This is a genomic window from Rhodococcus sp. AC861 (genome assembly GCF_979256035.1).
In genome coordinates this window covers 337,608-394,240 of the sequence record NZ_CEEDMW010000004.1, presented here as the reverse complement: position 1 = coordinate 394,240, position 56,633 = coordinate 337,608, and the positions used below count along the sequence as shown (strand labels likewise).

Below are 56,633 nucleotides of genomic sequence, written 5' to 3'. Positions count from 1 at the left end.
TACGATTCTGTCGGACGTTGTGACCGTTACCGAGGAAACAGGAGATATCGGTCGTCTACATACGGTGGAGGCGCTCTCAACCCGAGAGGCAGTGACAATCGCCATGACGACGTGAGCCGGTACTCGCTCTACCGTCGGAATTCATGAATGCCATCGCGGACAAGGAAGCTCGGTTGTCCTGGGTGCTTGCCGGCCTGGCCGGTCTGGTGGGTGCCGCAGCCTTCACCAACACGGCCGGCTACTTCGTTACCTTCATGACAGGCAACTCCGAACGTGCGGCGCTCGGGTTCTTCCGCGGGCAGAACGCCATGGCGGGGGCGGCGATCGCGTTGATCGTCACCTTCGTCGCGGGCGTCGTCGTCGCGTCGATCTGCCGCCGACGGCTGTGGAGCGACCACCCGCACGGCGCCACCGTTCTGACGAGCGTGTTCCTGGCCATCGCCAGCGTCGTGGACGTCATCGAGAGCGGAATCGCCGCATCCCGAGTCGAGTTCCTGCCCATCCTGTTCGTGTCCTTCGCGATGGGCGCGCTCAACACCTCGTTCAGCAAGAACGGCGAGGTCGTCATCCCGCTCAGCTATGTCACCGGCACGCTGGTCAAGATGGGCCAGGGCATCGAGCGGCACATGGCGGGCGGTTCCGCCTCCGACTGGCTGGGCTACGCCCTTCTGTATGCGTCGTTCGTCGGTGGTGCGGTGCTCGGCGGCATCATCAGCCTGGCCATCACAGGACCGCAGATCCTCATCGTGGCGACGGCGGTCTGCATCGTCACCACGTTCTACACCTACCGCCACAGCGACGAGGAGACCCCGATCCTCGGGTGACACCGGTACCCTGACGGCCATGGCTTCCCTCGATCACGGCGACCCGGGTGACGCTCCCTCGATGCCGGAACCTTCTGCGCCGGTCACCGAGCCACGACGTCCCAGCGCCGCGGAGGAAGCCCGCACCGTGGCAGCGTCCACCAACACCGCGACGCTCGCGAGCCTGTCGTCCGACGGCCACCCGTGGGCGTCCTTCGTCACGTACGGACTGGTCGGGGGTGATCCGGTTCTGTGCGTGTCCCATATGGCCGAGCACGGGCGGAATCTCGCCGCGGATCAGCGGGTCAGCCTGTCCGTCGTGGCTCCCGGTGAGAACGAGGATCCGCTGGCCAGCGGGCGCATCACCCTCGCCGGCATGGTCTTCAGGCCCACGGGAGAGGACGCTGCGGTCGCGCGGGACGCTCATCTCGCCGCCGTGCCCGCCGCGAAGTACTACATCGACTACAGCGATTTCACGGTGTGGCAGATGCGGGTGGACCGGGTCCGCTGGGTCGGCGGATACGGCCGCATGGATTCCGCTATTGCACAGGACTACACGCAGGCGTCGCCGGATCCGGTGCGGCCGGATTCTGCCTACGCCGTGGACCATCTCAATGCGGACCACGCCGACGCACTCCGAGAGATGACCGCGGCATTCGGCGGATACCCGGACGCTGTCTCGGCGACGTGCACGGGAGCCGATCGGTACGGGCTCGACATCGCCGTCACCACACCGAACGGCGTCGCCTACACGCGAGTCGGCTACCTCTCCCCCATTTCGTCGATCGACGAACTGCGCTCGGCGACAGTCGAACTGACGAAGAACGCCCGCCGCTCCTGACGGGAGCGACGGGCGTCGGACGGATGTCGAGGATCAGCTGACAGCGTCGGCGTTACGACGCGGGAGCTTCCAGTCGGGGCGTACCCAATGGCACGTGTAGCCGTTGGGGATGCGCTGCAGGTAGTCCTGGTGCTCCGGCTCGGCCTCCCAGAAGTCGCCTGCGGCAGTCACCTCGGTGACGACCTTGCCCGGCCAGATTCCCGACGCGTCGACATCGGCGATGGTGTCCAGCGCGACGTTCTTCTGCTCGTCGGAGGTGTAGAAGATCGCCGAGCGGTAGCTGACTCCGCGGTCGTTGCCCTGACGGTTCTTCGTCGACGGATCGTGGATCTGGAAGAAGAACTCGAGCAGGTTCCGGAACGACGTACGCGAGGGGTCGAAGACGATCTCGACGGCTTCGGCGTGCGTACCGTGATTGCGATACGTGGCGTTGGGGACGTCGCCACCCGAATAGCCGACGCGTGTGGACAGAACGCCCGGCTGCTTGCGGATCAGTTCTTCGACACCCCAGAAGCAACCGCCCGCCAGGATCGCCGTCTCGGTGGCCGTAGGCGCGGTGCCCGAAGCGTGGTTCTCCGACATCTCTGTCTCCTTACATGAGCATGGCTCGACCTCGTTCGGTCGCGTCCTCACCGACAACGCACCCGAGCCCTACATTGTTCCGACCCCGAGGTCAGGCGGCCCCGTCCGAGACGGACAGTGTCGGGTGCGAGTCCTCGATCAGCGTCAGCGCCACTTCGCGCAGAGGCTTGTTCTCGGACTGCGAGATCTGCGCGAGCATGGTGAAAGCCTGGACGGCATCGACGTCGAACCGTTCCATCAGGATTCCCTTGGCCTGACCGATGACGTCTCGGCTGGCCAGGCCGTCGCGGAAGTTCTCGTCGTCACGTGCGCTCAGCAGTGCCACCGCACCGTGTGCGGCGAGGGCGGCACCGACGATCTGCTGGTCCGGACCGAACGTGTCACCGGCTCTGCTGAACAGCAGGAGGACGCCGAGGTCCTTGGACGTCGAGTCGATGTAGAGCCGGAACGCCGCCATACTCTCCACACCCCGCTCGTGGGCTGCGGCAGCGAAGGAGGGCCAGCGCCGCTCGTCACGCAGATTCTCCGCAATGACGGTGTCGACCTGCCAGATCTCGTTCTCGGTCGGGCCCTCGCCCAGCTCGTACTGCACTTTGCACAGGTCCGCCGCGACATCGTCCGTCCGCGCATGGATCTTGCGGCGGGACCCGTTCATGACGGTGACGCAGGCATGGTCGACGCCGGGCATCAGGTGTTTGGCCGACTGCACCAGGGCTGCCAACGTCTCGTCCACGGACCGACGAGTGCCGCGCAACGTTCGCGCCATGTCGGCGAGGTCGCTCACCGGCACCGATCCGGTTCGTTCGCCATCCGTCGTCCCGACGACTCGCGCCAGTTCGATCCCATCGCTGGGCGGCAGGGTCATGCGTGCTCCACTCTCGTTCCACCGCGCCGGGGTGAGGGCACGGACGTACAGACACTGTTCCGATGCAGCGTAATGGCGTCGCAAAAGTGCCCGTCCACGGGCGCCCTGCTCATCTGATCGGATCCACCAGCCGCTTGGTGTCGCGCAGGGCTCGCGACACGGCGCCCGGCCTGGGCGAACCGGACATTCCCGGACCCGGGTGCATCTCGACGGCAGACGCCGCCGGCACGACATCGCAGACGGAGCACCGGCCGTGGCCGTCCAGTCGAGTGCCGCACGCCGCGTGCCGGAACAGCCGACGCGGTCCGCCGGGCGCGGGAGCGACTCGCTCACCCCACTCGGTGAGGGCGTGCAGCACCGGCCACAACCCGACGAGCGCGTCCGTCGGCGCGTATTCCTCGCGCCCTCCGACGGGTTCCCGCTGCAGCAGTCCGTTGTCCACCAACATGGAGAGCCGCTGTGTCAGGACGGCTTTGGACATCGACAGGTGGTGCTCGAAGTCGGAGAACCGGCGGACGCCGAAGAGCGAATCCCGCACGATCAGCAATGTCCATCGCTCACCGACGATCTCGAGTGCTCGCGCCAACGAGCAGTCCTGCTCCGCATAGCCCTGACCGATCGCCATGCGGCGAGCGTACCCGTCCGGTCTGTTGACCGAACCATGTCGCCGGGCTACGGTTCGGTCACCGAACCGAAGGATCGTCGATGACCGTGCGTACCGCTCCCCCACTCGCCCGACCGCTCCCCGTGGCGGCAGCGGGAACGTTGCTGTCCCTGGCCGCCTTCACCTACCCGTTGGCGACGATCGGGAGCACCGCGATCTCACTGGACAGCGACGCGGCCGGACGGACGTGGATTCTCAGTTCGATGAGCATCGGTCTGAGTGCGGCACTGCTGGTGTCCGGCGCCCTGGCCGACGACGTGGGCCGCCGACGGACCTTCGCCCTCGGTCTCGTGCTCCTCGCGGCGGCCTCCGCAGTGTGCGCCGTGGCGCCCTCGACCCTGGTGTTCGTCCTGGCCAGGGTCGTCCAGGGTGTCGGTGCGGGTGCCGTCGTCGCGTCCAGCCTCGGAGTCATCGCCCACGCCTTCGAACCCGGGCCGCTCCGTGCCCGCGCCGGCGGCATCTGGGGAGCGAGCGTCGGCGCCGGAATCACCCTCGGACCCTTGATCTCCGCCTCGTTCGACCGTCTCGGATCCTGGCGTGGCGCGTACTGGGTCCTGACCGCCGCGACCCTCGTCCTCGCAGTCCTGGCGACCAGGTACGTCACCGAATCTCGCACGGAGACACCGCGAGGACTCGACATCATCGGCGCCGTCGCCCTGTCCGGCGGACTGTCGGCACTTCTCGCCGCGCTCGTCGAAGGGCGTGGCGGTTGGTCGAGGCCCGTCCCCCTCGTCCTGGCAGCGGTGGCGGCCGTCCTGATCGTCGGATTCGTTCTGCACGAGCGTCGCTCGTCGTCGGCGATGCTGGATCTGGCGCTGTTCCGCCAACCCGCCTTCATCGCGGCCACCGTCGCAGCTCTCACCACCGGTGTCGGAGTCATCGCCCTGATGTCGTACATGGCAGGGTTCGTCGGCGCCGCGTTCGGCCTCGACGCGCTGGACAGCGCGCTGCTGCTGTTCGCGTGGGCGGCCACCAGCGTCGTCACCGCCCTTCTCGCACGCCACATTCCGGCGGCCGTGTCGGGACGGACCCAGCTCGCCGTCGGCCTGCTCGGCGTGGCGATCGGGGTCTCGCTGTTCCTCGGACTGTCCGAGTCGTCGTCGCCTCTCCGCCTCGTTCCCGGTCTGATCATCGCGGGCGCGTTCACCGGAATCGTCAACGCAGCGTTGGGACGCGAATCCCTGGCCAGCGTCCCGCCCGGTCGCGCGGCCATGGGAAGCGGCGCCAACAACACCGCCCGCTACCTCGGATCCGCGATCGGCGTCACCGTGGTGTCCGTCGTGGTCCTCTCGGCCGGCACCGCACCGGGCGCTGCCTTCCACGGATGGAATCAGGCGGTGGCGGTCGTCGTGGGCGTCACGATCCTCGGAGCGCTGGTCGTGGCCGTCGCCCGCCCGCGGTCCGCGGCCTGACGCGGATCCGCGCCCTTCGTTCTCAGAACGAGGTTCGTACGGCCGCCTCGACGCACGCGCACGCACTGGCCTCACTCTGGTCGAACAACCACTGTCGAACCGTGCGCACTAAGGATTCCCGGGTCATAAGCGCCGAGAGTAGGCAGGTGCGGAGGCAACCGACATGGTTCGACTCGGCGTGATCGGAACTGTCCGTGTATGCCCGGGGATGGCATCGAGGAGTTCACGCGTGTACTCCTGCTGCGGGTCGTCGAAGATCGCTGCGGTGGTGCCGAACTCGACGATCGAGCCCGACTGCATCACCGCCACGGTGTCGCTGATCTGCCGAACCACCGCCAGATCGTGGGAGATGAAGAGATAACTCAGGGACAGCTCCCGCTGGAGCTCGTCGAGGAGCGCGAGAATCTGCGCCTGCACCGACACGTCCAGCGCGGACACCGGCTCGTCCAGAACCACCAGGTCCGGACGCAGCGCCAACGCCCGCGCGATGGCCACTCGCTGACGCTGTCCACCGGACAGTTCGGCCGGGCGTCGCGCCAGATGGCCCGAGCTCAGAGCTACCTGGTCGATCAGCTCCTCCACTCGCGCCGCACGCTCGGCGGACGTCCCGATCCTGAACGCATCCAACGGCTCTCGCACGATGTCGCGGATGCGCATCGACGGGTTCAGCGACGCGTACGGATTCTGGTAGACGATCTGGATGCGCCGACGCAGCTCCCGCAACCGAGCTCCGCGCAACGATCCCACCTCGGTACCGTCGAACGTGACCGATCCGGAGGTCGCCGTCTCGAGACCCGTCGCGATCCGGGCCACCGTCGACTTGCCCGACCCCGATTCACCCACGAGGGACAGGGTCCGGCCGCGCTCCACGGTGAACGAGACGTCGCGGACCGCGTCCAGGTGGACACCGCGGCCGATGCGGAACGTCTTGGACACGCCCGACACGGTGAGGATCGGCACTACCGGAGCCATGGACACCGGTCGCAGCGCCGAGTTCAGGGACGGAGCCGCAGCGAGAAGCGATCGCGTGTACGCGTGGCGCGGTGTCGACAGAATCTCCGCGGTGGGGCCCGTCTCGACGATCTCGCCGTCCTTCATGACGATGATGCGGTCGGCTCGGTCGGCCGCCACACCGAGATCGTGCGTGATCAACAGAACGCCGGCTCCGGTCTCGGCGATCCTCGCGTCGAGGTGGTCGAGAATGCGTCGCTGCACCGTGACGTCCAGCGCACTGGTGGGTTCGTCCGCGATGACCAACTCCGGTCGGCACGCGAGGGCGATCCCGATCAGCACTCGTTGACGTTGCCCTCCGGACAGATCCTGCGGGTACTGACGCGCGCGTACCTCAGGGTTGTCGAGTCCGGCGTCCGCCAGGATCTGCACGGCATCGATGCGAGCCGAGCGACGACTGGCGAGACCGTGCACCCGCAGCACTTCGGCCACCTGCTCGCCGACGCGCTGAACAGGGTTCAGCGACGTCGTGGGATCCTGCGGAACCAGGCCGATGTGTCGGCCCCGCAACCGGTCGAGCGCCTTGTCCGACGCAGTGTCGATCCGCTCGCCGTCGAAGGACACCGATCCGCCGGTGATGTGTCCGGTGCCGGCAAGGAGACCGATGATCGCATGCGCGGTCGTCGACTTCCCCGACCCGGATTCTCCGACGATCGCGACCACCTCTCCGCGATCGACGGTGAACGACACCCCGCGCACCGCCGCGGTGTCGCCGTATCCGACGGCGAGATCGCGGACCTCGAGAACGGCGCTCATCGACGTCCCTCCCTGTCCAGTGCGTGACCGACGCGGTGAGCCGAGAGCACCACCGCCACGATCACCAGACCGGGCAGCGTGGTCATCCACCACGCGGTGGCGAGGAAGTTACGGCCTTCCGAGATCAACGATCCCCATTCGGGCGTCGGGGGTACAGCTCCGAAACCGAGGAAGCTCAACGAGGACACCGCCAGTACTGCCATGCCGAATTCCACTGCAGCGAGCGCGATCACAGGGCCGTAGGAGTTGCGGAGTATGTGTCGACGGATTACGTCGAACCACCGCACGCCCGACGCGTATGCAGCTTCGACGTAGAGCGACCGCCGGACCCGGAGCACCTCGGACCGCATGACGCGGGCGAAGTTCGCCACCAGGGTCACCCCGACGGCGATGGCGACGTTGACGGTGCCGAAGCCCAGGGCGGTGACCAACGCCAGTGACAACAGCAGGGTGGGGATGGACAGCAGGACGTCGACGACGCGCATCAGCACCGCGTCCACGACACCGCCGACCGCACCCGCGAGAAGTCCCAGAAGGGACCCGGCGACCAGGGCGATCGCTACGGCGAGCAGTGTTGCCGTCAGGGACAGTCCGGACCCGTGGACGACGCGGGTGAACACGTCGCGACCGATGTTGTCGGTCCCGAACCAGTGGGCGGCACTGGGTGGTTGCAGCTTGTCGGCCGGCACGCCGGTCAATGGATCACCGCCCGCGAACAGCGACGGGAACACTGCAAATCCCCCCGCGAGGAGGAGCACGAGGATCGACAGCGCGAGGCCGGCGCGGCGCAGGACGGTCCGCACTCCGACACGTCGTCGGCTGTGCCCGTGTTCGGCGGACTCGGATGCTCGCTCCTCGAGCACGAGGTCACGCGTCAAGATGTCAGACATTCGCCTTCTCCTGCGTCGTCGACGGTGTGGTCGAGTGTGTGCGGTGATCGGCGACGATGCGCGGGTCGATCAACGGGTAGAGCAGGTCGACCAGGAGGTTGACGGCCACGAAGACCAGTGACGAGAGCACGACGATGCCCTGCACGACCGGAATGTCCTGAGCCATCACCGATGTCTGCGTCAACCGACCCACACCGGCGCGCGAGAACACTGTCTCCACCACGACGGACCCGGCGAGCAGCGTGCCGACGAGCACCCCCGCGATGGTGAACGCCGGGATCGACGACAACCGGAGAATGTGCCGGGACTGCACCCGTCGGCGCGGCACTCCTTTGGCCCGCGCGACATCGACGAACGGTTGACGCCATGTGGTGCTCATGCTGGTCGCCAACACCTGGGCGATCACCGCGCCGGTCGGCAGGGCCAGGGTGACCGCCGGGAGCACCAGGCTCGGGACACCCGCATCACCGAACGCCGGGAACCACCGGAGTCGGAACGAGAAGAGCTGCAGCAGGAGCAGTCCCACCCAGAACGTCGGAACGGCGACTCCGAGCGGCGGCAGCGAGAGCAAGGCGGTCCGCAACCACGAGACCTGCGTGTAGGTCGCAAGGTAGGCGACCGTGCTTCCGAACAGCACCGCCAGGACCAATGCCGTTCCCGCCAACGCCAGAGTGCTGGGCAGGGCGTCGAGAATCGCCGTGGTCACGCTCTGCCCAGTGGAAATTGAGTATCCGAAGTCACCGCGGACGGCAGCACCGAGCGAGTGCAGGTACTGCGTCCAGACAGACTGGTCGAGGCCGTAGCGCGCCTGCAGCTCGGCCACTGCTGCCGCGTCCACCGGAGTCCCCGATCCGGCCGAGTCGACGGCCAGACTCACCGGGTCCGACGGCAGCAGGAACAGCACCACGAACGAGATCGTGAACGCCGCCCACAACACCAGTAGTGCTTGCCCGACACGCTGTGCGAGGTAACGGAGCACGACTACCGCCCACTCAACCAGGTGTCGAAGAACTGGAGCCTGGCCGAGGCCTCGAACTTCAGGTCCTGCACGGCCGACGATGCGCCGATCGCCTGGGACAGCTCGATCGTCGGGATCCACAGGCCGTTGTCCAGCACCTGTTGCTGTGCCTGCGCGACGAGGGCGTTGCGCTCCGCCGTGTCCGTCGCCGACAGTTCGTCCGTCAGCAGAGTGTCCAGCGCCGGGATGGGGCCGCGTGCGTTGAGGTTTCGTCCATCGACCGCGAACGTGGCGCGAAGGATGTCTCCGTCGGCGCGTGTGCTGTTGTAGTAGGTGGAGTCGTAGTCCTTGGTGCCCTGGCGCGCTGTCGCCTCCTGGTTCGACACCAGCTCGAGCTGCAGATCGATTCCCACCGTGCGTAGCTGCTGCTGGGTGAGCTCGAGAATCGCCTGATTCCCCGCGAAGACAGGCGAGAACATCACCGAGAAGCTGAGCTTCTGCCCGTCCTTTTCGCGGATGCCGTCCGCACCGGGCACCCACCCGGCCTCGTCCAGGATCGACTGGGCCTTCGCAGCATCGTGGGTGACCTCTGGGAGTGCCACATAGCCCGGCGTCGTGCCGGCCAACGTGCTTGTCGCGGGCTTGAAATCGGGTCCGAGCACCGTGTCGACGAGTTCCTGCCGGTCGATCGCGGGCACCAGTGCGGCGCGCACAGCCGGGTCCTGCAGCACACCGCGCGAAACATTGGGCTGGAAGCCGAACGGCATACCGGGATTGGACGTCGTCAGGACCCGGCCTCCCGTCGCCTCGATCTGCGGGGCATCCTGCGGCAGAGCATCACTGACGGCATCGAGCTGGTCCGACGACAGGCTTCCGGTACGGACCCCCGATTCGGGAACGATGGTGAACTCGATCGAGTCGAGGTAGGCCTCGCCGTCGTGCCCGAAGACGTCGGATCCCCACGCGTATCCGGTGCGCTTGGCCAGAGTGACCGAACGGTCCTGCTGGTAGTCGGCGTACGTGAACGGGCCCGACCCGACATTCGTGCCGAGGCACCGGGCCTCCGCCGACTCCGCGGTCGTCACCGGAGCCTGGATACCGAGTTGCGCTGTCGAACTCGCCTGGAGGAACTGCGCATTGGGGGCAGCGAAGTCGACCCGCGCTGTGAGCGGGTCCACCACGGTGGTCCCCTGGTATCCGGTCAGGTAACTCCCGGCGAGTGGCGCTTTCGCCGCACCGACCGTGGTGACGATGGAGTCGAAGGTGCCCTTGACCGCGGCCGCGTCCACCGGTGTGCCGTCACTGAAGGTGGCTCCGTCCTTCAGGTGGAAGGTGAAGGACTTCGCATCCGGACTCACCTCCCACCTGTCGGCGAGCCAGGGTTCGATCTCTCCGCTGTCGGGATCCTGATCGGTCAGTGAGTCGACCACTTGGCGCACCACGTAGATGGTCTGATTCGTGCCGGCCTGGGCCGGGTCCGAGCAGGTGGGTGCGCCCGAGAGTCCGTACCGCAGTGTGCCTCCCGGCTGCGCCGGGCCGGCGTCGGCGGAGGATGTCGTCGCGTTGCCGGCGCAGCCGGCCAGCAGTGACGTTGCCGCGGCGAGTGAGCCGAGGCCGAGTAGGACGGAACGAGTGGACACGGGGGTGTCTCCGATTCTTCGACGATGGTGTGTGGTGACGGGTGCGGCGCGGGCTAGGCCGCGATAGCTTTCTCGAAGGGGTGGATTCCGACGGACTCGGACGGCAAGCCCTGGTCGTAGAGCGGCCGATAGCCGGCGGCGAGATAGAGCGCGACCGCTTCCGACTGATTCCATCCGGTGGTCAGGTAGATCCGTCGGTAGCCCCGGTCGCGTGCACTGCGTTCGAGTTCCGAGACCACCAGACGCCCGAACCCCTTACCGCGATAAGCCCTGGCAGTCCAGATACGTTTCAACTCTGCTGTTCGGCAGTCGAATCGGCGATACGCGCCGCCGGCGATCGGCACTCCGCCCAGGACGGCGACGATCAACGCACCGTGCGGAGCCGCGAATTCGTCGCCCGGGTACGACTCGAGTTCTTCACGCAGTTCGTCCGGACTACGTCCGTACCGTGACGCGTACTCGCGCGCGAGGTCGTGCAGTAGCGGCGCGGCCAGGGGATCGTCCTGCGTGATGCTCATGAACTGGATCCCGGAGTCGCCGATGCCGGCGTCGACGGTCACTGCCGCGGAAGTCCGGGCGGGTTGATCTCCGAGGTCTGCACGGCCTCGCTCTGCAGACCCCAGCGATCGAGAACCTTCTGGTAGCTGCCGTCCTCGATCGCGTGGTCGATGGCGTCGTGCACGGCCTGGATGAGCCCGTTGTCCTTCTTCGTCAGCACAGCGATCTCACCCTGCAGTGCATCACCGGCGCCGGACAGGGTGCCCACCACTTCCGTCTCCCCACCGGTCGCGGCGTGGTAGATCGCGGACGGGTTGGGGCCGAGGTAGCCGTCGATACGCCCCGAGCCCAAGGCGAGGTAGTAGTCCGATGTCTGCTGGTAGTAGGCGATCTCGGCCGGAGCGAGACCCTCCGCCACGTTCTGCGCGTTCCAGTCCACCAGGAGCTGCTCCTGGTTCGTTCCGGAACCGACACCGATCTTCTTCCCGGCGATGTCCTGCCTCTTCGACACTGTCCAGCCACTGTCCTTCTTCGCCTCGAACGCGATGTTGTCCAGACGGTAGGTCGCGAAGTCGTACTTGTCCTTCCGCTCCTCGGTCACCGTCACGTTGGAGATGAACACGTCGTTCTCGCCCGAATCGACCTTGACGAAGTTCTGCGACCAGTCGGCGACCTCGATCTGCGGTGTGAGACCGAGGATGTCGGCGATCAGATACGAGAAGTCGACCTCGGAGCCGACGGTCGTGGTGTCGTCTGTGGCGTAGAAGCGCAGCGGCGGCGCCGTGCCGCTGGCTCCGGTGACGACGAGGGTGCCGCGGTCGCGGATGGCCTGTGGAACCTCGGCCGCGATCTCGTCGACCTTCTCCGCGCGGACTCGTCCCGACTGTTCGGGAGTGAGGTCGAAAACCTGGCCTCCGGTCGTGACGACCTCGGACTCGGCGGTCGGCTCACTGCACGCCGTCGCGGTCAGGGTGACGGCGGCGAATGCAGCGGTGAGGAGGGCGACGGTTCTTCGTGGTGCGGACATGGCTGTTCCTTGTGGGTGAGAAGTGCAAGACGAGTGAGGTGTCAGAGAACGTGTGCGAGGAACGCCTTGGTGCGGTCCTGTGTGGGTGAATCGAGGAGTTCCGCGGGAGTACCCTGCTCGACGATCACGCCGCCGTCCATGAAGACCACCGTGTCGGCGATCTCCCGGGCGAATGCGACTTCGTGCGTGACGATGACGAGCGTGGCCCCGTCCCTGGCGAGATCGCGGATGACTTCGAGAACTTCACCCACCAGTTCCGGATCGAGAGCCGAGGTGGGCTCGTCGAACAGGATCACCTTCGGTCGCAGAGCCAGCGCCCGAGCGATGGCGACGCGTTGCTGTTGACCACCGGACAGGCGACGGGGGTAGTCGTGGGCCTTGGCTCCGACACCGACACGCTCGAGCAACGCGAGCGCCTCGGTCTCGACCTCTGCACGCGGGCGCTTCTGCGCCGACACCGGCGCCTCGACCACGTTCTCCAGCACGGTCAGGTGCGGGAAGAGGTTGAAGTTCTGGAAGACGAACCCGATCCTCGATCGCTGTCGAAGAATCTCCCGGCCGCTGAGTTCGTGCAGCTTGGCGCCTCTGCGGCGATATCCGACCAGGTCACCATCGACGCGAACCGTTCCTCGATCGACCTTCTCGAGGTGGTTGAGCACCCGCAGGAGTGTCGATTTCCCGGACCCGGACGGGCCGATGATCGCGGTGACCTCACCCGGACGAACGACGAGGTCCACGCCGTCGAGAACCTTCAGCGCACCGAAGGACTTGTGCACACCTCGCACCTCGACCGCATAGGTGGAGTCGTCGACGGAGTGCGTCATCGTGTTGCTCCTCTCGGGGCGAAGGTGATCTCGGAGAATCGCTTCCGTATCTGCTGCAGTGGCGTCAGCGGGACGGTGCGTACCGCACCCTTCGCGTAGTGGCGCTCCACGTAGAACTGCACGATCGACAGAATCGACGTGAGGATGATGTACCAGACTGTCGCCACCATCAGCAGCGGAACGACGCGGCCGCTGCGGCCGTAGATGACCTGCACTTGATAGAACAGCTCGGCGATCGCCATGACCGACACGATGGACGTGCCTTTGAACAGGCTGATGACTTCGTTCGCCGCATTCGGCAGGATCCCCCGCATCGCCTGCGGGAGAACGATCTTGAAGAATTCACGCCGCTTCGGGATTCCGAGCGCCGCAGCTGCTTCCAGCTGACCCTGATCGACCGAGATGATGCCGGCCCGCACGATCTCGGCGGAGTACGCCGCCTGGTGCAGCGCCAGGCCGATGATGGCCGCCGTGGAGCCACTGATCACGTTGTTGACATCGAACCGGAAGAAGCTGGGTCCGAACGGGATTCCGAGCGACAGCGTCTGGTAGAGGTACGCGATGTTGAACCAGAACAACAGCTGCACGATGAGCGGGATGGATCGGAACGCCCAGATGTAGAACCAGGCGATCACCTGCAGCACCGGGTTGGCCGACAACCGAGCTACTGCGAGTGCGATACCGATGGCGAACCCGATCAGCGTTCCCCAGAACGTCAATTGGATGGTCAGCCAGAGTGCCGACATGACCGATGCGGCCGTGAAGTACTGAGCGAAGGTCCCCCAGTCCCATCCGGCGTTCGTGGCCAGTCCGTGCCCGAACTGCGCCACCACCACCAGCGTGGCGACGGCGATGATCCACCGCCAGGGATGCCAGGTCCGTGCGACGACGAGGTCCTCGTCACGGACGTCGTCCACCGCGGCGGCCGCGGAGGGGCGAGCGTCGAGTTGCGTCACCGGACGAACCGGAGAAAAGGGTCAGGGGTCGAGACAGCAGGGCACATCGGGGGGCCTTTCGAGGCGGGAAGTCGGGGTCGCGAGTCAGGAGCAGCGCGTACAGACGCAGGTGCTCACTCGGCACAGGTCGACGTGCAGGCGTCGCCGCGGATCGTGGTTCATCGGTGCTCCTCCATCGGTCCTGGCGGTAGCACCCACACCCTCGACAGGAGAGGGGGGTTGCTGCGACGTCGACGAGCCAGGTCTCTCGGTCGCTCCTGATGGTGAGCAGAAATCTAGACCCGGAACATCGAGACGTCAAATCGCGCAACAGATTTCGCCTCGATCTAATGAGATCACGGTGATTCTGACTCGTGACAATGCGGTCGCCGTCCTGCTCCGACGACGAGACCGGTGCCGGGTGCAGCGCCTGTTCGCGCTCGAACGCCCCGGTCAGGCCCGTGAATCGGTACCCTCATCGGAACAGTTGGACTTCCCGCCGGTGGGTCAGGAACCGAGGTACTCGTGTGAGACGACACAGCGATGCCGGTCGTCGCAGTCGGTTCACGTCAGCGTCTCGACACCTGCCCGCCGTGTCGACCTCGCGACGATTCCAGGATCGTCGATCACTGGCGATGGCCACCACCGTGACCATGTCCGCATTCCTACTCGCAGCCGGATGGGGCATTCCCGGCTTGTTCCACCCCGGTCTCGTTCCCGTGGTGGCCACGGCGCTCGCCATCGTTCTTGCCGTCGTCGTGGTCGGCATCGTGGTCCGGACCGGACGATTGACCGAACGCCAATTCGTGGTCACGGGCGCGATGGCGGTGGTCGGCACCGCGGCGGCTGCGGTCGGTATCGCGGACCCGGCCGACACGTTGACAGTCAGTGCGCTGTTGACGATCGTGCCGGTGTTGGCGGCCTCGGCATCCCCGCCGAGGACGGCCACCGCGTTCGCCACCCTCGCGGCCGGCCTGGGGACCGCCCTGTGTGTGGACTCCGCGTCCAGCCGGGGAGCGGACGCCGTCGCCGCCGGCGCGTCGCTCACCATCGTCGTCGTGCCGGTTCTGCTGGTCTGGAGCCTGCGCATGTCGATGGCGGACGTGAGCCGCCGGTACGACCTGCTGGCGCGAACGGACGTCCTGACGGGGCTACTCAACAGGCGAGGTGTTCTGCCGCTCCTCGACGGGATGCTCCGCACGGCGGTAGGCCTGGACGCGACGATCACCGCCTCGGTCATCGACATCGACAACTTCAAAGCCGTGAACGACACGCACGGACACACGTACGGCGACCGGACCCTGGAGTCGGTCGCCCGAACGATCGTGTCCGCGGTGCCTCGCGGCGCCATCGTCGCGCGACTCGGCGGAGAAGAATTCCTCGTCGTCGCCCACCACGCTCCCGGAGCCGACGTCGCACTGTCGGTACTGCGGTCCGTCCGCGCCGAATGCGCGGTCACGGTCAGCATCGGAACATCGCGAGCACACCCGTCGACCCTCGACCGGACCGACAACGTCATCGACGTCGACGCTGCGCTCGATGCGATGATCGCCCGCGCCGACGAGGCGATGTACGCCGCGAAACAAGGCGGACGCGATCGCATCGCCATCGGTCACGACACCGTGTTCCATCGGCGGACACACTCGGACACCCTCGACGCATCGGCCGCCGTCGCCGCCACCCTGGTCGAACTACACAGCCGTCGGGCACGGTCCGGCAGACCGGCCGAGGCTCTGGCAGCGCTCTCCGAGCGGCTCGACGAGGTCATCGCCGCCGCGTCCTCCAACGACGCGGTGCGGTACGTGACCGCACTGTCCACGGTCGCGTCGCTGGACCAGTGCACAGGAATAGTGATGGAGCAGCTCGGTGTGGACCGTGACGACGCGGTACGGGTACTCGTACAGCGCTCGCGTGCCGACGGAGTATCGCTCGCACGGCTATGCGACACCGTGATGTCCTCCTCGCTCACGCCCTCCTGATTGCGTCTCGGCGCCCACGGGTAGCCGGACGGCGGGATCGACACGCGATCCCCAGAGCGGAGGCACTTCGTCCATGGCTTCACCACGTCCGGGCACGGCGCTCGTCGTCGGCGCGACCGGCATATCGGGGCAGACCATCTGCCGCCAACTCGTCGAGGCCGGGTGGACCACCTACGGGCTGTCTCGCAAGACCTCGCTCCCGGTGGAGGGGGTGACACCGGTGACCGCGGACCTGATGGACATCGCTGGGCTCCGTGAGGCACTGCGAGGAACCGCTCCCGACATCGTCTTCTTCACCGCGTGGATGAAGCAGGACACCGAAGCCGAGAACATCGAGGTCAACACGGCGACCCTGCGCAATACCGTCGACGCACTGGCGGACGAGAAATCGGTACGCCACGTTGCCCTGATGACCGGACTCAAGCACTACCTGGGACCGTTCGATGCATACGGCGACGCCGTCACGGCCGAAACGCCGTTCCACGAGTCCGAGGATCGACTCGACACCCCGAACTTCTACTACGCCCAGGAGGACGAGTTGTTCGCCGGGGCGGAGCGACTCGGCTACACCTGGAGCGTGCATCGAGCGCACACGATCTTCGGCTTCGCGGTGGGCAATGCGATGAACATGGCGCTCACGTTGTCCGTGTACGCGACCATCTGCAAGGAGACCGGGGCGCCGTTCGTCTTCCCCGGCTCGCAGACCCAGTGGGACGGCCTGACAGACGTCACGGACGCCGGGTTGTTGGCCGAACAGATGATCTGGGCATCGACCGCAGAGAACGGCGCGAACGAAGCGCTCAACATTGCCAACGGCGACGTTTTCCGGTGGCGTTGGTTATGGCCGCGCATCGCGGCGCATTTCGGGGTGGAGCCGGTCGGCTTCGATTCCGAGCCGCGACCGCTCGAACCGCGGATGTCCGATGCCCCTGCCGTGTGGCGGCGTATCGCGGAGAAATACGACCTGGTCGAATCTGACGTCACTCGCTTGGCGTCCTGGTGGCACACCGATGCGGACCTCGGGCGCGACATGGAATGCCTGACCGACATGACGAAGAGTCGACAAGCCGGTTTCCTCGGCTTCCGTTCCACGACAGACAGTTTCGCGGATCAACTCGGGCGATACCGGGATGCGGGCATCATCCCTCGATAGGCACGTCGCACGACGATCCGACGGTGGGACCGTTCGGATCGTCGTGTTCCGCCACAAGCCTCCTACGAGCCGACGTTCAGAGTCTTCAGGATGTTCAGGAAATCCGTGATGGGCAACAGGTCTCCGAACGAGAAGTTGAGAAAGCTGAGGCCGTTGAGAATGCTGAACATGGAGTCTCCTGAATCGAATGGTGTGCGCGATGTCCTCGCGCTGAAGAAATAATGGTCAATCGCGACGTTCGACACTGAAGAACGGCATGGTGACAAATCACCGACTTGGCCGCCGTCACATCGGACGGCGCCTCGCGGTGTGACAGCGAACCTGTCCCCGACGGTGCGGCTGGACAGACAGGTTCAGGGGGCGGTGATGCAGTCCGCGACCAGCCGGCCCACCGCGTCCGTCGACGCCGTTCCGCCCATGTCCGCCGTCAGCGCATCCCCACCGCTCGCCAGCACATCCTCGATGGCTCTCACCACGGCGGCCGCGGCCTCCTGCTCCCCGAGGTGGTCGAGCATCATGGCGCCGCTCCAGATCTGACCGATCGGATTGGCGACGTTCTTCCCTGCGATCGCGGGTGCGGAACCGTGCACCGGTTCGAACAGACTCGGGAACTTGCGCTCCGGGTTGATGTTGCCGCTCGGTGCGATCCCGATGGTCCCGGCGATCGCGGGTCCGAGGTCCGACAGGATGTCCCCGAACAGGTTGCTGGCCACGACCACGTCGAACCAGTCCGGATGCAGAACGAAGTTGGCGGTGAGTATGTCGATGTGGAAACTGTCGACGTCGATCGACGGATAGTTCGCGGCCATCGCCGCCACGCGCTCGTCCCAGTACGGCATCGAGATGGATATTCCGTTGCTCTTGGTGGCCGAGGTCAGACGCCGCCGCGGTCGCGTCTGCGCCAACTCGAAGGCGTACCGCAGGATGCGGTCGACGCCGATGCGCGACATGACCGTTTCCTGGATGACGGTCTCCCTCTCCGTTCCCTCGAACATGCGCCCGCCGAGGTCGGTGTACTCCCCCTCCGTGTTCTCACGGACGACGTAGAAGTCGATGTCGCCGACTTCCCGTCCCGCGAGGGGACTCGTGACGCCCGGCATCAACCGGATCGGGCGGAGGTTGACGTACTGGTCGAAGTGACGACGGAACTGCAACAGCGAGCCCCACAGCGAGATGTGGTCGGGAACCACGTCGGGCCACCCGACCGCACCGAAGAAGATGGCGTCGAACGTCTTCAGATCGTCGAACCACCCGTCCGGCAGCATCTTTCCGTGCCGGGTGTAGAACTCGGCGCTGGCGTAGTCGAAATGTTCGTACTCGATCCCGAAACCGAAGGCCGACGCCGCCGCGTCGAGAACGGCGATACCAGCAGGCACCACCTCCTTACCGATGCCGTCGCCGGGAATGACCGCGATTCTGTGGGGTGCCATGCCTCACGACCCTAGGCGCCGTCCCATACCGTTTGTGCCCGGACATGACGGGTAGGCCGAATCCATGACTACCGACGACACCGGGAGCGCCCACCCCGCCCCGCCCATTCCCGACTACGACCATCTGACGGTGGGCGACCTCACTCACCGCGTTCGGACCCTCACCGTCGATCAGATGCAGGATCTGATCGCCTACGAGCGGGCGACCGCCCACCGTGCACACGTCCTCCAGATCCTCACCACGCGGCTGGACGATCTCCAGGACGGTGCGCAGCCGTCCGGCGGCGATCCCAAAGCAGTGCCGGAGGTGCACGACACTCCCCATGGTTCGTCCGTCGGGCCGGAACACTCTCCTTCCGACCACACACCGCTGCGCCACGGCGTCGCCTATCAGACACCTGCACGGGGAAAGCCCTGACAGTGTCCTGACTCACTCCGAGTTGCGGTTTGTGCCGGCTCTCCGGGGTAAACCGGGGCCGTTCGCACAGGTCGGGGTGACCAGGAGGACTGTCTTGTCGAGGAACGCCGCGACACACCGCGCGAGTGACCGATCCGGAGGTATCCGGTGGGGCCGCTTCACGGTGCTCGGCGCGGTCGGAACGGGCGTCATCGGTGGCGGGATCGCCAGCGGTCAGCTGCCGATGAACTTCGCCGTATCCGGTCAGAGCTTCATCGGAACGTTCGGCGCTGTCGACGGCGACGGGATCACCGTGTATCCGCGGGCGGTCGACACCGCCGCGGGCTCACGGCCGAGTATCGCCGTCAAGGTCGACAGCGCCCGACTGTCCGACGTGTGTCTGTCGACAGTGGCCCGAGGGCTCCCCCTCATCGGTGACGTCACGATGTTCGCCCGTGTGCCAGGTACCGGGCTGACCGCGGAAACCCTCGTCGTCGACGTCGCGTCGGTCAACGGCTCCGTCGACGTGAACGACGTCCGGCTCGGTGTCGACGCGTCCGCGACCGGGGAAGTACAGGGCAGCGCGACGGCCGCCGCCATGGTCGGCGCGTCGCACGCCTCCGCCACGTCGTCGGAGATCATCGCCCTCACGGCGACGCACGCATCCCTCACCAACCTGAGTGTGTCCGCCGAGGCCGGAGACCACTCGTGTTGAGCCGCGGTCGCGGGTGGAGATCTCGACGGCCGTTCTGGGGCGGTGTGCTGATCTGCCTGTCGGCTGCGTTCCTGCTCCTGCCGGCGTTCACCAGCCTCCGGATCGGCGACCTGCTGATCACCATCACCTCGATCGCCGGGGTGTCCACCCTGCTTCTCGGTGCACTGATGGCGGTGTGCGGTGCGGCCGTCATCGCCCGGCCGGACACGCGAATCCCGGCCGGAGTCAGCGCGATGATTCTCGCGCTCGTCGCGCTCCCCGCAGCGAACTTCGGAGGCTTCGTCCTCGGAACCCTCCTCGGGGTCGTCGGCGCCGCGTCCGTACTCGCCTGGAGCCGACGTGCCTCACCCGACAGTCACGGTCCGTCCGCCGTCGTTCATGGAGACGACGAGAGCGTCGGCCACCAGGCCCGCACGTAGGCCGTCGTTCGCATCCGCCAACGTCGCCACACGGCCCTCGTCGATCGAGTCCACCCACTCCTGCAGCTGAAGGCGGTATGCCTCCGCGTACCTCGGAATCCAGTCGGCGGGGTACGCGCGCGAGCGACGTCGGTCGCTGTCGGTGACGGTGTGGGCGGGCAGGGCCAACGCGGATGTGCCGGTCTCCCCCACGATCTCGCATCGGGTGTCGTACCCGTACCGCGCGTTGAGGAAGATCTCGACGGTGACGAGGACGTTCGACTCCGTGCGCAGCAACATGATCTGCGGGTCCTGCCGGGTGCCGGAGAACTGAGAGGTACGCCCGGCATGCCAGCTCACCTCCGAGATCGGCGACGACAACAGCCAGGGCATGATGTCGAGTTCGTGGATCGCAGAATTGGTGATGGTCGATGCCGACGTTCCACCCGGGTATGCCTCGACGTTCCTGCTGATGCAGTGTGCGACCAGGGCATCACCGATGTCTCCGGACGTCACCGCCTGCTTCAATTCGACGTAGGCCGGGTCGAACCGTCGCATGAAGCCCACCGTGATGAGAGTCCGATCCCCCTGCGCCGCAATGATGTCGCGGCATTCCGCGGCGGTGGGAGCCAGCGGCTTCTCGCACAGGACCGGCTTGCCCGCAGCCAACGCCAGGTGGACCAGCTCGGCATGCGTCGAATCATGGGAGGCGATGATGACGGCGTCGACGGCGTCGTTCTCGATCACCGCTCGCCCGTCCTCGAGCACCGCTGCGTCCCGGAGTGTCGACGCGACCGACGCGGCACGCGCGCCGTCGTAGTCCGCGACCGCGGACACGGTGGCCCCCGAGACCGACCTGTCGATGTTGGTGGCGTGGTCCGCTCCCATGACGCCGACTCCGATGATTCCTACCCGCACAGTCATGCGGAGCAGTATTACATCCTAATGTCCTGACAAATGCGGTTTCGTCTGATTGAGTTCTCGCCATGACGTCCACCTACTCCCTGCCGCAGTCGCGAGTGCCCGACCCCCGGGATGCTCCGACACTGCGGTGGGCGATCCTCGGCCCGGGCTGGATAGCGACGCGATTCGTGGAGTCGTTGCATCGGAACACCTCTCAGCAGGTGGTTGCGGTGGGATCGAGAACAGCGGCGCGCGCCGAGCAGTTCGCGCTCGCGCACGGCATCGAGCGCGCGCACGGCACGTACGACGCGGTGTTCACCGACGACGCCGTCGACATCGTCTATGTCGCGACGCCTCATACCGAACATCGGGCCCACGCCCTCGCCGCCATTGCCGCCGGCAAGCACGTACTGGTCGAGAAGCCGCTGGCAGTCGACGCGGCGGGAGCGGCGGAGATCGCCGACGCTGCGGGAGCGGCCGGCGTCTTCGCGGGAGAGGCGATGTGGACCAGGTTCCTACCCAAGTTCGACGTGATCGAGCAGGTTCTCTCCAGCGGAGTGCTGGGCCCGATCCACACCGTCCTTGCGGACCACGGCGAGTTCTTCACGCGAGACCATCGCATCTACGACCCGACGTTGGCCGGTGGCCCCCTGCTGGATCTGGGCACCTACGTCGCCTCGTTCGCATACTCGGTCCTGGGTCGACCCGACACGGTGTACGCGACGCGCCGGCCCGCGACCGAGGACATCGACGGCCAGATCTCCGCCGTCCTGTCGGGACCGGACGGCCACGCTGTTCTCAACACGACGATCCTGACCGACACACCCACCACCGCCACCGTGTGCGGGCGTGACGGCACCCTCACGATCCCCGGCCCGTTCTTCATGCCCGGCTCTTTCGCCGTCACGATGCGCGGCGGTGGCACCGTCGAGTACGTCGAGCAGCCGGGTCTGCAGGTGGACGGCCTTCACTACGCCGCCGTCGACGCCGCGCGCACGATCGATGCCGGACGTCGCGAGTCGTCGATCCACCCCTTGTCCGACGCAGTGGCAACCCTGGACATCATCGACCGGATACGAGCGTCGATGTCCACGTAATCCGTGTGCGTCGGCGTGGATCGCTGTCAGGAGGTCGTCGACACCAGATCCGCATAGACGACGACGTTGTCGTCGTAACTCGACGCCGCACTGTCGAACTCGCCGCCGCACGTGATCAAGCGGATGCCCGGACGGTCGATGTCCCCGTACACGGACTCGGTCGGAAAATCCGACTTCGGGTACTGCTCGACGTCGGTCACGCGGAACGTGGACGCCGATCCGTCGCTCCGCGTCACCGTGACCACGTCGTCGTCCTCGAGGTCACCGAGCCGGGAGAAGACCCCCGGCGCGCCGTCCCAATCGACGTGCCCCGCGACGACTGCGGGTCCGAGTTCCCCCGGGACGGGCGAGCCGGTGAACCACCCGGCCGGAAAGCCGCCGGGCGGCACCTCCATGGTGCCGTCCGCCTGCAGACCCAGACCCATCAGGTCGGACGAGACATCGATCGCCGGAACATCGATACGCGTCGGCACGAGAGCCGTGGACGACGAGTCGCTCACTCCCGTGTCGACCGACGTGGTCTCTGCGTTCTGTTGCGCTGCAACACTACTGGTGTCGGCGCTCACCGGTTCCTCGGCGGTGGAACATCCCACCACCGAGGCCGCTACCAGCGCTACCGCCAGGACGGTGCTGCGTGCCCGCGACAATCGATGCGTCACATCAGCGCCGACGACGGGTGACGACCGTTGCCACGCCGACGAGGGCGGCCGCGACGATCCCGACCGGAACTGTCGAGGAGACGCCTGCACTGTGGACGGTGCTGCCGTCACCGGTATCGACGGATCCTCTCGGTACCTGCGTGATCTGGCTCCCCGGCGAGTAGGTGCCGGGTGCGTCGGGACCCGTAGGAACGCCGGGCATGGTCGGGGTGCCGGGTGTGTTCGGCATTCCCGGCGTGTTCGGGGTGCCGGGTGTATTAGGCATCCCCGGTGTGTTCGGAGTGCCCGGCGTGTTCGGAGTGCCCGGTCCGACGGGTGTGTTCGGAACGGTCGCACCCGGCGGAACCACCGGTCCACCAGGCGTGTTCGGCGCGGATGATGTCGGCGGACCACCCGGCAGACCCGGAATGGTGATCACCGGCGGGAGGCCCGGAATGGGCGGCAGACCGGGGATGGACGGCACGGTGATCACGACCGGCGGAACGACCACAGGCGGAACGACGACCGGCGGAACCACAACTGGGCTGTCCTCCGTCGTGGTGGTCGGTGTGCACCCTCCGCGATCGATGACGTTGTTGTCCAACGTGACGGCACCGGTGCGCGCGAACATCCGCCCGGACACTCGCGCTCCGTTGTTCAAGGTGATCGATTCCTGCGCCATGACGGTGCCGACGAAGCTCGTCGACGTACCCAGAGTGGCGGAGCTGCCGACCTGCCAGAAGACGTTGCACGGGTTCACACCGATCAGCGCGACCCTGCTGCTGGAGGCGGTGATGAGAGTGGACGGCGTCTGGAACACGAACACCGCGGCCGGATCTTCCTTCGCATCGAGCGTGACAGTACCCGTGACGTTCATCGGGCCACCCGAGTTGTAGACACCGGGAAGCAAGGTCCGCCCGCCCAGTTCTGCGCCGACCTGCTCGGTCACGGCCTCGCCCGCGGCTTGATTGTAGGCCGTGGTGAGATCGATCTTCGCCTGCAGCGCAACGGGTCCCGCGCGAACGATCTCCCCGTTCTGGACAAGACCCGGCGGGAACCCCTCGACGGCCGTCCCCGGGCTGACGCCGACGTTGCCGGAGATGACGGACGGGTTCGTGTTGGTCACCGTGCTTCCCGCGAGGATCGCATAGGGATCGGCGGTACCCAGACCGATGGGGGTCGCGGCTCCGGCTGTCGCGGTTCCGACCATCATCACCGCGGCCGTCATGGCGGCGACCGTGCCGACCATGGGCACGAGTGCCCGGCGTACCGAAGGGCAGGATGTCGAGCGAGGGTGCGTGGGGTACATGTGCGTCCTAAGGAATGAGCGAAACGTGCGGACCGGGTAGGTCCGTGACACGTGAGAACACATGGCCTGTCCCCGACGACGCAGGCGATGTGGTGAGAGATGACGCGAGGCCGACTCCGTCGAATGCGACGGAGACTTACGGCATAAACGAAGTAGAACAGAGGTCGTACGACAATGTCAACGACATCACGGAAATGCATTTACTCGAATGATCAGCCGGGCAAAATTGCACGAACAGCCTGCTAGCAAGCGTTTACCGCCCACTTTCCGACGTTGTCGTGGTGGCTCACCGATGATAACGGTGGAATAACTTGATTACCGGGCCGGTCGTCCGTCGACTCCCCTGCTCCGCCGCTCGAATTACCGCAGACGCGAGGACAATGCATGGGCGGCACGCAGAAGATGCTCACCGAGAAGCGGCCGACGGGTGTCGTCGAAGCGCGTACCCACCCCGGTGAGACTCAGTGCCCACGCCGGCGAGTCCCGTCGGTCGAAGACGGCGGCGCCCATCCCCCAACTGCCCTCGACGAGGAGTCCCGGATTGACCGAGTAGCCGAGGGTCAGCACCTCGTCGACTCGTTCGGCGATTCGCTCGGGCGCGTGGTGATCACCGAGGGCGCCCAGGTCCGCTCGGGCCAGGTAGCGCTCACGTTCCGCTTCCGGAAGATGGGCGAGGATGACCAGGCCGGCCGACGCGATTCCCAGCGGCATACGCAAACCGATGTGCAGCACATGGGATCTGAGCGGGAAGCTACCCTCCTCGGCGGCGATGCAGACGGTCTCGTCCCCCCGACGCGCGGACAGGAACGCGCTCTCTCCGGTGGCCCGAGCCAGCTCCCGCATGATGTCGCGCGCACTCGACGTGATGTCGTAACGCTCGGCCGCGAGAGCCCCCAGCAGATACATCTCGGGGCCCAGCGACCAGCGCCCGGATTCGTGCCTGTCCAGAATCCCTTCGGCGGCGAGCGCGACCAGCATCCGGTGGGCAGTGGGGCGGGCCAGTCCGGCGCTGCGCGCAATGTCCGAGGTGGACGCCCCGTCCGGCTCGCAGTCACCAACAGCACGCATCACTGCTGCTGCGCGCCCGATCACCGACGGTCCAGCGTCAATCATGCGATCAGAGTACCCACAGGTGTCCACTGAGTGAACGCATGAGCCACGCGGCAGTCGGCCGGTGAGCAGATGGACCGAATCGGATGCGGTCGGCTCCCGACGTCTGATCGAATCGTCGGCATACGAGCATCACCGACACAGGAGGAGACACGTGGCTACCGACGTCCTGTCCACCCCGGCCGACGCGGTCCGCGGCGTCCCCGACGGCGCCAGCATCGCCGTCGGGGGCTTCGGACTCTGCGGCATACCCGACGCACTCATCGCCGCGCTCGCCGCGACCGATGTCACGGACCTCGAGGTGTTCTCGAACAACTGCGGTGTCGACGGCCACGGCCTCGGCATTCTCCTGGCCGCGCACCGCATCCGACGAGTCACCGCGTCCTACGTCGGCGAGAACAAGGAGTTCGCGCGCCAGTATCTGTCCGGCGAGCTCGAAGTGGAGCTCACCCCTCAGGGCACCCTCGCGGAGCGACTGCGGGCGGGCGGCGCCGGCATTCCCGCGTTCTTCACCCCCGCGGGAGTGGGCAGCCCGATCGCGGACGGCGGATTGCCGTGGCGATACGCCGCCGACGGCTCGATCAGCCTGGCGTCGCCGCCCAAGGAGACCCGGGTGTTCGGTGCGAAGCGCTACGTGATGGAGGAGTCGATCACCGCCGACTACGCGCTGGTCCACGCGCATATCGGTGACACCGACGGCAACCTCGTCTTCGACAAGGCCGCCATGAATTTCAACCCGCTCGCCGCGATGGCTGGGCGCATCACCATCGCGCAGGTCGAGAGGTTGGTCGAACCGGGAGAGATCGATCCGGCCCACGTGCACCTGCCCGGCGTCTTCGTCCAGCGCATCGTCGAGACCGGCCCCCAGACCCCGCGTATCGAGAAGCGCACCACCCGAGAGGCAGGAGCAACACGATGAGCGACTCGACCGGCTGGTCCCGCCAGGACATGGCGCGCCGCGCCGCCGCGGAACTGCGCGACGGCGACTACGTCAATCTGGGAATCGGTCTGCCGACCTTGATTCCCGGTTTCCTCGACCCTGCCGTCCACGTCACCCTGCATTCCGAGAACGGCATCCTCGGTACCGGCCCGTACCCGACGGAAGACGAAGTCGACGCCAACCTCATCAACGCCGGCAAGGAAACGGTGACCGTTCTTCCCGGCGCCGCATTCTTCGACTCGGCACTGTCGTTCGGCATGATCCGCGGCAGCCACATCGACACGGCGGTTCTCGGCGGCATGCAGGTGTCGGCCGGTGGCGATCTGGCCAACTGGATGGTTCCCGGCAAGATGGTCAAGGGCATGGGCGGCGCCATGGATCTTGTGCACGGCGCTGCGCGGGTCATCGTCGTCATGGAGCACACCGACCGCGACGGCAACCCCAAGATCGTCGACGCGTGCACGCTTCCCCTCACGGGCCAGGCAGTCGTGGACCGCATCATCACGAACTATGCGGTCATCGACGTGGTCGGCGACGGCACGCTCGTGTTGCGCGAAACCGCGCCGGGCGTCGGGGTCGACGAGGTGCACCGCGCTACCGGTGCGACGCTCACCGACGCCGACGACCTGGTCACTCACTGACGGACGGACGGGCCTTCTCTCACGGAGTCAGAATGGCCCGTCCGCGGACGACTCCGGCATCGAGATCGTCGATGGCACTCTGGAAGTCGTCCAATGCATATTTCGCGGTATGCAGTACGACCGCACCGCGAGCGGCCAGCGCCATCAGGTCGCAGAGGTCGTTGTAGGAGCCGACCAGGTTGCCGATGATGTTGATCTCCGACGACACGATGTCGATGGTGGGGACGTCGATGTTCTCGCCGTAGCCCACGACGTGATAGTTTCCGGCCTGCCGCAGCATCGCGATGCCCTCCGCGGTTGCGCCGCCCTCACCGACGAAATCGATCACGGCCTCTCCCCCGGTCCCGCCGGTGAGGTCGAGCACCTGCTCGATATGGGTCCCGTCCGCGACGACACCGTGGTCGGCGCCGATGGACAGGGCGAGTTTCACGGCGTCCGCGTTCCGGTCGACGACGACGATCTCCGCCGCGGTCAGTGCCTTGAGCACCTGGATTCCGATGTGCCCCAATCCACCTGCGCCGATGACGACCACGCGGTCGCGGGGCGTCAAGTGCCGGGCCGCCTTCGCCGCTGCGTGGTAGGCGGTCAGGCCCGCGTCGGCCAGTGCTGCGACGTCGGAGGGCTCCAGGGAGTCGTCGAGCTTGACGACGCTGCGTGCCGACGTCCTGAGGTATTCCGCATACCCGCCGTCGGTGTCGATGCCGGGGAACTGATTGATCTCGCAATGCACGTCGTCACCGGAGCGGCACGCACGGCACAGGCCGCACGTGATCAGCGGGTGGACGATGACCTTGTCGCCCTCCGCGACGTTGGTGACGGCCGAGCCGACGGCATGAACCCATCCCGCGTTCTCGTGACCGATGGTGTACGGCAGAGGCACATTCGACTTCTCGGCCCACTGTCCCTCCAGGATGTGGAGGTCGGTCCGGCAGACCCCGGCGCCTCCGATTCTGACGATGACGTCGAAAGGGCCCGTGGGAGTGGGTATCGGCAGTTCCGTCATGCGGAGCTTCTCGTGGTAGCCGACGACTTGAACGGCGCGCATGGTGCTCATGGTGGTGTTCCTCGATTCAGGAGAAAGTTTCGACGGTTGGTGTGCTCACGCGGACACGGTCGTCCGGTCCGGGTCGTCGTAGCGGGTTCTCAACAATCCGCGGCAGAAGTGTGCGTTGCCGTCGATGGAGATGCGGGTCGATCGTGCCCGGCGCAGAGCCAGCGGCACGTCGATCTCCGCGTAGGGCGCGCCCGTGTGGTCGACCATCACGAGGCTGTCGGGAGCTGCGCCCAGTCCGATGGATCTGCGCCGGGACACCAGAGCCCTGGTCGCGTCGTCGTCCGGGAGATCCTGTAGGAGAACAGTTCCCATGTCCTGCATTCTGCGACTCGGATCGCGTTTCATGACTCCGGTGAGGCACCGTTCCATCGCGGCGACGTGCGCTTTCCGCAGAAAGGTGGTCCGCAGTTCCTCGAGGTCGTCCTGCGCCTCGTGGGCGAAGGTGCCGCGGTACCCGGCATCGGCCGCGAGCCCGGCGTTGATGATCGGAGAGTCGTGGTGGCCGTCGAGTTCGACGGTCACGGTCCTCGTCCACTCGAGTCCGAGAAGAACGTCCTTCGCATCCGACGCCATCAGGTAAGCGAAATTCGGAGCGCAGAACGACGTCGGCAACCTCAGATGGACGACGACATCACGATCGTCGGATACGGTCACCGATTCTACGAAGTCCAGGTCCGTGATGGGTTCGTCCAGTTCCGGATCGATCACCGCCCCGAGCGCGTCGATCGCCGAGTCGACGTAGTCCATCTCTCACGCCCCCACGAGAGCGTCGTCCGCCGCGAGATCGGCGCCGCGTGGGCCCGTGGCGGTCTCGTTCGCGTCGGCGATCTGCAGGTCCGGCGGTACGGGGATGTCGTACATCTTCGCCGCGTTGAGTCCCAGCACCTTCTTCTTCTGATCCAGCGTGATGGGCGGGTACTCGTTCAGTTCCTCGGGGATCTGGAAGTCGACGAACGACTCGACCAACCACCTCGGCGTCCAGATCGCGTAGTCGGAGGAGAACTGGATGCGGTCCTCACCGATCCAGTACAGGAGCTCGCCCATGATCTGACCGAAGTACTTCGGCCGCGAATGGATGAACGGCATGGCAACAGCGAGTCCGGCGTGCACGTTCGGCTCCTGGGTGGCTATCCAGCAGAAGTCCTCGAGGCGCGGCAACCCGCAATGCTCCACGACGAAGTTCAGATCCGTGTATTCGCTGGCCACGTGATCGACGTCGGCGACGTCGAACGCATCGCGGTCCAGCGGGCGGATGGTCGGACCCTTGTGGACGTGGATGTTCTTGATGCCCAGCTCACGGCACGCGTCGAAGTACTTCAGCGCCCACGGGTCGTCGAGCTTGTATCCGCGCGAATCCCCGTGCCATTCGGCGGTGTAGAGCTTCACGCCCTTCAAACCGAACCGCTCCGCGTCGGCACGTAGCTGGTCGAGACCACGCTCACCGTTGCGAGGGTCGAAGTGGTGGTTGTAGGTCAGCTTGTCGGAGTGCTGCTGGGTCAGAGCCCACGCCTCCTCGGTCTGACCGAAACCGTTGTTGTAGAACTCTCCGAGATGCGCCGGCTGGAAGATCGCGTGATCGACATAGCCGTCCGCGAACAGGTCTTTCATCAGGCGTTCGCCGCCCTGGTACAGGTACTCGTCGTACGTCCACAGTTCCGACTCCGGCGACAGATTGCGGTGGTAGTCGTAGAAGCAGTCGATGAACTGCTTGCCGTGGATGTTGCGCTGGTTCTGCGCCCGTGCATCCCACAACGCAACATGTGCGTCCACGATGAAGAAGTTGTCCTCGCCCTTGGTGTACATCGTCAGATCCCCTCGTCGTGTGACTGTCGTCACTACCGGTGAGGTCGACGGTAGGGCGCGGACCCCTCGTCCTCGTGGCGTCCGGCGTCTCAATCTGAGACGGGCGTGAACTCGGACGGGATGTAACCTGGGTCACAACCACACACGACTCGAAGGACATCCGTGCCCCATCAGCTCCCCGACGGAGATCGCCGACCGGTGGTGTCGGTGACGCCGCGACTGCGTGCGTCGTGGCTCCGCAGCGAGCGATACGGCATCTCCCTCGAGACCGTCGAGCCGGTGTTCACCGGCACCGAGAAGCACGAATCGCTGTTCCACGAATGCGGCGACGACGTCTTGGCCGACCTGCTGCGAACTCTGACGTCCGAACCCGTCGGCTTGATGCTGACCGACGCGGACGGGGTCGTCCTCACGCGAGTCAGCGGGGACCACGCCTTGCTCCGCGCGCTGGACGCCGTGCACCTCGCACCGGGTTTCGGCTATTCCGAGCGTGAGGTCGGGACCAACGGCCTCGGTCTCGCCCTCGCCGATCTGGCACCCACCCTCGTCAGGGCCGATCAGCACTACTCCCACAGCCTCACGGGATTCACCTGTGCCGCCGCCCCGGTCCTGGATCCGACGTCGGGGCGTCTGCAGGGTGCCGTCAATCTCACGACGTGGTCGGGAACCTCGAGCGACCTGCTTCTGACCCTGGCACGGTCGGCGGCGAGCACCATCTCCACGTCGATGCTCGCACGGTCGTCGGGTCACCGCGCACGACAACCGGTACGCCGCAACCTCTTCCGCGTCCGGCACGGCTCCACTGGAGCGGGTGTCCGACTGGGCGAGAGCTGGGCGCGGACCGAGGCCGATGCCTACGCAGCCATGGCGTCGGGGTCGCCCGTCGCGGCGGTGGGACATCCCGGATCCGGACGGTCCACGGTGCTCACACACGCGGCGCGGCGGGCATTCCCGCGCCATCGCATCCTCTGCGCGTCGGCACCGACACCCGACGACGTCGAGACGTGGCTCGATCTCTGGTCCTTCGAAGCCGACCGCACCGACACCGTCGTCATCCTGCGCGACGTCGACACGCTCCCGGAGTTCGCGGCAGGACGATTGGCCGACCTGATGCTCTCACCCCGCGGACCCCGTATGCCGTTTGCCGTGACAGTGGAACGGCTGCAGGATGTTCCGCGCGCGCTCGCCTCGGTCGTGACATCCGTGGCGCCGCTGGCACCGTTGTCCGATCGGCCCGAGGACATCCTCCCTCTCGCCCGCGAGTTCGCAGTCACCGCACGCGGACGCGAGGTGCGCATGACCGCCGCGGCCGAGCGGGCCTTGCAGAACTATCACTGGCCGGCCGGAGCAGCAGAACTCCGCGCGGTCGTCGCCGAGGCGGTGTCGCGCTCCGACGTGGTCGATGTATCGATCCTCCCGCCGGAGCTGCTGGTCGGCCCGAGCAGAAGACTGACCACCATCGAGGCCTTCGAACACGGCGAGATCGTCCGCGTGCTGTCGTCCGGCAGGACCACGATGAGTGCGGCGGCAGCACGTCTGGGTATGAGCCGAGCAACTCTGTACCGCAAGATCGCGTACTACAAGATCGACATCAAGGACCTCACCTGACGCTCAGTCACCCAGTGCGAACGCAGATTCGAACGCCGACAGCGCCTCGTCGGAGTCTGCTCGCGCCCACCCCTCGAGTCCGATGACTCCGTCGTACCCGATGTTCCGGAGCGCGCGGGCGATCACCGGATAGGCGATCTCACCCGTGCCCGGCTCGCAGCGGCCGGGCACGTCGGCAACCTGGATCTCGCCGATGAACGGAAGCGACGTCGTCACTGTCTCGATGAGATTCCCCTCGCCGATCTGGGCATGGTAGAGGTCAAGATTCATGCGAAGGAACGGATTGTCCACCGCACGAACGAGAGTGAGGGTGTCGGCCGCGGTCGCGAACGGAGTCCCGGGATGGTCGACGGCGGTGTTGAGGTTCTCCAACGTGAATACGCGTCCGGCGCGCTCGCCGAGTGCTGCCACCCGTCGCAGGGTGTCGGCTGCCGTGAGCCACATGTCGGGAGTGACGGTGTGCACCGGGTGCACGGGCAGCCCGTTCGCATCCAAGCCGGTGCCGTGCAGATTGAGGCGCGGACAGTCCAGGCGGTCGGCAACCCCTAGCGATTCCTCCGCGGTGTCGATCAACTCCTCGATGCCGTCCGGATCGGTCAGGCTGCCTCGGAGGTATCCGGTCATCGACGAGAAGGTCGCCCCGGTCGCCCGCAGGTCGTCGATGTCCTTCGTGGCCCAGTTCCAGATCTCCACAGCGAGACCGCGGTCGGCGATTCTGCGGACACGGTCGACGAACGGCATGTCCAGATAGAGCATTTCGGCGCTCGCGGCCAACGTGTACGTCACCGTGCACCCACGACATCGATGTCGGCCAGGTCGACGGGAGCGCCGGTCTCGATACTCCGGATAGCGGCGAGAGCGATCGACAGCGCGACTCGTGCGTCGTGGCCGCCGACGACCGCCGCAGTGTTCGACCGGATCGCGTCGACGAAAGAGGTGAACTCGCCGATGTACGCCGAGCGGAGCAGGTCGGTGTCGCGCCGCGCCGTGTCGACGGACATGCCGTCGGCCGCGTACAGCACCATGTCCGTCGATGCAGCGCTGCCGGCCGTGATCATGCCTGCCGAGCCGAACACTTCACCGCGGACGTCGTAGCCGTACAGAGCGGAGAAGCTGGCCTCCGCCGTCGCCAACGCTCCTCCCTCGAACGCGATGGTGACGACGGCGGTGTCGAGGAATTCCGAGCTGCGTGCGTCGGGACGAATCAGCGCATCCGCCATGGCGTGCACGCGGATCGGCGCTGCACCGGGGTTGAGGAAGCACAGCGTGTCGAAATCGTGGATCAAGGTCTCGAGGAAGATGGTCCACGGCGGTGTCCGGGCAGGGTCTCCGCCGAAGGGGCCCGGATCCCTCGTCAGAGACCGCAGCAGCTGCGGGGTACCGATGCGTCCCTGGTCGACTGCAGCGCGAGCCGCCGCGAACCCCGGGGCGAATCGACGGTTGAACCCCACCTGCAGGACGACACCCGCCGACTCGGCGGCGGCGATCGCACGATCGGCGTCCTGGAGCGTCACAGCCATCGGCTTCTCGACGAAAATGTTCTTGCCTGCCTCCGCGGCCTCGACCACCAGGTCGGTGTGGCTGCGAGCGGGCGCAGCGATCACGACGGCGTCGATGTCGTCGCGCCGGAGCGTGGCGGAGATGTCGGTCGAGACGACGTCCACGCCGAGCTCGTCCGCCAGTCGCTCGGCGGCTCCGGGCACCGGATCGGCGATGGCGCGGAGTTCCGCACCGGGGACGCGTCGCGCCACGATCTCGGCGTGGTTCGCGCCGATCCTTCCCGCGCCGAGTACTGCCACCCGGACGGGGCCGGGGGTATGAACCGCCATGTCTTCACTCCTACTAGTACGTTCTAGTGTTCCTGTTCGGCGATGCTAGAACGTTCTAGACGACACCGTCAAGACCCCGCTATGATGCGTCCGTGGCACCCCCGAGCTCGCCCGGACCGAATCGCGTCGACCGCCCGGCCACGATGGCCGACGTCGCTCGCGCGGCAGGCGTGTCCACGGCGTTGGTGTCCATCGTCTTCCGCGACGCACCTGGTGCGAGTGCCGCCACCCGGGCACGCATCAAGGACGTCGCGGACAGCCTCGGATACGTGCGGGATCGTCGCGCCAGCAAACTCCGTCAGGCCAGCTCACGATTGCTCGGTGTCGTCTTCGAGCTTCAGCAGCCCTTCCACGGCGATCTCGTCGAGCACGTGTACGCAGCCGCGGCCGAAAGAGGTTTCGACGTCATGATCAGCGCGGTCGCACCCAGCCGGGACGAAACGTCCGCCCTGAGTTCACTGCGCCACGAGCGGTGCGAGGCAACCATTCTGATCGGCAGTCGCCTCGACGACGAGGAGTTGGAGCTGATCTCGGCGCGCACTCCCACAGTCGTCGTCGCGAGGCGTGTCGACTCACCGGGGGTGACCACGGTGCGCGCGGACGACACCGCGGGCATGATTCTGGCGGTGGATCACCTGATCGAACTCGGTCACTGCCGCATCGCCTTCGTCGACGGCGACGGCGCACCCGGCAGCGACGACCGATCGACCGGATTCCGGCGCAGTATGTCCCGGCTGGATCAGGGGCCCGCGACGATCGTGCGCGGCGGTCTCAGCGAGGACGACGGCGCGCGCGCCCTGGACTCGCTGATGTCTCGCGCCGATCCACCTACCGCCGTCATCGCGTTCAACGACCGTTGTGCCACAGGCGTATTGAGCGCACTCGTCGCACGGGGACTCACCGTGCCAGGCGACGTCTCCGTGATCGGCTACGACGACTCGCGCGTGGCAGGACTGTCCCACGTCGCCCTGACGACCGTCTCCCAGGACGCGAGACGGCTCGCCGGAGCAGCCGTGGACGCGGCGTTGGCACTGGCGGCGGGTGATCAGGCGTCGAACACGGTCCTCACCCCGACCCTGGTGTCCCGCTCCACCACTGCCCCGCCGTTGCGACTGCGCAGAGACGACGCGGCCGGGTAGCTCAGCGGTTAGGGTCGACGATCGATGGCAACGACACGGCTCGACCCCAAGGACGCAGCGTTCCACTACCAGTCCCGCCCGGGTAGCACGACCGATCACTACATCACCACGGCGCTCGACCACGGCACCACCGGCCTGCGGACGGAGACCCTGGTGTCCGCGATCGCGGACCGGGCCGACGCGATCGCCGCACTGCGAGTGCGACTGTCGGTTCCGACGCTGAACCTCGACTACCCGTCGTGGACCGCGCGCGAGGCGCCGATGCGCGACGACATCGTGGTGAATGCGAACCGCGGTCTGTCATGGACCGACGCGCCGAGGGCCCTCGGGGCCGTCCTCGCGACTCCGGTCGACACACAGCGCACGTCCTGGCGTGTCCACGTCCTGCCCGACGTTCTCGATGTGCCGTCGTCGACAGGTCCTGCCACCATCGTGGTCGTACAACTGGCTCATTGCGTGACCGACGGGTCCGGAGCGGTGGCGATCACCCGGGCGCTGCTCGGTGACGACTCCGTCGCGGACGACCTCCCGACGCCGGCGGTTCGGCAGGCCGTCTCACCACACGTCGCCGCAGCAGCCGGGCTGCTCCGCGTACCCGGTCAGATCATCGGAACGGCGCGCGCCGTCCGACGAAGCCTCCGATCGGCCCGCAATCTACGCCGCGACGTCGACGCGGGCCTGGTCGCCCGCCACCCCGCGCCGCGCAGTGTCACGATGTTCAACGACGACCCGGGACCCGACAGGGTCGGATACGTGCTGGTCCGGTCACTGTCCGAGGTCACCGGAGCCTCCTCGTCCACCACGACCGGCGCGGACGCACGGGTGTCCGTCACCACCGCCTCGATCGGCGCGATCGCCCGTGCGATGGCAGCATTCCTCCGCGAGCAGGGGCACGACGTTCCCGACGACCTGGGGGCACACGTCTCCGTCGCGCTGCCCGACGATGCCGAGTTCTCGGGGGTCAACAGGTTGGCCTCGGCGAACGTCGACCTGTTCCCCGCTTCCGACGACCGGTCGACCCAGAGCCTGGCCATCGCGAAACACCTGGCCGAGGAGCGTGTGCGGGCGACGCACCAGGCGGTACTCGACTCCGTTCGAGTCGCCGACCACCTCCCCGCTGCCGTTCTGCGACAGGGCATCCGGCGTATGTCGTCGCCGCGGACGCAGGCTGCGGCACACACGGTCGTCTCGAGCGTACGGTGCGGTCCGAACGATCTGACCGTCGCGGGCACGCGGTCGCTCTTCATGACAGCGTTCGCGGGGTTGGGGCCGACCACCGGGCTCACGCATACCGTCTTCGGTCTCGGCGACACTCTCGCCATCGGGATCCTCGCCTCACCGAGATCCGTTCCGGCACATCGCCGTTACGTCGAACTGCTGTCCGATGCCATCGACGGTGGATGATCCACGTAATCGTCCTGTGGCACCGTGACGGCGGCGAGACGTAACTTGGTCTCGTCCTCGCTGTCCGGAGCGGCCGTCATGACGACGATCTTCAGATGAGCGTCGCCGTCGGTGAGCACATCGCAGTCCACCGTGATCGGCCCCACCGACGGGTGGTGAATGACCTTGTGCGCCTCGCGATGTGCACCGACCGCACCGCGCGACCACAACTCGGCGAACTCCGGACTCTCCGTTTCCAACAGACGGATCAGACTTCTCAGTCGCACGTCACCGGGGAATCGACCTGTCGCGAATCGTAGGTCCGACACGACCGCCGCCTTCACACCCTCCGAACCGTCGATCGTCGTGACCGGCCACCGCGACAGATGTAGAGCTGTCGGATCCTGCGAGAAGCTGTCGAGGGCGAAATTGCGTCGTGCCGGTGCGATAGCGGACGGATCTCCGATCGCCGCGGCCCAGAGCTTGTTCCACCAGATCAGACGCCAGTCCGCGGCGAACACCGCGACGGCGGCATCGCCGAGGCGGGACACCACCCGCTGCACTCCCGGCGGAATGTGGTCCGACACGACGTTGTCGGCGGGCGGGATCTGTCCTGCCAGCCGGAACAGGTGGTCCCGCTCCCCCGTCGTGAGCCGCAGCGCACGCGCCAGTGATCCCAGGACCTGCGCCGACGGCGTCGTGGCGCGGCCTTGCTCGAGGCGGACGATGTAGTCCACCGAGATACCGGCGAGGTCCGCAAGTTCCTCACGCCGGAGGCCGGACGCGCGACGGACCCGCCCGACGGGAAGACCGACCGACGCCGGTGACAGCCGATCGCGCCATACCCGCAGAGTGGCGGCAAGGTCGTCCTGGCGGTCGGTCACCGTTCCATTGTGCCGCCGTCGCGATACCGGTGGGTGGTACCGGTAGTCCTACCGTCACGCCGTCCCTGGTTGTGCTCGTTCGGAGCACGCACGATGGCGTCATGACAATCACCTTGATCACCGGAGCCAACAAAGGTCTCGGCTTCGAGACCGCACGCCGCCTCGTCGACGCCGGTCACACCGTCCTCCTCGGCGCACGTGACCGCGAACGGGGTACGGCGGCCGCGGACTCCCTCGGAGTCCGCTTCGTACAGATCGACGTCTCCGACGACGACTCGGTCGCTGCAGCAGCCGCCGACATCCTCGAGCACGAGGGTGCGCTGGACGTTCTCGTCAACAACGCCGGCATCATGGGCACGCTCGGCGACGTCGGCTCGCTGAATGCCGCCGACGCCCGAGACGTCTACGAGGTCAACGTCTTCGGCGTGATCCGCACGACCACCGCGTTCCTTCCGCTTCTGGCTCGCTCGGACGACCCCGTCATCGTCAACGTGAGCAGCGAGATGGGGTCGCTGTCCGCGACCCACGACCCCGACCGCGCGGAATCCCGGGTACTCGCTCCGCTGTATGCCTCGTCGAAGGCCGCGCTGACCATGCTGACGACGCAATACGCCAAGGCCGTTCCCTCTGTTCGGATCAACGCGGTGGATCCCGGATATACCGGCACCGACCTGAACGGACACCACGGGCCCCAGACCGTGGAGGAGGGAACGGACGCGGTCGTCGCCCTCGCCACGGAAGGACCGGGAAGCCCGACCGGCAGGTTCGTCAACCGCGAAGGCCGGATCGACTGGTGAACCGAGGAGGGCTCGGGATCTACGTGCTCGCGGGCGCCATGTGCACGCGTAGCTTCTGGATCCCGTCCCGCACCCGCGTCTTCACCGTGGCCTTCGGTACCCCGAGGCGTAGTCCGGCCTCGGTGTACGACAGACCGGAGAAGTAGATCAACTCGATCGCGACACGCTGCAACGCCGTCAACTCGACCAGTTCCCGGGCGACGGTGTCGGCATCCAGCGATGTCATGACCGACTCGAAGACCTCGTCGTGGTCACGGTGGTACTGGGCCGCGTGATAGGCGGTGTCACGCTTCGACGACGAGGTGTCCGAGCGGACTCGATCGATCGCGCGTCGTCGAGCCAGGGTGGACATCCAGGCGTGCGGCGACCCCCGATCGGCATCGAAGAGAGCCGCGGCGTCCCAGATCTGGACGTAGGTCTCCTGGACTGCTTCCTCCGAGCGCGCGTGATCGCCGAGTACCCGGACGACTGCCGCGAAAAGGAGATGATGCGTCATCAGGATGAGATCGGCGAGGGCCGCCTCGTCGCGGTGCGCGATCCGTGCCAGCAGAACGGCGTACCGCACGCGTTCGTCCACGTCGGGCACCGCTCTGGACCTCCCCGGAGCATCGGTCACTCGATAATGTCACCACAGTTCGAGCCGTTGTTCGTACTCGATCACGAAATCGAGACCGGATGGCAACGTCGGCGCCGTCAGATAAAGGGCACCGTCGCGAACCACGGCCGCGCCTCCTCGAGGTCACGCGCGAGTTGCAGAAGTGTCGACTCACCGCCCGGAGCCGCCACGAACTGGACTCCGACGGGCAGACCCTCCGGCGTCCATGCCGACGGAACACTCATCGCCGGACGCCCGGTGACGTTGGCCAGCTGCGTGTAGGGCACGGCGGACAGACTGCGCATCACGGCGTCCTGAACGACACCGAGCCGGCCGAGAACAGGACCGAGACGCAGGGCCAGCCCCGCGCGAGCCCCCAGGCGCTCGGCGAACGGAGTGTCGAACGCTCCGATCAGAGGCGCGGGCTCAGCCGTGGTGGGCGTCAGGAACAGGTCGTAGTGCTGATGGAACGTGCCCAGCGCACGGACGTGGTCGTGCCATCGCCCGATCGCCGCGTCGTAGTCCACGGCCGACGTCGCCCGGCCGATCTCTGCAAGCACCAGCGTGTCCAGCTCGAAATCCGACCGCGACGGGCGACCCGTGCGGGTGTGGCGGGCGACCTCCGCCGCGACGTGTACGAACCACGGAGTAAGAAAATCCCGGGCCAGTTGCTCCTCGTCTGAGGCGGGCCGAGCTTCCTCGACGACGTGCCCCATGTCGGTGAGCAGGTCGCGCGTGGCGTTCACGGCCGCGACGACCTCGGGGTTCGGAGTCGAGTTCAGTGCGGACCCCGTGTGCACTCCGATACGCAGGGTTCGGCTCGTCACCGAGAGCGACTCGGCGTACGAGCTGCCGGGGGCGGCGAACTCGTAGGGCGCGCTCGGATCCGAACCGCGCATGACGTCGAGGAAGGCCGCCGAATCTCGCACGGATCGTGTCAGCACACCCGTGACCGCCGCCCCGAACAGCGGTTCACCGGAACGGGGACCCGACGGAACGACTCCTCGCCCGGGCTTCAGTCCGAAGAGTCCGCAGTACGCGGCCGGAATGCGGATGGACCCGCCTCCGTCGCTCGCTCCGGCGACAGGAACGATGCCGGCAGAGACCGCTGCGGCCGCACCACCGGAGGAACCGCCGGGACTGCGGTCCAGCGCCCACGGGTTGCGCGCCGGTCCGTGCAGATCGGGTTCCGTCACGCCTTTCGAGCCGAACTCCGGAACAGTGGTGCGGCCGATCACGACCACACCGGCGTCGAGCCATCGCTGCACGACCGTGTCCGTTTCCGTCGGTACCGACGACGCGAGGGATCGCGACCCGCACGTCTCCACGATCCCGGCCTGCGCTTGGTAGAGGTCCTTGAGCAGGAAAGGAATTCCGGCCATCGGTCCCGCGAGGGTCCCGCGGGCGCGCGCCCGTGCATCGTCGAACTGACGGTTCACCAAGGCGCCGAGCGCAGGGTCGACCTCCTCGGCCCGTGCGATGGCGACGTCGACCAGCTCGGCCGACGTCACCTCGCCCGAACGGACCAGGTCTGCGAGACCGGTCGCATCGTGGCCGCGGTATTCGTCGAATCGCATGCGGTGAGCGTAGACACGGGAGGGGCGTCAGTTGACGGCGCGGCCGTACCCGTCCCAGTACGCCTGACGAAGCTTGAACTTCTGGAGCTTGCCGGTGGCGGTGCGGGCCAACTCTTCTCGGAACTCGACCGTCGTCGGCGCCTTGTATCCGGCCAGCCGTTCCTTGCACCAGGCGATCAGCTCCCCCTCTGTCACCGCCGAGTCGGGCGCCGGCACCACGAGAGCCTTGATCGTCTCCCCCCACTTCTCGCTGGGGACACCGATGACCGCTACTTCCGACACCGCGGGGTGCGAGAACAAGCAGTCCTCCACCTCGATGGACGAGACGTTCTCTCCCCCGGTGATGATGACGTCCTTCTTGCGATCGGCGATGGTCAGATAGCCGTCCTCACCGATGTCGCCGCCGTCACCGGTGTGGAACCAGCCGTCGGCCAGGGCCGCGGCGCTCTCCTCCGGCCGACCCCAGTAACCCTCCATCACCACGTTGGAGCGAGCCAGTACTTCCCCGGCGCCCTCCGCGGCGTCGTCCACCGACAGGCGGACCCCCAGTGCCGGCGCTCCCGCACGCGTCAGCTTGGCGGCCCTCTCCTCGGGATCGAGGTCGTCCCACTCCGCCCGCGTCCGGTTGAAGGTCAGCAACGGGGACGTCTCGGTGAGCCCGTAGATCTGGATGAACTCCCATCCGAGTTCGCGTTCGACTCTCGCCACGGTCTTGGTCGGAGGCGGCGCACCGGCCATGATGATGCGTACGGTGTCCCGTCCCGGGATCTCCCCCTCCCACGTCCGCGCTGCGTCGAGCACCGCCGCAGCCACGGCGGGAGCCGCGCACATCACGGTCACCCCGTGATCGCGGACTCGGCGGAGAATCTCCGCGCCGTCGATCTTGCGCAGCACGATGTGCTGCGCGCCGACACCGGTCATCGCGAACGGTTGGCCCCACCCGTTCGCATGGAACATCGGCAACGTGTGCAGATAGACGTCACGGTCCCCCGCGGCCGCGTGCAGCCCGAACGTCACGGCGTTGACCCAGATGTTGCGATGCGTGATCTGCACACCCTTGGGCCGGGCCGTGGTTCCCGACGTGTAGTTGATGGCTGCCGTCGCGGACTCGTCGGGATCCCAGCTCACCGGAACGGCGCCGGGAGCGGCGTACAGATCCGCGTCGTCTCCGAGCATGAACTTGTGCTCGCACTCGACGTCGGCGAGTTCGTCCGCGAGCTCCGGGTCGATGTAGAGCACACGCGCGCCCGAGTCCTCGACGATGTAGCGGACCTCGTCGGGCCGTAACCGGAAGTTGATCGGCACCAGTACTCGCCCCCACCCGCTCACACCGTAGAACGAGGTGAGGAGCCGACTCGAGTTGTGGCTGACGACGGCGATGCGTTCCCCGACGCCGATGCCGAGCTCGTCGAGCCGTGCGGCCTGACGGGACGCCAGGTCCGCAACCTGCGAGTACGTCAGGGAACCCTGGCTCGGTGCGGGTTGCGACGGCTCGTCGACGACGCCGATCCGATCGCCGTAGACGGTGGCTGCGCGGTCGAGGAAATCGGTGACGCTGAACGGCACGAACATTCGAAGGACATTAACAACACGGACGGTGGCTCGTCGTGGATCGGGAGCCACGCCGTCCGTTTCCGCTCGGCTCGTCGAGGGTATGAATGGTCGCGACGTTACGATCACCATTGCTGTCGGGCGCCGGAAAAGGCTCGGGATACCGAAAATGGAGTGGGTGACGATGATGCGAGAGGATTCGCGATCACTCGTCGCCGGTCGGTATGAGCTGGGTTCCGTGCTGGGGCGCGGAGGCGTCGCGGACGTCTACGAGGCCGTCGACCTCATGCTCGGGCGCACTGTCGCCGTCAAGGTCTTCCGCCACGACGACCTGATTCCGCACGACCGGCGCCGCATCGACGCCGAGATGCGCACGCTGGCACGGTTGTCACATCCCGGATTGGTCACCTTGTTCGACGCCGGCGCAGTCGCTGATGTCGACGGATACAGCGGCCCTTTCCTGGTGATGGAACTCGTCGACGGACCTACCCTCGGGACGTTCCGAGCCGGTCAGGCGATCTCGCCCGGTGTGACCGCGCGGATCGGGTACGAACTCGCGGAGGCGCTCGCATACATCCATGACGCGGGTGTCGTTCACCGGGACGTCAAGCCCGCCAACGTCCTCATGACCTACCGTGCCGACCGGGACACTGAGCGGTGGACGAAGCTGACGGACTTCGGGATCGCTCGCGTCATCGAGTCGGACCCCCTGACCGAGCATGGAACGGCGGTCGGTACCGCGCAATATCTCAGTCCCGAGCAGGCCACCGGCGCCCCGACGGGTCCGGAATCCGACATCTACTCCCTCGGACTCGTACTCATCGAGTGCATCACCGGCGTGATGGTGTTCGGCGGCGGCTCCCTCGCGTCGGCCCTGGCACGGCTGCAGAGAGACCCGGTCGTTCCGACACACCTCGGACCCGGCTGGCACTCGATCATGACTCGGATGACCGCGCGTCGTCCGGCGGATCGGCCGTCGGCGGTCGAGGTCGCCCGACAGTTCCGGGCCCTTGCCGCCACCACGCAGGACACCTCGATTCTCCGCACCCCTCTTCCCCCACCGGAACCGCCACTCGATCTTCCCGAACGACCACGACGTTCGCTGCTCCCATGGGTGTCCGCCGGCGCGGCCGCGGTGATCATCGCGGCCGCTCTGGTCTGGGGAACGTCCGGCGACGACGTCGAGGTGGGCGACACTGCCGTTCCCGTCGCCGAGTCGACCTCGCCGGCAACCACCGCACCCGTCGAGACACCGGTACTCGCACCCGTAGTCGAAATCCCTGCACCGGTCGTCGAGGCGCCCACCACGAACGAGACCGTGTTCGACGCTCCCGTCGTCGCACCTCCCGTCGTGGTCGATGTTCCTCCCGTGCCGCCGCGCAACAACGGCAACGGCAACGGCAACTCGGGTGGGAACGGCAACTCCGGCGGTAACGGCAACGGGAACGGCAACTCGGGTGGCAACGGCAATGGGGGCGGCAACGGGAACGGGAACGGCAACGGCCGCTGAGGCCCGCTCTCCCGCAGTGGTCGGGAACACCGATGCCGGTCCAGTAGCGTCACCGCGATGAGCTGGATTCGCATGAACGACGTCACCGCCGGATACGAGCAGAGGGTCATCCTGCGGGACGTGTTCTTCAAGCTCACGGACGGCGACCGGGTCGGACTGATCGGCCGGAACGGGTCCGGCAAGACAACTCTGCTGCAACTCCTTCTGGGCAGAACGTCGGCGGACGCGGGCACCGTCGATGTCACCGAGGGCGCACGGATCGGCTACTTCTCCCAGTTCTCCGAACTCGACGGAGACCGCAGCATCACCGTCGAACTGGAATCACTGTTCGGCGAGATCAGGGCCGTGGAGGCAGAACTGGGCGAGGTCGAGGCCGCACTCGGCGGTGACATCGACGAGAAGGAGATGTACCGACTGGTCGACAGACAGGCCGAGCTGCTCGAGCAGATGGAAACGGGCGGCGGGTGGACGTATCACCAACAGATCGACACCGCACTGTCGATGTTGGGCTTCGACGCCGAGCGTCGGGAACTGCCCGTCGACAAGCTGTCCGGTGGGTGGCGCAATCGTGCGGCACTGGCGCGCATCATCCTCGAGGCGCCCGACGTCCTCCTTCTCGACGAGCCCACCAACTTCCTCGATGCCGAAGGTATCGCCTGGCTCGAGCGCTGGCTGCGTGATTTCCGCGGAGCACTCCTGCTCGTCTCGCACGACCGGCATTTCCTGGAGCAGGTCGTGACCACGATCGTCGAGATCGAGAACAATCGGCTGCAGTCCTACGACGGTAGCTACTCGGACTACGTGCAGCAGAAGCAGTTCCGCCTGAAGAACCTGGAGAAGGAATTCTCGAACGAGCAGCAACTTCTCGCGTACGAACAGGATGCCATCACCGATCGCAAGGAAGCGATCAAGAATCCCAGCGGCGTACTCAAACGCAGACTGGCCAACATCAAGAAGGCGAAGAATCCACGGCCGGTCGATCAGGTCATCACCTCGATCTACGGCAAACTTCACGTCCACGACGACCTGTGCGTCGTGGAGGGTCTGACGAAGCGGTTCGGCGATCGCACATTGTTCGAGGGCCTGTCGTTCGAAATCCATCGCGGCGACCGCATCGCGATCACCGGCCCCAACGGGTGCGGGAAGTCGACGCTCGTCGATGCCCTCACCGGGATCGAACCGTCCGATTCGGGAACCGTGAAGTGGAAGTCGAAGTCCCACCCCTTCATCCACTACAACAAGGTGCTCGCGGACCTGGACCTCGACGACACCGTGACGCACTCCATCAACGCGATGCCGGACAGCCTCGCGCTCACCGCGACTCGCAAGGACGTCGCCAGATTCCTTGCACTGCTGCAGTTCTCCGAGCTGGACCAGAAGCAACGCATCGGCGCTCTGTCCGGTGGCCAACGCGCCCGAGTCGCCCTCGCCCAGTGCCTTCTCTACGGCGCCGGCGTCATCGTCCTCGACGAGCCGACGAACCATCTGGACCTTGCCAGTACGCAGGTGCTCGAACGCGCGTTGGCGGCATTCCCCGGTGCCGTGGTGTTGGTCAGCCACGACCGCTTCTTCATCGAGAAGGTCGCGTTCAGTCAGCTCGCGTTCGACGGGCACGGTGCAGTGCGCAGCATCGCCGGAGTCGAGCTATAACGTGCAGGCATGACGCCTCACGTTCGGCGCTGTCAGACCTGAAAGGACCTCACACCGTGTTCGCCGACGTTCTCGAATATCTCGGGATCATCGCCTTCGTCGCCTCGGGGGCCCTCGTCGGTGTCCGCAAAGGCCTCGACCTTCTCGGAGTTTGCGTCGTCGGCGTCACGACAGGCATCGGAGGAGGCCTGATTCGCGACGGGTTGATCGGCGTTCATCCCCCGACGTCGATGACCGAGTGGCCCATCATCGCGGTCGCGCTGACGACCGCCGTCGTGGTGTTCGTGGCGCATGTCGCCGTCGGCCGCCTCTGGCGCGCGGTCGTGCTTCTCGACGCGGTGGGGCTGGGACTGTTCGCCTCCACCGGCGCCGCCGTCACGCTCACCCACGGCGGCGGGGTCGTCGCCGCGTGCATGCTCGGCACCACGACCGCAGTGGCCGGAGGTGTACTCCGAGACATCCTCGTCAACGACGTCCCCTTGATCTTCCGGGGGGAGCTCTACGCCGTGCCGGCCTTGGTGGGCACCGTTGCGGTCGTCGTGATCGATGCCGTCGGCGGTTCGGAGAACGTCGGCCTGACCGTCGCGACGGTGCTGGCGATGGGGCTGCGTTTCGCGTCGCTGCGCTTCGGCTGGTCCCTTCCTGTGGCGAAAGGCGTTCCGCCGCAACCATGACGGTGTCCGTCTCGGTCCCGTGAGCAGCTCAGCGGGTCGGCGATCCACCGAACAGGACACCTGGGTTGAGGAGTCCCGTCGGATCCCACGCGGCTTTGATACTTCTCATCAGATCGACCTGATCGCTGCCGTGTTGCCGCGGAAGCCACCGCGCCTTGGCCCGGCCGATCCCGTGTTCGGCACTGACGGTGCCACCGGCTCGGAGGACGAGTTCGAGCACCAGATCCTCGAGCTGCTCCCCCAGCGACGGTGGAATGCTCCCGCCGCGTGTCGCCACGAGGTTGACGTGGAAGTTGCCCTCAGCGAGATGCCCGAACAGCGCGACCGTCACCTCGTCCGAGGCGTGTCGGACGGTGTCCTCGATGGCGTGGAACGAGTCGGCGAACACGTCGAGCGGGACGCCGACGTCGAGCTTGATCGGGACGCCGACGCTGTTGATCGACTCGGTGATGCGTTCACGGAACGACCACAGGTGTCGGCACTCGGCCGGTGTGCTCGCCACGGCGATCCGGTCCTCGGCGATCGACGTTCCGATCACCGTGCCGAGCATGCCGGTCGCGGCACCGAGCAGATCGATCTCGTCGTCCGCACCTCGTCCTGCCGTTCGACGTCCCGCGTCACCCAGCTCGGCGAAGACCCAGAAGCCGTCCACCGGAAGCGGCGCTGCCTGTCCCGTGTGGTCGGCCGCGCGCTGCACCTCTGCTCCCGCAGCCCATTCCAACGCTTGCAGTCCGGGCAGCCTGCGGAGAACGGGAAGCGCCGACACCGCGGCAGCCACGTCGGAGAATGCGAAGACCAGGACGACGCGATCGGCCACCCGCGGAGCGAGGCGCCAGGTGACGTCGGTGATGAGCGCCAGCGTTCCCTCGGATCCGACGAGCAGGTCGACGAGGTCGAACCCTGTGTTGTCCTTGGGGAGTGTGCGTCGACGATCGACGACCGTCCCTTCCGCTGTCACCGCCCGCAGTCCTGCGATCCGCGCTCGCGCGGTGCCGTGCCGCAGGACGCGCATTCCTCCGGCGTTGGTGGCTGCCGCGCCGCCGACGGTGGCCGATTCGCCGGAAGCCAGCGTCAGACCGCACGTCAGATCCGACCGGTTGGCGATGGCTTCGAGTGCTGCAAGAGTCGTCCCGGCGCCCACGGTGACCGTTCCGTCGTCCTGCACGTCGCCGGCGTCGACGAGATACTCGGTCGAGATGACGACCGATCCCTCGGGGGGCACTGCGCCGGCGACGAGACCGGTGTTTCCGCCCTGCGGGACGACTGCGACCCCGAGTGCGCGACACACCGACATCGCCGCCACAGCAGCGTCGAAAGTCCGGGGGCGGACGACGGCCCGCGGTGCGCCTGTCCAGCGACCCGTCCAGTCGGTGGCGTACTTGACCATGGCGTCGGCATCCGAGGTCACGCTGCAGTCGGCGATGGCTGCCACCCGGTCGACCACCAGGTCGGGAGCGAGAGGGTCGGACGAGGCCATGGGTTCCCCTCGGGGTTCGACGGCGGACACACGGGCGTGCGCCACCCATCAGGGTTCCACCTGCCCGTTCCCGTCGAGAAGGACGGGTCGATCGACACCGTGGTACTACTTGATCTGTAGTAGTCGAACGTGAGAGGAGAGTCGTGATCGACGGGTCGCTCCCGCTGACGTCCGCCCAGATTGCCGTCTGGTACGCCCAGCAACTCGCACCGGATCTGCCGTTCACGATCGCGTACTGCGTCGACATCACCGGCGACATCGACGTCGACGCGTTGGTCACCAGCGGTTCGACAGCGCACGCGGAGTATCGGACATCGACCCTGCGCATCGCGGACCAGGACGGTCGGCCCTGCCAACGATTCGTCGACGCCACCGCGCACGACATCGACGTCGTCGATCTCCGTCCTGCCGACGATTCCTTCTCGATCGCCCACAGGTCGATGCAGGAACTCTGCGGTCGCGCGGTTCCGCTCGACGGGCCGCTGGTCCTGTCGCGGATCTTCCGCCTGGCCGACGACCGGGTTCTGTGGTTCACCAGGGCGCATCACATCGTCCAGGACGGTCACACCTCGATGCTCGTCCTCGAGCGGACCGCCGCCCTGTACCGGGCACTCGCCGACGGGCGGCCCGCACCGCCCGTGGACGTTCCCACCCCGCAGACTCTGGTGGACGACGACATCACGTACTCGGCGTCGCCCCGTTTGCGCCGCGATACCGAATTCTGGGCCGACCGTTCCGATCGACCTACCGTTCGGTGGGGTGCGGCACGTCGACCGCAGCCGGTGTCCGCACGGACGCACGAGTCGACCGCCGACCGGAGCAACGCCCACGGCAGCCTGGGCGGTTCCGGAACCGCGACGATGATCGCAGCAGTCGCCGTGTTGCTCAGCCGCATGTGCGGCGTGCAGGACGTTCGGCTGTCGCTCCCTGTATCGGCACGCGCCACGGCCACGAGCAAACGGGCGGGTTCGACGATGTCGGCCGTCGTGCCTCTCGACCTCGACGGCATCGGCGACTCCACAGTCGGAGGTGCCGTCTCGTCGACGGAGGTGGCACTGAAGTCCGTGCTGCGACGGGCTCGAAGCGCAGCGACTGCGCGCGCGGCGAGCGGATCTCGACTGTCGAACTCGGACTACTTCGGCCCGACCGTCAACATCATGATGTTCGCCGAGAGCATTCCGATCGGAAACTTGCACGGGCGCCTGGAGATACTGCAGACCGGGCCCGTGTCCGACATCGCGGTCAATATCTATCCCCAGTGGTCGGGCGACGGTGCGCGTGTCGAGTTCGAAGGGAACCCGGCAACACATTCCGCAGCCGACCTCGAGGTTCTACGACGGAGGTACCTGCACGTTCTCGACGCGTTCTCGAATCCCGAGACCGACGTCGCATCGATCGATCTCTCACTCCCCGAGGAATTCCCGCCGACCCCCGCGTCGGTCGGTTCCCCAGCCGACACCTCGTCGACTCTGGCCGAGGTCTTCCGCGACGCGGTGGACACCCACGGTGATTCTCCGGCGCTCACCTCCGGCGGCGTCACCCTCACCTATCGACAGGTGGCGATGCGAGTCGACCGGCTCGCGAACATCCTGCTCGATCACGGTGTCGGACCCGACGATGCCGTCGCAGTGCGTGTTCCACGATCCGTGTCGGCCGTCGTCGCGTTCTGGGCGATCGCCCGGGTCGGCGCCGTGCACGTGCCCGTCGACCCAGCTCTGCCCGATGAACGGGCACGCTTCATCCTCGACGACTGTTCGGCGAGAACGGGACTCGGTGAACCGGGACCGCTGAGGCTCCCGACGTCACGGACGACGTGGATCGCACTGGACGACGTTCGACCGAAGTCTCCGGTCGAACGACGCGACGACTCGTCTCGACGCGATCCTCTCTCGGCCGCCTACATCGTCTACACCTCGGGCTCGACCGGGTCGCCGAAGGGAGTCGTGGTCACGAACAGCGGTATCGGGCCGCTGGTGCAGCACATCCGATCGCACTACGGACTGGGCCCCGCATCACGTATCTCGATGTCGGCAGCGCTCGGCTTCGACACTGCAATCGTCGAACTTGTTGCCGCGGCTGCCACCGGAGCCTCACTGGCCATCTGTCCGCCGGAGGTCATCGGTGGGTCGGAGCTGGCGGAATTCCTCGTCGACCAGGATGTCAGTCATCTCCTCGCCACTCCGTCCGTACTCTCGACGATCGACCCTCGGCAGATCCCCGCTGTCGGAACCGTCATCGTCGGTGGTGAGGAATCGTCGTCAGACCTCCTGGCGTCCTGGTCCCTCGGACGACGACTCCTCGAGGCCTACGGCCCGACCGAGACCACGTGCAGCGTCACGATGACCGACACCATCGAGGCCGACACACGCGTAGGCATCGGCACCGCGATGACCGGTGTCCGCATTCACCTGCTCGACGGCCGGTTGAGGCCGGTGGTCCCCGGTGCGGTCGGCGAGATCTACATCGACACTGCCGGTCTCGCTCGGGGTTACCTCGGGAAGCACGGAACCACGTCGACTCGCTTCGTCGCCGATCCTTTCTCTTACAACGGTTCTCGCCTGTTCCGCAGCGGCGACCGCGCACGGTGCCGCGCCGACGGAACCCTCGAGTTCCACGGCAGGGACGACGATCAGGTACAGATACGCGGCAACCGGGTAGAACTCGGCGAGATCGACAGCACCCTGCGTCGGCACCCGGACGTCGCGGCGGCAGCCGTGTCCCTTCGACGAACCCCCGGTGGCAGTTCACGAATCGACGGTTACATCGTCCCGATGACCGGAACGACGCCCGACGCAGACGATATCCGTCGGTTCGCCGCGGCATCGCTCCCCCCGCACATGGTTCCGTCGTCGATCACGACTCTCGACGCGATCCCGCTCACGGTCAACCGAAAGGTCGATCGACGCGCACTGCCGGAGCCGGTCGCTCGTGACGCCGACCCGCACGCGTCTCCTCCCCGAGGTGCGACGGAAGAACTGATCGCACAGACATTCCTGGAGGTCCTGGCCGTCGACGGCATCGGCGCGGAGTCGTCGTTCTTCGATCTCGGCGGGGACTCGCTCGCCGCGACCCGCGTGGTGTCGCGGCTTCGCGTCGCGGCCGGCATCGACGTCGGAGTCCGTGACCTCGTCGCATCGCCCACCGTGCGTGCTCTGGCCCTCGTCCTCGACTCCCGAGATGCTCACAGCGAACGGTTCTCTCGCGCAACGCCGGGACTGTCCGACGGCGTGTCAGCCGTTCCCCTCGCGCCCCAGCAACGCGATATCGATTTCGACGCCACCCTGCCGCTCTCGAATCTTCCGTTCACCCTCGATATCACCGGTCCGTTCGACCTCGATGCCGCCTCCGCCGCATTCGACGATCTGGCGGCTCGCCACCGCACTCTGCGAACGCGGTTCCCGGACTCACCTGTCGGTCCGCATCAGCTGGTCGACGACACCTCGTCCCCGACCGTGCTTGCGCCGCAGCCGTTCTCCGACCGTGCTGTCGCGGCGTTCCTCTCCGAGCCCATCGACATCCGGCGGGAACTGCCCGTTCGAGTCCGCGTCTTCGTCGACGCGAGTGACCACCATGTCATCGCGTGCGTCGTGCACCACGCCGCCGCAGACGGGTGGGCGCTCGGGATCCTGGGACGCGACTTCGCTGTCGCCTACCGCGCCCGCTCGAGCGGCCACGCTCCGTCGTGGTCGCCGCCGCGTCCCGTGCAGTACTCGGACTACAGCGTCTGGGCGGAGTCGCGCTCGGTGACCGACGATGTCGAGTTCTGGCGCTCCGAGCTCCACGGAGCGAACTTCACATCGACACCCCCGCCGGACCGTCCCCGGCCCGCGACCTGGTCCTTCGACGCGGGGCGCCGCACTCTCCACCTCGATGCCGATGGCGTCCGCGACGTCGATGCCGTCGCGAACCGCCACGGCGTGGGTAGGTTCACCGTGGTTCGGACGGCGCTGATGATTCTGGTGGCGCAGCTGACGGGTTCGGAGGACGTCGTCGTCGGTACGCCTGTCATCGGCCGCGACGATCCGATCCTCGAAGAGATCGTCGGTACCTTCAGCACCACCGTCGCCATACGCACGGATCTGTCCGGTGCCACGACCGTGGCGGAGGCACTCGACTGCGCTCGGGCGAGTGAGACGCGCGCGTTCGATCACACGGCGGTACCGCTGGCAGACATCGCAGATGTGGTCGATCCGGGACCACACCACCAGCGACATCCGCTGTTCCAGGTCGCGTTGTCCTTCGACGTGCTCGAACCCGTAGTCCTCGACGTGCATACCGGGACGGACGGCGATCGGACACGGATCACCGTGACACCGCGCCCCCTCGACATGGCCAAATGCGATCTGCACCTTCACGTCACGGAGCATCGGGACCCGTCCGGAGATCACTGGGAGGTCGGATTCGTGTACCCGACGGCGCTGTACGAGGGATCGACCGTTCAAGAGTTCACTCACATGTTCCGGCGCATCCTCGATACGATCGGCAGCGATTCCGACGCCCCCTGGAGACTTCCGGACCCGGCGCGAACCGCGCCCGAACTACTACACGTTCTGTAGTATCAAATTGGGTGCGCCTCGGCACCGAACGACCCTCCAGGAGTTCACTCGTGTCGACGATCAACGGCCTACCCGCTCACATTCTTCTCGTGCACTTCATCGTCGTGCTGGCTCCGCTGACCGCACTGCTCGCGATCGCCGCAGCCATCTCACGCCCCGTCCGCAACCGACTCGTCTGGCTGATCGCCGCACTGGCGGTGATCACGCTGATTCTGACCCCGCTGACGACCGACGCCGGAGAGTGGCTCGAGAAGCGGGTTCCTCGGTCGGAGGCCGTGCACGAGCACACGGAACTCGGCGACTGGATGCTGTACTTCTCGATCGCTCTGGTCGTCGTGGCAGCGGCGCTCGTCGCCGTGCACCTGCGCGAAAGGCGCGGCACCGCAGTGCCGCGCCGGCTGTCGGTCGTCGCGGTGATCCTCGCGGTCGTCGTCGGTGCTGCGACCATCGTCCAGGTGTATCGCATCGGCGAATCGGGAGCACGCGCGTCCTGGAGCGACGTGTCCGACACACCCTCCGAAGGCGCCGATTCCGAGTAGGCCGTCGGCGCAGCCCTACTCGAGGATCGTGGTCGCCGATTCGCCGGCCTCGGGCACGATGACGTCCTGCGTGACGTCCGCCAGCACCACGACGAGCGATATCAGGGCCGCGGCCACCACAGCGCAGGCGACCACGACGGTCCCCCGCGACGCCACCGGCGGCGGGCCGCTCAACGCTCGGGCACGCGCGACGACGTCCCCTCCCGTCCCGGATACCGTGTAGGACGCCCGATCCCGGGCGACATCTGCCCTGAGCAGCGCCGCCCGCGCCAACGCCGTCATCACGGTGGTGCGATCAGCGGCATCGGCGGCACACTCGTCGGCGTGCCGTTCCGCGGCGTGCCGCACGCGCGCAACCACGGGGCGCGCGAAGGGGTCGAGCAGAGCCGAGACCTCCGCCGCCTGGGTCCAGAAGGCGTGCCGGTAGCGGAGATGCGCACGCTCGTGATCGAGGACAGCACCGATCTCCGCGTCCGAGAGCGCCGACATCAATGCTGTCGTCATGACGATCGCGCCGCCACCGGACGGCACCGCGAAGGCGTCCGGGTCGGACGATTCGACGACCACCACCCCGTCCGTCGCGCGGGCAGTGCGTCCGAACGGAGCCGACCGACGCGCTGTTGCCGCGACTCGTCGAAGATGCATCGCCGACACCGCGACTCGCCACACGAGCCAGATCGCCAGGACGGCTCCGGCCACACGCGGCGGCCACGACGACGCCGACAGGAGCACTGCCGACACTGCGATCGACGACGCGACCACTGCGGCTGCGGACAGCGCGGACAACGCGGATACTCCCACCACTGCCCACCCCGGCGAGAGGTGCCGGTCGAGACGATCACCGAAGAGTCGCAACAGAATCGAGAACACCCAGGGCGCAGCGGCGACACCCACGAACGCGATCACGACCCGTTCACGTCGCGTTCGTCCTGGCGGGACAGCAAGTGCCGCAACGTGACCTCGTCGTCCGGATCGAGCGCGGCGACGAAGTTGGCGAGCACGTCGGCACGCGCCTGTCCCGCGTCGAGTTCGGACCGCATACGCATGGCAGCACGCAGGGCAGGCAGGTCCTCGTACGGGGCACTCAGCGCATAGACGAACGAACGACCGCGCCGTTCGCGGGCGACGAGCCCTTTCCCGTGCAGCCGCACCAGCGCGGTCATCACCGTCGTGTGGGCGAGGTCCGTTTCGAGAAGGCGCCGCACATCGGACACCGACAGTTCCTTGTCCCGGCCGAGAAGTTCCAGCACGGACTTCTCCAGTTCACCGGATCCCCTACGCATCTGCGCAGCTCTCGGCGTTCGGCATGCACCGATTCTAGCCGTGTGCCGGACGAGACTCAGGCCTTGTTCGCGCCATGGGTGATGCCGGACAGGATCAGGTCGACACCGGCGGAGAACTGAGCACGATCGTCGTGGTCCCTTAGCTGCGGCGACACGCGGTGCAGGAATGGGTACGCCCGCGGGTCCAGGCTTTCCCACCGCGTCGCCACCTCGTCCAGGAACGCCTCCCTGCTGATGCCGTCCCGGACGTTCCTGGCGTTGGCAGCGTTCTGGCCGCCGACGCCCAGGATGTAGTTCACCAACGCTGTCGCGGCGTCGAAGAGATCGCGTTCGTCGACGCCCAGTGTCGCGACCCGGCCGCCGATGGCATCGAACAGCTGAGCCAGCGCCGCTTGCCGGGGATCACGGAGGAGGTGTGCGCCGACCCACGGGTGATCGTCGAGTGCGTCGAAGATTCCGAGCGCCAGTGTCCGGAGGCTTTCCATCGGGCCGTCGCCATCGTCGACGGACGAACGCATCACACGGGATACGACGAGATGCGTGGCCGCGTCCAGTAGCGCGTTCTTGTCGGCGACGTGCCAGTAGATCGCACCGGCTCCGGTGGACAACCGTGCCGCGAGAGCACGGAACGTCAACGCCTTCTCCCCCTCCGTGTCGAGGATGTCGATCGCCGCGTCGACGACGCGCTCTGTCGACAATGCGTCGGTGCGGCGCTGTCCGGTTGCCATGTCGTCCATCTTGACACATCTGGAACAACGTTCCACACTAATGGAACACTGTTCCAAACACGGAAGGATCTCCCATGGCGATCACTGTCGACATCGTCGGCGCAGGCCTCGGCGGCCTGACGCTGGCACGAGTACTCCATCGGCACGGCGCCGCGGTCAGGGTCTTCGAATCGGACATGTCCGCCGATACTCGAACGCAGGGCGGCCAGGTGGACATCCATGAGGAGAACGGCCAGAAGGCACTCGAGGCCGCCGGTCTCACACGCGAGTTCCGGTCGATCGTTCACGAAGGGGCACAGGCACTACGGATTCTCGATCCACACGGAACCGTCCTGCTGGACCAGCCGGACGACGGGGATCAGACTCGGCCGGAGGTTCTTCGCGGCGATCTACGCCGGATTCTTCTCGACGCACTGCCGCAGAACACGGTCAGGTGGGGACACAAGGTCGCCGGCGTGAAGCCTCTGAGCGGCGGCGGGCACCGCCTGACCTTCGCGGACGGGTCGACGACTGTCAGCGAACTGCTCGTGGGAGCCGACGGTGCATGGTCGAGAATTCGCCCACTGGTGTCGCAGTCGACGCCCCACTACACGGGGACGACGTTCGTCGAAACGTATCTGCACGACGTCGACGTACGCTTTCCGGCCACCGCGGACAGTGTCGGCCTCGGCGCGATGTACGCGCTGACACCCGGCCGGGGCATCGTGGCGCACCGCGAGGTAGGCAACGTTCTGCATGCCTACGTCGAACTCACCAGGCCCGCCGAGTGGATCGATACTCTGGACTTCTCGGACGCACCGAGTACGTCGGCACGCATCGCGCAGGAATTCGACGGCTGGGCACCACATCTGACGGACCTGATCACCGGCAGTGACACCACACCCGTGACCCGCAAGATCTTCGCGCTTCCCGACGGTCACCGATGGAGGCCGACGCCGGGCGTGACGTTGCTCGGCGACGCGGCGCACCTCATGCCCCCGTCCGGAGACGGAGCCAACCTCGCCATGTTCGACGGCGCCGAGCTCGGACGGTTCATTCTCGCGCACCCCGACGACCCCGATGCCGCGATCGCTGCGTACGAGGCCGAACTGTTCACGCGCACCGATTCCTTCTACGCGGATGCGCACGACATCGTGGATCTGTGCCTCGGTGAGCGTGCGCCGTACGGGCTGATCGAGATGTTCACCGGGGTGTGAGATCGCGCGTTACTCGTATCAGATATCGCGAGAGCCGTTCGCGCGCATATTTTCCCACGACCGCAACCGCTCCGTGACGGCGTGCTCGTACCCGTTCGTGGTGGGCTCGTAGAAGACCGGCCGGTCCATGCCGTCGGGGAAGTAGTTCGCGCCGGAGAATCCCGTGTCGGTATCGGGATCGTACCGATACCCCTCGCCGTAGCCGAGGTCCTTCATCAGCGACGTGGGTGCATTGAGAATGTGCTGAGGCGGCATCAGCGATCCAGTTCGCTTCGCCGCGGCACGTGCCTTACCGAAGGCGCGATAGACGCCGATCGATTTGGGCGCGGTCGCGAGATAGACGACGGCCTGAGCGATCGCGAGTTCGCCCTCGGGAGAACCCAAGCGTTCGTACACGTCCCAGGCGGCGAGTGCTTGATGCACGGCGTTCGGATCCGCCAATCCGATGTCCTCCACCGCGAAGCGAGTGATCCGGCGGGCGACGAACAGCGGATCCTCTCCCCCGTCGAGCATCCGCGCCAACCAGTACAGCGATGCGTCCGGATCGGACCCCCGCATCGATTTGTGCAGCGCGGAGATCAGGTTGTAGTGGCCCTCCTGCGACTTGTCGTACAGCGGTGCACGCTTCTGGACCGCCCGTGCGAGTCCGGCCTGATCCAGCGGCCCGGACAGGGCGTGCACCTGCTCGATCATGTTGAGCAGATACCGGCCGTCGCCGTCCGCCATCGCGATCAGTGCACCCCGGGCCTCGTCGGTCAGCGGCAGCGGATGGCTCAGAAGACCCTCGGCGCGGGTGACGAGCGTGCTCAGAGCGGCATCGTCGAGCCGCTTCAGCACGAAGACCTGACTGCGCGAGAGCAGAGCTCCGTTCAGCTCGAAACTTGGATTCTCCGTCGTGGCGCCGACCAGGACGATCGTTCCGTCCTCGACGTACGGCAGAAAGGAATCCTGCTGAGCGCGATTGAAACGGTGGATCTCGTCGACGAACAGCATCGTGCCGTGACCGGTCTCCCGCCGGATCTGTGCCGACTTGAACACCTTTCGAAGATCTGCGACGCCCGAGAAGGTGGCGGACAGAGGTTCGAAGGCCAGATCGGTCTGCTCCGCGAGAAGCCGCGCGATCGTGGTCTTTCCGCACCCTGGCGGCCCCCACAACACCATCGACACGAGTCGCTTCGTCTCGACCATCCGCCCGATCGGTGCATCCGGGGCCAGCAGATGATCCTGCCCGATCACGTCCTGCAACGTCCGAGGCCTGAGCCGGTCCGCCAGCGGGCGCGACGCGTCGTCCACCTCGAACAAGGACGGCTCCGACGTCACGATCCAACCCCGACGGAAATGCAGTGGTCGTCGATGTACACGCTGCCCTCCAGACGTCGTCGGCGGTCTCGAGACTACGCCGATGACAGAAGCGACCGGTGGACCCGGCGCGGCGTCGTGTGCACACGCACAGCAGCGCCGAGACAACGGTGGACCGCGGTACCTTCTTGCCGCGGCCATCACCGGAGATGATCGACGACATCATCACTCGCGGAAGAAGGGCAGTCGACGCATGAAGTCGGTATCCGGCAAGGTCGTACTCATCACGGGAGGCGCATCGGGCATCGGGCTCGAGACGGGACGTCGGCTGGCATCGATGGGCGCCCATGTCGTCCTGGTGGATCGGAGCGACATTCCCGCCGACGTCCTGGCGAGCCTCCCGACGTCACACCACGGACGGCACCGTGCGTTCAGCGCCGACGTCACCGACAGCGCATCCCTCGAAGCTGTTGTGACCGAGGTGCTGTCGGAATACGGCTGCCTCGATATCGTCCTGGCAAACGCCGGCATCGCGGAGGCCGGCACTGTCGCCATCAGCGACGTCGAGAACTTGGCACGTATCGTCGAGATCAACCTGATCGGTGTCATCCGGACCGTGCACGCGACGCTGCCGGCAATCACGGCACAGCGAGGTTTCTATCTCTTGGTCTCGTCGGCCGCGGCACTCAAAACCGTTCCCGGACAGGCTGCCTACGCCGCGGCGAAGACCGGAGTCGAAGCGTTCGGCGGAGGGTTGCGCCTCGAAGTAGCGCACAAAGGCGTCGGAGTCGGAGTCGCCCACCCTGCGTTCGTCCGGACACCGATGTTCGACTCCCAGCACAGGATCGCCGCCGTGCGCGACGGTATCGAGGAACTGCCGTGGCCTTTCGGTGTGGTGACCGAGCTCAGCGACTGCGTCGACGCGTTCGTCGATGCCATCGTCCGCCGTCGCCGAAAGGTGTACGTACCCGGCGCGCTCCGCGGAGTCGACACTGTTCGCGGCGTGTTCACCGGCCGGCTCTGGGATGCGATCCTGCGCCCGCGGATGCGGAAGACGGTCCCTGCTCTAGAACGCGGGATCCTCG

At 66.7% G+C, this 56,633-nt stretch carries 53 protein-coding genes and 1 riboswitch (2 of these 54 cut by a window edge); of the genes, 22 read left to right on the top strand and 31 right to left on the bottom strand.

Features of this window, described 5'->3' with window-relative positions; all coding sequences use genetic code 11:
* Nucleotides 1-143: 143 nt before the first annotated feature.
* Nucleotides 144-824, top strand: coding sequence for a YoaK family protein (locus AC0IX4_RS15345; RefSeq protein ID WP_471829720.1), 681 nt, complete (start codon nucleotides 144-146; stop codon nucleotides 822-824).
* 19 nt (nucleotides 825-843) lie between these two features.
* Complete coding sequence (locus tag AC0IX4_RS15340) at nucleotides 844-1,644, top strand: HugZ family pyridoxamine 5'-phosphate oxidase (RefSeq protein WP_471829718.1); 801 nt, start codon at nucleotides 844-846, stop codon at nucleotides 1,642-1,644.
* A 33-nt stretch (nucleotides 1,645-1,677) separates the two neighbouring features.
* Here the strand turns inward: AC0IX4_RS15340 and msrA are convergent, their stop codons facing one another.
* From msrA to AC0IX4_RS15325, 3 genes are all read right to left on the bottom strand, one after another.
* Nucleotides 1,678-2,226, bottom strand: coding sequence for a peptide-methionine (S)-S-oxide reductase MsrA (gene msrA / locus AC0IX4_RS15335; RefSeq protein ID WP_471829716.1), 549 nt, complete (start codon nucleotides 2,224-2,226; stop codon nucleotides 1,678-1,680).
* Nucleotides 2,227-2,317: 91 nt separating this feature from the next.
* Nucleotides 2,318-3,091, bottom strand: a complete 774-nt coding sequence (locus AC0IX4_RS15330) for an ANTAR domain-containing protein (RefSeq protein ID WP_052493100.1) — start codon at nucleotides 3,089-3,091, stop codon at nucleotides 2,318-2,320.
* A gap of 109 nt (nucleotides 3,092-3,200) precedes the next feature.
* Complete coding sequence (locus AC0IX4_RS15325) at nucleotides 3,201-3,716, bottom strand: winged helix-turn-helix transcriptional regulator (protein ID WP_042573041.1); 516 nt, start codon at nucleotides 3,714-3,716, stop codon at nucleotides 3,201-3,203.
* An 80-nt stretch (nucleotides 3,717-3,796) separates the two neighbouring features.
* Here AC0IX4_RS15325 and AC0IX4_RS15320 point away from each other — a divergent pair, with 80 nt between their 5' ends.
* Nucleotides 3,797-5,167: an MFS transporter gene (locus AC0IX4_RS15320; protein WP_471829714.1), complete on the top strand. Its 1,371-nt coding sequence runs from the start codon at nucleotides 3,797-3,799 to the stop codon at nucleotides 5,165-5,167.
* Nucleotides 5,168-5,290: 123 nt separating this feature from the next.
* Here AC0IX4_RS15320 and AC0IX4_RS15315 read toward each other — a convergent pair whose 3' ends face one another.
* From AC0IX4_RS15315 to AC0IX4_RS15280, 8 genes are all read right to left on the bottom strand, one after another.
* The gene (locus AC0IX4_RS15315) at nucleotides 5,291-6,934 is read right to left on the bottom strand and encodes a dipeptide ABC transporter ATP-binding protein (RefSeq protein ID WP_471829712.1); all 1,644 of its coding nucleotides are present in this window, start codon (nucleotides 6,932-6,934) and stop codon (nucleotides 5,291-5,293) included.
* The gene (locus AC0IX4_RS15310) at nucleotides 6,931-7,824 is read right to left on the bottom strand and encodes an ABC transporter permease (RefSeq protein WP_471829710.1); all 894 of its coding nucleotides are present in this window, start codon (nucleotides 7,822-7,824) and stop codon (nucleotides 6,931-6,933) included. Before AC0IX4_RS15310 ends, AC0IX4_RS15315 begins: the two co-directional genes overlap by 4 nt.
* Nucleotides 7,817-8,803 carry an ABC transporter permease gene (locus AC0IX4_RS15305; RefSeq protein ID WP_471829708.1) on the bottom strand — a complete coding sequence of 329 codons (987 nt, stop codon included), beginning with the start codon at nucleotides 8,801-8,803 and terminating at the stop codon, nucleotides 7,817-7,819. Before AC0IX4_RS15305 ends, AC0IX4_RS15310 begins: the two co-directional genes overlap by 8 nt.
* A gap of 2 nt (nucleotides 8,804-8,805) precedes the next feature.
* Nucleotides 8,806-10,368, bottom strand: coding sequence for an ABC transporter substrate-binding protein (locus AC0IX4_RS15300; protein ID WP_471829934.1), 1,563 nt, complete (start codon nucleotides 10,366-10,368; stop codon nucleotides 8,806-8,808).
* A gap of 107 nt (nucleotides 10,369-10,475) precedes the next feature.
* Nucleotides 10,476-10,940: a GNAT family N-acetyltransferase gene (locus AC0IX4_RS15295; RefSeq protein WP_471829933.1), complete on the bottom strand. Its 465-nt coding sequence runs from the start codon at nucleotides 10,938-10,940 to the stop codon at nucleotides 10,476-10,478.
* Nucleotides 10,941-10,978: 38 nt separating this feature from the next.
* Nucleotides 10,979-11,947 (bottom strand): ABC transporter substrate-binding protein, encoded by a 969-nt coding sequence (locus AC0IX4_RS15290; protein ID WP_471829706.1) that lies wholly within the window; start codon nucleotides 11,945-11,947, stop codon nucleotides 10,979-10,981.
* A gap of 41 nt (nucleotides 11,948-11,988) precedes the next feature.
* Nucleotides 11,989-12,771, bottom strand: a complete 783-nt coding sequence (locus AC0IX4_RS15285; RefSeq protein ID WP_471829705.1) for an amino acid ABC transporter ATP-binding protein — start codon at nucleotides 12,769-12,771, stop codon at nucleotides 11,989-11,991.
* Nucleotides 12,768-13,727: an amino acid ABC transporter permease gene (locus AC0IX4_RS15280; RefSeq protein ID WP_471829703.1), complete on the bottom strand. Its 960-nt coding sequence runs from the start codon at nucleotides 13,725-13,727 to the stop codon at nucleotides 12,768-12,770. Before AC0IX4_RS15280 ends, AC0IX4_RS15285 begins: the two co-directional genes overlap by 4 nt.
* Before the next feature lie 169 nt (nucleotides 13,728-13,896).
* A riboswitch (SAM riboswitch) is annotated at nucleotides 13,897-13,994 on the bottom strand.
* 305 nt (nucleotides 13,995-14,299) lie between these two features.
* Here AC0IX4_RS15280 and AC0IX4_RS15275 point away from each other — a divergent pair.
* Complete coding sequence (locus AC0IX4_RS15275) at nucleotides 14,300-15,685, top strand: diguanylate cyclase (protein WP_471829702.1); 1,386 nt, start codon at nucleotides 14,300-14,302, stop codon at nucleotides 15,683-15,685.
* Between the two features lie 73 nt (nucleotides 15,686-15,758).
* Complete coding sequence (locus AC0IX4_RS15270) at nucleotides 15,759-16,838, top strand: SDR family oxidoreductase (protein ID WP_471829700.1); 1,080 nt, start codon at nucleotides 15,759-15,761, stop codon at nucleotides 16,836-16,838.
* Nucleotides 16,839-17,191: 353 nt separating this feature from the next.
* Here AC0IX4_RS15270 and AC0IX4_RS15265 read toward each other — a convergent pair whose 3' ends face one another.
* A complete protein-coding gene (locus AC0IX4_RS15265) occupies nucleotides 17,192-18,268 on the bottom strand; it encodes a tartrate dehydrogenase (RefSeq protein ID WP_471829699.1) in 1,077 nt (358 codons plus the stop codon).
* A gap of 64 nt (nucleotides 18,269-18,332) precedes the next feature.
* On the opposite strand from AC0IX4_RS15265, the gene AC0IX4_RS15260 reads away from it, so the two are divergent.
* The 3 genes from AC0IX4_RS15260 (at nucleotide 18,333) to AC0IX4_RS15250 (ending at nucleotide 19,799) form a co-directional block, all read left to right on the top strand.
* On the top strand, nucleotides 18,333-18,686 hold the full coding sequence (locus AC0IX4_RS15260) for a DUF8129 domain-containing protein (RefSeq protein ID WP_471829698.1): 354 nt from the start codon (nucleotides 18,333-18,335) through the stop codon (nucleotides 18,684-18,686).
* Nucleotides 18,687-18,780: 94 nt separating this feature from the next.
* Nucleotides 18,781-19,380, top strand: a complete 600-nt coding sequence (locus AC0IX4_RS15255; protein ID WP_471829697.1) for a DUF6230 family protein — start codon at nucleotides 18,781-18,783, stop codon at nucleotides 19,378-19,380.
* Complete coding sequence (locus AC0IX4_RS15250) at nucleotides 19,374-19,799, top strand: DUF6114 domain-containing protein (protein ID WP_471829695.1); 426 nt, start codon at nucleotides 19,374-19,376, stop codon at nucleotides 19,797-19,799. Before AC0IX4_RS15255 ends, AC0IX4_RS15250 begins: the two co-directional genes overlap by 7 nt.
* On the opposite strand, the gene AC0IX4_RS15245 is transcribed toward AC0IX4_RS15250, so the two are convergent.
* A complete protein-coding gene (locus AC0IX4_RS15245; protein WP_042573029.1) occupies nucleotides 19,725-20,702 on the bottom strand; it encodes a Gfo/Idh/MocA family oxidoreductase in 978 nt (325 codons plus the stop codon). The genes AC0IX4_RS15250 and AC0IX4_RS15245 overlap by 75 nt on opposite strands.
* A 62-nt stretch (nucleotides 20,703-20,764) precedes the next feature.
* On the opposite strand from AC0IX4_RS15245, the gene AC0IX4_RS15240 reads away from it, so the two are divergent.
* Nucleotides 20,765-21,778 carry a Gfo/Idh/MocA family protein gene (locus AC0IX4_RS15240; RefSeq protein WP_471829693.1) on the top strand — a complete coding sequence of 338 codons (1,014 nt, stop codon included), beginning with the start codon at nucleotides 20,765-20,767 and terminating at the stop codon, nucleotides 21,776-21,778.
* A 26-nt stretch (nucleotides 21,779-21,804) separates the two neighbouring features.
* On the opposite strand, the gene AC0IX4_RS15235 is transcribed toward AC0IX4_RS15240, so the two are convergent.
* The 3 genes from AC0IX4_RS15235 to AC0IX4_RS15225 form a co-directional block, all read right to left on the bottom strand.
* Nucleotides 21,805-22,437 carry a class F sortase gene (locus tag AC0IX4_RS15235; RefSeq protein ID WP_471829692.1) on the bottom strand — a complete coding sequence of 211 codons (633 nt, stop codon included), beginning with the start codon at nucleotides 22,435-22,437 and terminating at the stop codon, nucleotides 21,805-21,807.
* A gap of 1 nt (nucleotide 22,438) precedes the next feature.
* Entirely contained in the window at nucleotides 22,439-23,665 is a 1,227-nt protein-coding gene (locus AC0IX4_RS15230; protein ID WP_471829691.1) for an ice-binding family protein, read from the bottom strand.
* A gap of 420 nt (nucleotides 23,666-24,085) precedes the next feature.
* Nucleotides 24,086-24,838, bottom strand: a complete 753-nt coding sequence (locus AC0IX4_RS15225) for an IclR family transcriptional regulator (RefSeq protein ID WP_471829690.1) — start codon at nucleotides 24,836-24,838, stop codon at nucleotides 24,086-24,088.
* Nucleotides 24,839-24,989: 151 nt separating this feature from the next.
* Here AC0IX4_RS15225 and AC0IX4_RS15220 point away from each other — a divergent pair, with 151 nt between their 5' ends.
* Nucleotides 24,990-25,754, top strand: a complete 765-nt coding sequence (locus AC0IX4_RS15220; RefSeq protein ID WP_471829689.1) for a CoA transferase subunit A — start codon at nucleotides 24,990-24,992, stop codon at nucleotides 25,752-25,754.
* Complete coding sequence (locus AC0IX4_RS15215; protein ID WP_056069922.1) at nucleotides 25,751-26,416, top strand: 3-oxoacid CoA-transferase subunit B; 666 nt, start codon at nucleotides 25,751-25,753, stop codon at nucleotides 26,414-26,416. Before AC0IX4_RS15220 ends, AC0IX4_RS15215 begins: the two co-directional genes overlap by 4 nt.
* 19 nt (nucleotides 26,417-26,435) lie before the next feature.
* Here AC0IX4_RS15215 and AC0IX4_RS15210 read toward each other — a convergent pair whose 3' ends face one another.
* The 3 genes from AC0IX4_RS15210 to AC0IX4_RS15200 are packed head-to-tail and all read right to left on the bottom strand — an operon-like array spanning nucleotide 26,436 to nucleotide 29,273.
* Nucleotides 26,436-27,461, bottom strand: a complete 1,026-nt coding sequence (locus AC0IX4_RS15210; RefSeq protein ID WP_042573062.1) for an NAD(P)-dependent alcohol dehydrogenase — start codon at nucleotides 27,459-27,461, stop codon at nucleotides 26,436-26,438.
* Nucleotides 27,462-27,515: 54 nt separating this feature from the next.
* The gene (locus AC0IX4_RS15205; RefSeq protein WP_042573023.1) at nucleotides 27,516-28,217 is read right to left on the bottom strand and encodes an iron-sulfur cluster assembly protein; all 702 of its coding nucleotides are present in this window, start codon (nucleotides 28,215-28,217) and stop codon (nucleotides 27,516-27,518) included.
* A gap of 3 nt (nucleotides 28,218-28,220) precedes the next feature.
* Complete coding sequence (locus tag AC0IX4_RS15200) at nucleotides 28,221-29,273, bottom strand: amidohydrolase family protein (RefSeq protein ID WP_042573022.1); 1,053 nt, start codon at nucleotides 29,271-29,273, stop codon at nucleotides 28,221-28,223.
* A gap of 162 nt (nucleotides 29,274-29,435) precedes the next feature.
* Between AC0IX4_RS15200 and AC0IX4_RS15195 the strand changes: the two genes are divergently transcribed.
* Nucleotides 29,436-30,881, top strand: a complete 1,446-nt coding sequence (locus AC0IX4_RS15195; protein ID WP_471829688.1) for an AAA-type ATPase lid domain-containing protein — start codon at nucleotides 29,436-29,438, stop codon at nucleotides 30,879-30,881.
* 3 nt (nucleotides 30,882-30,884) lie between these two features.
* Here the strand turns inward: AC0IX4_RS15195 and AC0IX4_RS15190 are convergent, their stop codons facing one another.
* Nucleotides 30,885-31,637 carry a TIM barrel protein gene (locus AC0IX4_RS15190; protein ID WP_471829932.1) on the bottom strand — a complete coding sequence of 251 codons (753 nt, stop codon included), beginning with the start codon at nucleotides 31,635-31,637 and terminating at the stop codon, nucleotides 30,885-30,887.
* A gap of 26 nt (nucleotides 31,638-31,663) precedes the next feature.
* Entirely contained in the window at nucleotides 31,664-32,710 is a 1,047-nt protein-coding gene (locus AC0IX4_RS15185) for a Gfo/Idh/MocA family oxidoreductase (protein WP_471829686.1), read from the bottom strand.
* Nucleotides 32,711-32,853: 143 nt separating this feature from the next.
* On the opposite strand from AC0IX4_RS15185, the gene AC0IX4_RS15180 reads away from it, so the two are divergent.
* Together AC0IX4_RS15180 and AC0IX4_RS15175 are read left to right on the top strand one after the other, a co-directional pair.
* Nucleotides 32,854-33,849, top strand: a complete 996-nt coding sequence (locus AC0IX4_RS15180) for a LacI family DNA-binding transcriptional regulator (protein WP_471829931.1) — start codon at nucleotides 32,854-32,856, stop codon at nucleotides 33,847-33,849.
* Between the two features lie 24 nt (nucleotides 33,850-33,873).
* Nucleotides 33,874-35,253, top strand: a complete 1,380-nt coding sequence (locus AC0IX4_RS15175) for a WS/DGAT domain-containing protein (RefSeq protein WP_471829684.1) — start codon at nucleotides 33,874-33,876, stop codon at nucleotides 35,251-35,253.
* On the opposite strand, the gene AC0IX4_RS15170 is transcribed toward AC0IX4_RS15175, so the two are convergent.
* Complete coding sequence (locus AC0IX4_RS15170; RefSeq protein ID WP_471829683.1) at nucleotides 35,214-36,116, bottom strand: helix-turn-helix domain-containing protein; 903 nt, start codon at nucleotides 36,114-36,116, stop codon at nucleotides 35,214-35,216. The two genes, AC0IX4_RS15175 and AC0IX4_RS15170, sit on opposite strands and share 40 nt — an antisense overlap.
* Nucleotides 36,117-36,217: 101 nt before the next feature.
* On the opposite strand from AC0IX4_RS15170, the gene AC0IX4_RS15165 reads away from it, so the two are divergent.
* On the top strand, nucleotides 36,218-36,913 hold the full coding sequence (locus AC0IX4_RS15165) for an SDR family NAD(P)-dependent oxidoreductase (protein WP_471829681.1): 696 nt from the start codon (nucleotides 36,218-36,220) through the stop codon (nucleotides 36,911-36,913).
* Nucleotides 36,914-36,932: 19 nt separating this feature from the next.
* Here AC0IX4_RS15165 and AC0IX4_RS15160 read toward each other — a convergent pair whose 3' ends face one another.
* From AC0IX4_RS15160 to AC0IX4_RS15150, 3 genes are all read right to left on the bottom strand, one after another.
* Nucleotides 36,933-37,499 carry a sigma-70 family RNA polymerase sigma factor gene (locus tag AC0IX4_RS15160; RefSeq protein ID WP_471829679.1) on the bottom strand — a complete coding sequence of 189 codons (567 nt, stop codon included), beginning with the start codon at nucleotides 37,497-37,499 and terminating at the stop codon, nucleotides 36,933-36,935.
* A 107-nt stretch (nucleotides 37,500-37,606) separates the two neighbouring features.
* A complete protein-coding gene (locus AC0IX4_RS15155; protein ID WP_056069947.1) occupies nucleotides 37,607-39,085 on the bottom strand; it encodes an amidase in 1,479 nt (492 codons plus the stop codon).
* Between the two features lie 27 nt (nucleotides 39,086-39,112).
* On the bottom strand, nucleotides 39,113-40,657 hold the full coding sequence (locus tag AC0IX4_RS15150) for an AMP-binding protein (RefSeq protein ID WP_471829677.1): 1,545 nt from the start codon (nucleotides 40,655-40,657) through the stop codon (nucleotides 39,113-39,115).
* A 163-nt stretch (nucleotides 40,658-40,820) separates the two neighbouring features.
* On the opposite strand from AC0IX4_RS15150, the gene AC0IX4_RS15145 reads away from it, so the two are divergent.
* From AC0IX4_RS15145 to AC0IX4_RS15135, 3 genes are read left to right on the top strand one after another with little or no spacing between them, the layout of a single operon-like run.
* Complete coding sequence (locus AC0IX4_RS15145; protein ID WP_471829930.1) at nucleotides 40,821-42,146, top strand: serine/threonine-protein kinase; 1,326 nt, start codon at nucleotides 40,821-40,823, stop codon at nucleotides 42,144-42,146.
* A 57-nt stretch (nucleotides 42,147-42,203) separates the two neighbouring features.
* The gene (locus tag AC0IX4_RS15140; protein ID WP_471829675.1) at nucleotides 42,204-43,796 is read left to right on the top strand and encodes an ABC-F family ATP-binding cassette domain-containing protein; all 1,593 of its coding nucleotides are present in this window, start codon (nucleotides 42,204-42,206) and stop codon (nucleotides 43,794-43,796) included.
* A gap of 56 nt (nucleotides 43,797-43,852) precedes the next feature.
* Entirely contained in the window at nucleotides 43,853-44,470 is a 618-nt protein-coding gene (locus AC0IX4_RS15135) for a trimeric intracellular cation channel family protein (RefSeq protein WP_042573011.1), read from the top strand.
* 28 nt (nucleotides 44,471-44,498) lie between these two features.
* Here AC0IX4_RS15135 and AC0IX4_RS15130 read toward each other — a convergent pair whose 3' ends face one another.
* Nucleotides 44,499-45,947, bottom strand: a complete 1,449-nt coding sequence (locus AC0IX4_RS15130; protein ID WP_471829673.1) for an FAD-binding oxidoreductase — start codon at nucleotides 45,945-45,947, stop codon at nucleotides 44,499-44,501.
* A 143-nt stretch (nucleotides 45,948-46,090) separates the two neighbouring features.
* Here AC0IX4_RS15130 and AC0IX4_RS15125 point away from each other — a divergent pair, with 143 nt between their 5' ends.
* Nucleotides 46,091-50,503, top strand: coding sequence for an amino acid adenylation domain-containing protein (locus AC0IX4_RS15125; protein ID WP_471829671.1), 4,413 nt, complete (start codon nucleotides 46,091-46,093; stop codon nucleotides 50,501-50,503).
* Between the two features lie 50 nt (nucleotides 50,504-50,553).
* Nucleotides 50,554-51,042 (top strand): DUF2231 domain-containing protein, encoded by a 489-nt coding sequence (locus AC0IX4_RS15120; protein WP_471829670.1) that lies wholly within the window; start codon nucleotides 50,554-50,556, stop codon nucleotides 51,040-51,042.
* A gap of 15 nt (nucleotides 51,043-51,057) precedes the next feature.
* Here the strand turns inward: AC0IX4_RS15120 and AC0IX4_RS15115 are convergent, their stop codons facing one another.
* Genes AC0IX4_RS15115 through AC0IX4_RS15105 form a run of 3 tightly spaced genes read right to left on the bottom strand, consistent with a single transcriptional unit; the run spans nucleotide 51,058 to nucleotide 53,053 of the window.
* On the bottom strand, nucleotides 51,058-51,948 hold the full coding sequence (locus tag AC0IX4_RS15115; protein WP_471829668.1) for a M56 family metallopeptidase: 891 nt from the start codon (nucleotides 51,946-51,948) through the stop codon (nucleotides 51,058-51,060).
* Nucleotides 51,945-52,325 (bottom strand): BlaI/MecI/CopY family transcriptional regulator, encoded by a 381-nt coding sequence (locus tag AC0IX4_RS15110; RefSeq protein ID WP_471829667.1) that lies wholly within the window; start codon nucleotides 52,323-52,325, stop codon nucleotides 51,945-51,947. The genes AC0IX4_RS15115 and AC0IX4_RS15110 overlap by 4 nt, the downstream gene beginning before the upstream one ends.
* A 56-nt stretch (nucleotides 52,326-52,381) precedes the next feature.
* Entirely contained in the window at nucleotides 52,382-53,053 is a 672-nt protein-coding gene (locus AC0IX4_RS15105; protein ID WP_156148767.1) for a TetR/AcrR family transcriptional regulator, read from the bottom strand.
* A gap of 74 nt (nucleotides 53,054-53,127) precedes the next feature.
* On the opposite strand from AC0IX4_RS15105, the gene AC0IX4_RS15100 reads away from it, so the two are divergent.
* Nucleotides 53,128-54,249 (top strand): FAD-dependent oxidoreductase, encoded by a 1,122-nt coding sequence (locus tag AC0IX4_RS15100; protein WP_056069975.1) that lies wholly within the window; start codon nucleotides 53,128-53,130, stop codon nucleotides 54,247-54,249.
* A gap of 18 nt (nucleotides 54,250-54,267) precedes the next feature.
* Here AC0IX4_RS15100 and AC0IX4_RS15095 read toward each other — a convergent pair whose 3' ends face one another.
* The gene (locus tag AC0IX4_RS15095) at nucleotides 54,268-55,569 is read right to left on the bottom strand and encodes a replication-associated recombination protein A (protein ID WP_471829666.1); all 1,302 of its coding nucleotides are present in this window, start codon (nucleotides 55,567-55,569) and stop codon (nucleotides 54,268-54,270) included.
* A gap of 82 nt (nucleotides 55,570-55,651) precedes the next feature.
* Here AC0IX4_RS15095 and AC0IX4_RS15090 point away from each other — a divergent pair, with 82 nt between their 5' ends.
* On the top strand, nucleotides 55,652-56,633 hold the 5' portion of the coding sequence (locus AC0IX4_RS15090) for an SDR family NAD(P)-dependent oxidoreductase (protein ID WP_471829664.1). The gene runs 35 nt beyond the window's last position; 982 of the gene's 1,017 nt are visible here — the first part of the coding sequence; its start codon is at nucleotides 55,652-55,654; its stop codon lies beyond the right edge, outside the window.
* Nucleotides 56,615-56,633: the final stretch of a PucR family transcriptional regulator gene (locus tag AC0IX4_RS15085; RefSeq protein WP_471829663.1), read on the bottom strand. It continues 1,145 nt past the right edge of the window; the window shows 19 of its 1,164 coding nt (coding positions 1,146-1,164); its start codon lies beyond the right edge, outside the window; it ends in the stop codon at nucleotides 56,615-56,617. The genes AC0IX4_RS15090 and AC0IX4_RS15085 overlap by 54 nt on opposite strands.

Excerpts from the sequence above, each read along its gene's own strand:
- AC0IX4_RS15100 (WP_056069975.1), top strand. The coding sequence starts at position 53,128 with ATGGCGATCACTGTCGACATCGTCGGCGCAGGCCTCGGCGGCCTGACG.
- AC0IX4_RS15295 (WP_471829933.1), bottom strand. The coding sequence starts at position 10,940 with ATGAGCATCACGCAGGACGATCCCCTGGCCGCGCCGCTACTGCACGAC.
- AC0IX4_RS15345 (WP_471829720.1), top strand. The coding sequence starts at position 144 with ATGAATGCCATCGCGGACAAGGAAGCTCGGTTGTCCTGGGTGCTTGCC.
- AC0IX4_RS15330 (WP_052493100.1), bottom strand. The coding sequence starts at position 3,091 with ATGACCCTGCCGCCCAGCGATGGGATCGAACTGGCGCGAGTCGTCGGG.
- AC0IX4_RS15165 (WP_471829681.1), top strand. The coding sequence starts at position 36,218 with ATGACAATCACCTTGATCACCGGAGCCAACAAAGGTCTCGGCTTCGAG.
- AC0IX4_RS15175 (WP_471829684.1), top strand. The coding sequence starts at position 33,874 with ATGGCAACGACACGGCTCGACCCCAAGGACGCAGCGTTCCACTACCAG.
- AC0IX4_RS15285 (WP_471829705.1), bottom strand. The coding sequence starts at position 12,771 with ATGACGCACTCCGTCGACGACTCCACCTATGCGGTCGAGGTGCGAGGT.
- AC0IX4_RS15130 (WP_471829673.1), bottom strand. The coding sequence starts at position 45,947 with ATGGCCTCGTCCGACCCTCTCGCTCCCGACCTGGTGGTCGACCGGGTG.
- AC0IX4_RS15265 (WP_471829699.1), bottom strand. The coding sequence starts at position 18,268 with ATGGCACCCCACAGAATCGCGGTCATTCCCGGCGACGGCATCGGTAAG.
- AC0IX4_RS15340 (WP_471829718.1), top strand. The coding sequence starts at position 844 with ATGGCTTCCCTCGATCACGGCGACCCGGGTGACGCTCCCTCGATGCCG.
- AC0IX4_RS15245 (WP_042573029.1), bottom strand. The coding sequence starts at position 20,702 with ATGACTGTGCGGGTAGGAATCATCGGAGTCGGCGTCATGGGAGCGGAC.
- AC0IX4_RS15205 (WP_042573023.1), bottom strand. The coding sequence starts at position 28,217 with ATGGACTACGTCGACTCGGCGATCGACGCGCTCGGGGCGGTGATCGAT.
- AC0IX4_RS15320 (WP_471829714.1), top strand. The coding sequence starts at position 3,797 with ATGACCGTGCGTACCGCTCCCCCACTCGCCCGACCGCTCCCCGTGGCG.
- AC0IX4_RS15155 (WP_056069947.1), bottom strand. The coding sequence starts at position 39,085 with ATGCGATTCGACGAATACCGCGGCCACGATGCGACCGGTCTCGCAGAC.
- AC0IX4_RS15325 (WP_042573041.1), bottom strand. The coding sequence starts at position 3,716 with ATGGCGATCGGTCAGGGCTATGCGGAGCAGGACTGCTCGTTGGCGCGA.
- AC0IX4_RS15190 (WP_471829932.1), bottom strand. The coding sequence starts at position 31,637 with ATGCTCTATCTGGACATGCCGTTCGTCGACCGTGTCCGCAGAATCGCC.
- AC0IX4_RS15270 (WP_471829700.1), top strand. The coding sequence starts at position 15,759 with ATGGCTTCACCACGTCCGGGCACGGCGCTCGTCGTCGGCGCGACCGGC.
- AC0IX4_RS15260 (WP_471829698.1), top strand. The coding sequence starts at position 18,333 with ATGACTACCGACGACACCGGGAGCGCCCACCCCGCCCCGCCCATTCCC.
- AC0IX4_RS15310 (WP_471829710.1), bottom strand. The coding sequence starts at position 7,824 with ATGTCTGACATCTTGACGCGTGACCTCGTGCTCGAGGAGCGAGCATCC.
- AC0IX4_RS15140 (WP_471829675.1), top strand. The coding sequence starts at position 42,204 with ATGAGCTGGATTCGCATGAACGACGTCACCGCCGGATACGAGCAGAGG.
- AC0IX4_RS15145 (WP_471829930.1), top strand. The coding sequence starts at position 40,821 with ATGATGCGAGAGGATTCGCGATCACTCGTCGCCGGTCGGTATGAGCTG.
- AC0IX4_RS15315 (WP_471829712.1), bottom strand. The coding sequence starts at position 6,934 with ATGAGCGCCGTTCTCGAGGTCCGCGATCTCGCCGTCGGATACGGCGAC.
- AC0IX4_RS15210 (WP_042573062.1), bottom strand. The coding sequence starts at position 27,461 with ATGCGCGCCGTTCAAGTCGTCGGCTACCACGAGAAGCTCCGCATGACG.
- AC0IX4_RS15200 (WP_042573022.1), bottom strand. The coding sequence starts at position 29,273 with ATGTACACCAAGGGCGAGGACAACTTCTTCATCGTGGACGCACATGTT.
- AC0IX4_RS15240 (WP_471829693.1), top strand. The coding sequence starts at position 20,765 with ATGACGTCCACCTACTCCCTGCCGCAGTCGCGAGTGCCCGACCCCCGG.
- AC0IX4_RS15215 (WP_056069922.1), top strand. The coding sequence starts at position 25,751 with ATGAGCGACTCGACCGGCTGGTCCCGCCAGGACATGGCGCGCCGCGCC.
- AC0IX4_RS15150 (WP_471829677.1), bottom strand. The coding sequence starts at position 40,657 with ATGTTCGTGCCGTTCAGCGTCACCGATTTCCTCGACCGCGCAGCCACC.
- AC0IX4_RS15290 (WP_471829706.1), bottom strand. The coding sequence starts at position 11,947 with ATGTCCGCACCACGAAGAACCGTCGCCCTCCTCACCGCTGCATTCGCC.
- AC0IX4_RS15180 (WP_471829931.1), top strand. The coding sequence starts at position 32,854 with ATGGCCGACGTCGCTCGCGCGGCAGGCGTGTCCACGGCGTTGGTGTCC.
- AC0IX4_RS15185 (WP_471829686.1), bottom strand. The coding sequence starts at position 32,710 with ATGGCGGTTCATACCCCCGGCCCCGTCCGGGTGGCAGTACTCGGCGCG.
- AC0IX4_RS15105 (WP_156148767.1), bottom strand. The coding sequence starts at position 53,053 with ATGGCAACCGGACAGCGCCGCACCGACGCATTGTCGACAGAGCGCGTC.
- AC0IX4_RS15225 (WP_471829690.1), bottom strand. The coding sequence starts at position 24,838 with ATGATTGACGCTGGACCGTCGGTGATCGGGCGCGCAGCAGCAGTGATG.
- msrA (WP_471829716.1), bottom strand. The coding sequence starts at position 2,226 with ATGTCGGAGAACCACGCTTCGGGCACCGCGCCTACGGCCACCGAGACG.
- AC0IX4_RS15230 (WP_471829691.1), bottom strand. The coding sequence starts at position 23,665 with ATGGTCGGCACGGTCGCCGCCATGACGGCCGCGGTGATGATGGTCGGA.
- AC0IX4_RS15110 (WP_471829667.1), bottom strand. The coding sequence starts at position 52,325 with ATGCGTAGGGGATCCGGTGAACTGGAGAAGTCCGTGCTGGAACTTCTC.